This window comes from Prevotella aff. ruminicola Tc2-24 (genome assembly GCF_900110895.1).
Classification (GTDB): domain Bacteria; phylum Bacteroidota; class Bacteroidia; order Bacteroidales; family Bacteroidaceae; genus Prevotella.
The window spans coordinates 230,687-282,115 of record NZ_FOIQ01000006.1 but is presented as its reverse complement, the minus strand read 5'-3'; the positions used below and the strand labels follow the sequence as shown (position 1 = coordinate 282,115).

The following is a 51,429-nucleotide window of genomic DNA, read 5'->3' as shown; positions in this document are numbered from 1 at the left end:
AAGGTCGACTGGTCGAAACGCACAGCCGCTGAGTTCTTTGCGGAATATGTGAACGAGTGGAGGCCACAGGACGACCAGTCTACCACGATGAAGTATATCGCCAGCGACCTGATGATCGGCGACGGCTCGGTAATCGGTGATACCTTTACCTTCACACTCGGGCATACCATGGGACTGATCTTCATCTCTACGGCCGAGGAGATCAAGGGCACGGTCTATCTCTTTCCCAAACTGACGGAGGGCGACGCCATGGAGAACCTCAGCTCCGACAGTAAGATCTATTCCTTCGAACAGAAGGTGTATAAGCCCAGTCGCAAACAAGGCTACTACCGCTATCTGGTGAAGCCGGGACAAGCGAAGTTCATATCGGGCAAGAATCCTGACGGCCGTATATTCAGCTTCACATGTAATAATGTGAGCGCCGGGCGCTATAAGAAATATGTGGTGGACGGCGGATTCAATCCTGCCGACTCCGAGATAGAGGATTTTACTGTGGTACCTGGGGATATCGTTTTCAAGGATATGCACATTGCCCATGTTCCGGCAAGCGGCAATGTGACGGGATATAGTAATGCCATCGGTATCGTGATGTATCTGGCCAATCTCAATGATGAGTACACAGAAGGATACCCCCATGGACTGATAATAACAAAACAGAAGTATTCTGGTATCTGGCCAACCGAATACAGGAATATAGACACGCCAGCCCCCAATGTGGTGAACGTAGGACAGATGATGGCGGATAAATCAGGCCTTACCAATTCAAGGGCGATAGGCAATCTCTCAACATCATCATCATTCACTTTCACAATGGGACAGACAGCAGGCACCAAGGCATACGACCAGTGCTCGGAATGGTTTGTACCCAGCACGGGACAATGGATTAAGATGATCTGCTGCTTCGGAGCTACAGAGATGACGGCAAAGGCCTCGGCCACTCGCCCTACCTTCGCTCCTATCAGAACGACATACAAGACGGAGTTGGCTCGTGCGTTTGAAGCAACAGGAAACACTTTAAATTCTGGTGGTTTCATCACGAGTACTGACGGGTCTTCAGATGGGAGTACATGGTGGAGATGTTCCCTTTTCAGCTACTCGTTTGATACATATTATAGACCCAATAACTATAGCGGAGATAAGCTTTTTGCCTGCGCATTCTAAACAATTCATGGATATCAGCATATGACAAGAAAGACTCTGATCCTTATACTCGCCTCTCTGCTGTTACTGGCAGGCTGCTGCGACGATCATGCGCTGGAAGGCGACCGGCTGGATGCCATCGTGATTCCTGCCACGGTAATGGCCGACGGGCAGGGATACTCATGGACAGACGGCTGTTGGACGGTTAACGACCGCATAGCCCTGCAGATCGGCAATACGGTGAAGATGTATGAAGCCTCAACAGAGAACGGCGGCCAGCTGAGGGCCACCTCGGAAGAGGAGCCTTTCTACTGGACACGTGGAACAGGAGAGGAACAGACAGTCAAAGGCTGGTATCTGGGCAATGGCAAGACACAAAAGGTGTTACCGGAGACGTGGGCGGTAGTGAGCAACCAGAACGCAAACGGAGGCAGGGGTGTCGAGGAGAGTGATTTCCTCTATGCACCACCTACCGCCATCAGCAGAGTGGAGGGCGACCGCTTCAAGCGCAGCATCTGTTTCTATCACCAGACGGCCAAGGTCGTCGTCAGGATCAAGAACGCGGGAGTGCTGGCAGAGAATCCTTCCGTCTTCCAAGGCATCACGATAGGCTGTGAGTCATTTCCTATTGTAATGGAGGCCCGCTTCACAGAACCTGCGGAGGGAAACTATGGCAGTTGGACTCCCAACGGCTCGACGGGGTATATCACGCCTCATGAGATCGTCACCAATGATGCCCATATCTATCTGAAGTGTTACGAGGCCCTGGTTATTCCACAGAATCTGAGCGGCACGCCTATGCTGGTATTCACGATCAACAACACGGCATTCTATTATGAGCCGTCGGGCGGAGAGGCCGACCTGCTGGCTGGTCATCAGTTTTTCTATGACGTGGAGGTCACTCAAGGGAGCATCACTGTCACACCATCGTTTGAGGGTAATGAGAAGTGGACATGGAACGAGAGCCAGGAGGACGTGACATCTATATCGACTGACATACAGCCCTGGCTGACAGACTCACGATGGACGAAACAGGGCAGCGACATCCAGGTGAAAGCCGGTGAGATACCTATCCATTTCGCTAATGAGTGGTGGACGGCTGACGCTACCGAGCATATAGACAGCAATGTGGGCGACGGTGGTATCGACACCTCTGACACCCACTGGAACGGGGGTGACACCGACCAGGTCGACAGCAACGACAAAGACATAGAGCAAGACCCCAATGGCGGAAACTGGGAGCAGGGCGACGAGGAACCTGTGACCAGTCACCCCAAGAACTCATAATGAACAACTCTACAGTAAATCCTAAAAGCATACATACACAATGAAGACGAAAGCATTATTTTTGATGGCAATGGCCATTGCAGTCCTGACGCAGACCAGCTGCTCTGAGGAAGACACGACTCTCGGGAACAACACCCAAAAGGATGGCGGACTTCCCGTCAGCATACTGGTATCCGACAAGGGCTTTAACAACAGCAGCAATACCCGTGCCGCTGACTCCAATAACGAGATGACGGAGGATGGGAAGACTGTTATGTCGACTGAGTTTGTAGACGGCGACTCTATCGGTGTGTTTGCCATCACCAAACAGAACATCCCGTTGAACAACTCGTATGTCAACAGACTGCTGATCATGAAAAACGGCAAGTGGACAGCTGCCGATGGAAAGGAGTTCCTGTATTACAATGGTGTGGACTATTTTGCCTACTATCCCTACAAAATAGGCAAGAAAATCGCAGATGTCGATCCGACCAAACACACGGCTCCGGAGTTCTTCAGGAGCCATATAGACACCTTTGAACCCTACAAAAACCAAGAGACTGCATTCAACTATACCCATAGCGACCTGATGGTGGGTCAGGGTACGCTGGTGGGGACTACCTGCCAGTTCAAGATGCAGCACATGATGGGACTGATCGTTATTCAGGTGCCAACGATCACTCACCATTACAAACAGGCAAACGACCCAACCTGCGAATATGACGTCAAGGAACTCTATCTGATGGACAAGACAGAGAAGCGTGTGCGCCAACTCGTGGAAGGCGAACCGATCTACCGCTATATTGTAAGACCCAACGCCGTAGAGGCTCTCACTGGTAAGACTTATACCGATGTGGACGGCAATTATAATATCTTTGCTATCACACACAGTGGAGTGAATGGAGGCTTCTATAAGAAATATGTTGTGGACGGCGCCACCAATACCAGTGATGAGAGGACTTACAATCTCGGCGACTACTATTACGACGACGGTACCATCTCACCTCTGAAGATTACTCACAAGACCGTATTTGGTGTTATTGCCTACTGCGGAAAGACAGATGTGACGAAGGACGTGGACTATCTGGGTAACGTGAAGCAGTATCATACCCTGGTGATGAGTGCCAGCAACGGTGTTTACAATAATATAAACACATCAGTACCTGCCGACAAACTAGGTGGATACCCAAACGGACTTTGCTTTGGTGACCTGACAAAAGCGCCTGGCCATGAGACGAAAGATGATAAATACTACCAGCCTACCAATACCACATACATACAAGCGAGTGAGAATGCCATTGCAGATCTTGGCGGTATATGGAAAACAGAATTCTTATTTACACATAGAAAAGAAGGACGGTATGACAGTAGACTTACCGGTGCCTCAAGTTCTGGAATATGGAGTAATTGGGGAGCGTTCGGTATATTGACAACAGCCCGTGGAAAAAAACCGTCAAGTAACGTATGTACCACTTCGAATGTCTTCCAACCGACATTCGGTCAGGTGGTGGGTATCATGGGCTCGAAAGGTATCGGACAGGCCAACGACGAAGAACTGAAAAACAATATCCGTACTGCATGGACCAGTGGAAAGCCCGCAGCCACCTCCAACCGCTTCGTGGATGAGACATTGGTCATCAATATGAAGACTGCCATGGCAAAAGCAGGTTTTATTATAGTTTCTGCCGGAGTCGTGCTCAGTCAGTACGACAAAGACAATTATCTGACTCTCGGTTATAATACCACTGGGTCGTATATCCAGATCGGTGTCTACTATCAAAATACCAATAAGAATGTTGGTACGAGCACTAACATGTGGTACGGACTGGCGTTCTAAGGCATCAAAAGAATGATGCCGCCACTCTCACGAGTGGCGGCATCGAAAAAGCCTATGTTTAACTAAAAATCCTTTTCTCTAAAAAGAAATTTTCAGCCGCAAGGGCTAAAAATTTGAAAGTTTAAAAGGGAGCTTCGCAGCGACCTCCTGTTATCCTACAGTTGAAAACTTTCTTTTACCAATAACTAAAAACCTAAAACTATAAATATTACTACTAACCTAAAACAATCTATTAACCTTTTGACGATGCAAAGGTACGACGAATTTCCGTTACTTGCAAGATTTACGACAGAATAAGTGTAAGAAAGCCCATCATTCTTGACGTAAATCAACCGATTGTGTGCGATAACAACATATATTCACGCTTTTGGCTTTGTTTTTAACAAAAGTTGATATACCTTTTGTCTATCAGAACCTGAAAGTGCATGCTCTCTAAAAAAAGGAAGCAGAATCCTTGGTTCTGCACCCGACTTTTTGTACCTTTGTATCCGTATATTTAAGATGCCAGAAAAGGGGCATAACGACGGACTAAGAAGTGGAACGTGAAAGTACTAATTGTGAATACAAGTGAGCGGACGGGAGGGGCTGCTGTGGCGGCTAATCGTTTGATGAAGGCGCTGAACAATAACGGTGTGAAGGCGAAGATGCTCGTGCGCGACAAGGAGACCGATGCTCTGACGGTGGTGGGACTGCCATCGTCGCCTTGGTTGCGATGGGCTTTCCTCTGGGAACGACTGGTAATCTTTTGTCGGTTGCATTTCTCACGGAAGCATCTCTTTGAGATTGATATCGCTAATGCGGGGACGGACATTACCAGACTGCGTGAGTTTCACGAGGCTGATATCATCCATCTGCACTGGATTAATCAAGGGATGCTCTCATTGGGTAATATCCGAAAAATCCTGCGTAGCGGTAAGCCTGTGGTCTGGACGATGCATGACATATGGCCTGCTACGGCCATCTGTCATTTGACTCTTGAATGCAGGAATTTCACCACGCAATGCAATCATTGCCGATTGTTGCCTGGTGGTGGATCTGGTAAAGACTTATCGACGGCTGTATGGCATCGGAAAAGACGGATGGTGGCCGACGAGAATATCTATTATGTGGCTTGTAGCCATTGGTTGGAGTCAGAGGCAAAACGAAGTGCCCTGTTGAAAGGACAGAAGATTACGAGTATTCCAAACCCGATAGATACACATATATATAAGAAAGGTGATAAGGTGGAGGCTAGGAAACGGTTAGGTCTGCCACTGGATAGAAAATTGATCCTCTTTGCCTCACAGCGGGTTACCAATGAGAACAAGGGTATGAGCTATCTCATAGAGTCTTGTCTGCTATTGTCGACACAATACCCAGAGATGAAGGATCAGACGGGCATCGTAATCCTTGGCGGGCATGCAGAGGAACTGGTGGGACAATTGCCTTTCGAAACCTTCCCGTTAGGTTATGTGAACGACGAACAGCGCATCGTGGATGTGTATAATGCTGCCGATGTTTTCGTGCTACCGTCGCTCTCGGAGAATCTGCCAAACACCATTATGGAGGCGATGGCCTGCGGTGTGCCTTGTGTGGGCTTCAAGGTTGGTGGTATTTCTGAGGAGATCGATCATCTGCACAATGGTTATGTGGCAGCGTACCGGCAGGCTGGGGATCTTGCCAAGGGTATCCGGTGGGTACTCTCAGAGGCGGACTATGATGTGCTGAGCGATAGTGCTATCCATAAGGTGGCGCAGCACTACTCGCAGCAGAGTGTGGCGTTGCGATACCTCGATGTATATCAACAGGCGATGGCCTTCAAACACTACCGCCTATGATCAGAATAACATATGTGACAATCACCTATAATGCGGCTGCCGTGTTACAGCGCACTCTTGACAGTGTGCTGGAACAGGATTATCCAGAGATAGTTCATCTGATTGTTGACGGGGCATCGACTGACGCAACACTTGACTTGGTGAACGATTATATCACACGTTCGAACGGTGTCGATTGTTCCAACTCAGCAGGGGTGCTATCGGAAGGACATAAGAAAGGACATCGCATTCAGGTAATCTCGGAGCCTGATCACGGAATCTATGATGCGATGAACAAAGGCTTGCGCGGTCTTGATGGTGACTATGTGTGTTTCCTGAATGCCGGTGACTTTCTTCCGGCGCGAGATACCGTGAGCCGTATCGTAAAACAGATTGATACAGAGGGTGCTTTGCCTGCCGTGCTTTATGGTGATACGGACATCGTGGACGCAGAGGGCCGGTTCCTGCATCACCGCCGACTAGCTCCACCCGAGAACTTGTCATGGCGCTCGTTCCGGCAGGGTATGCTTGTCTGTCATCAGGCTTTTTATGCCCGAACTGACTTTGCCATCGCTACGCCCTATGACGAGCGATATCGTTATTCGGCCGATGTCGATTGGTGTATCCGTGTGATGAAGGCAGCAGACAAGGAGCATGTGCCACTGCACAACTTGCACATGGTGGTGGCTAATTATACCGAGGAGGGACAGACAACGCTACACCACCGGGAGTCACTCTGGGAACGTTATCGGGTGATGGAGAGTCATTTTGGACGTGTACAGACGTTCCTCCTACATTGCTGGTTCGTCATCCGAGCCGTGATAAATAAATAAGACGGACAGACTTCTACGTATGAAGCTGCCCGTCTTTCCAATGGCTAACTATTGTTATCTCAGTATGATTTTCTGATTATTGATGATGTAAATGCCTTTCGGTAACCCACGGGTTGCCTCATGTCTGTTGGACGCTTTGCGCAACAGCCGACCGTCAAGACTGTATACCTTAAACGATTTGTCGTCTTGTTCCGCTTTAATAGTGCGGATGCCAGTATAGACGGAGGTTACATCGTTTACCTTATATTTCTCACCCTCTTTCTCGGTGGATATCTCGAAGAACGTGTCGTTGGAGATGTTTGTTACGTCGATTGTTTGAGGACTGCCAGAACCTGTGCTGAACACAAAGTTCACAACATCATCGTCGCTGTTGATATTGAATTGCTTGGTATACCATGTCTTACCGCCGGTGGTCGTGGTGGTTGATATCTTATCGCCGGGCCAACTGCTGTTGGCAGGTGAATGGCTGCCGTCACCGCCCCATGTCCAGAAGTTCACGCTGGACCATCCCACGTTGTCGACGTTGACATAGATGGTGATCTGTCGCTTTTCGAAATGGTTGAACGAGTAGTTACGTGTAATGACGCTCTTGACGGTGTTACCGACAAGCAGACCTACTTTCAGAGTACAGTCGGCAGCGATGTCAATGCTTGTGCCATTGACAGCCTTCGTGCTGTTGGTTGTAGGCTCGCTACCGTCAAGGGTGTAGACGAGTTGGGCTCCCGCATCGGCAGAAACAGCAATCAACTTAACCTTGAAAGCCTCTTCATATTTTCCTGTGGCTTTGTCTGCGAAGACCGTCTCCATCGATTTCGGTAGAAAATACTTGTATTTATAGCCAGACAGTACTTCCTGCCAGTCGTTGGAAGGCTCGTAGCCGTCGGTATTATTACCAACAACCACTAACAGACGGTCCTTACCGTCGGTCTGGATGATATTGGCATAGTAGTTCTTGTTACTACCCACGTTGGCGTACTCACTCAAGTTGGTGATACCTGCCATCTTACGTACGTCAATCATCGATTTGATTTCCTGCTTGTAGGCTTTCCAGTGGGTGAGAAACACACAGGGAGTACCTGGCATGGCGAGCAGATAGGCATTGGCGGCGAGGGTGTCCTTCTTGATAGGATCCTGCGCGTCATTGGCGCGTTTTTCCGTGTCGTGGTTCTCCACAAAGGTAACAGCATACTGACGGTATTGGCCGCTTTCGTAGTTTTTGCTTACGAGTGGCCAGTTATTATCATTCTGTTTGCCAAGGTAGGTCCAATCACCTCTGTTGATGGCATTGCGTACGGTGTAACGGAACTGAAAGTCGAAGGCTGCGCTTGTCTTCTCTGCGGCATCGATCCAACGACGGATTGTATTTGTGCCGTCCCAACACTCACCAACGGAGAACTGAGGCTTCGAATCGTTGTTGTAGATGGCGGTATAGCTGCCGGAGTAGCCCTTTACCATATCGTAGCGGAAACCTGTATAGCCGAGGTCGTTGAGCAACATCTTCAAGTATGCTTTCACGATGGTCTGTACGTTCTCGCTCTTGTGATCGAGGTCGCGCATGCCACCCCAGCCCTCGCCCGTATCGTTGTTCGTGCTAAGGCTGTAGCCATTCTGTGCGGCCCATTTCTTGGTCTCGCCACCATCATCGTTGGCGCATATGTCTGTTGACATCATCTCGTAGGTCACACCGTTATAGGTTTCTTTGGGGAAGTCAACCCAACTGTTTAGGTTCTTGCGATGGTTGATGACTACATCGGCAATGGTGCCGATACCTTTCTCTTTAAAGGTCTTGATCATGGAACGAAGTTCAGTCTCGTTGCCAAACGAACTGTTGTAGTTGCTGAACCAATATAGGTCGTCGTAGCCCATTGACGTACCACCGCAGTTTCCACTTTGGGGAATCCATACCAGACTGAACCACGGAGCAAGGTCATCAGCCTGTTTTTCAAGGCGGGTCCATTGTGTGTCGTTGAATGAGTCCCAGAAGAATCCCTGAAGCATCACTCCATCGTAGTTGGCGGGCCATCCCTGTGCCATCGTGGCAAGGGTCATAACAAGAAATGTGAGTGTTGTGTAAAGTTTCCGCATATGCTTTTAGTTGTTGATTGACTGTCGTATTTGTAGCTTTGCATGCAAAGTTACAAAAAAAGCCGAACGGTTGTTTTCAAACGGCTATAAATCTGTGCGTTGTGACGTGCAAACGGTTGCACATTCTGCTTCTCTTCGAAGTTAGTTGCTGCCGTAAGTCTTGTATGGAAATAAAAAGGCGAGCCGTTCTTATGACGGCTCGCCTGATAGAAATATTGCCTCTTTCTTATTTCTTAGTGATCTTGCAATATGCTTTACTGTTACAGTAGGCGAAGAGTTGAACGAAGTAAGTACCTGCCTCGGAAATCTTCAGGTTGTCACCACCTTGAGTCAGATCCTCAGTCGTCTTGCCACCCCAGTTGATGCCCCAATCGTCGTTGGCACGGAACTTAAATTCATCGGCAGCCAATTCAACGGTAGCCTCCCAGGCACCGGTATCCTTGTTGTAGGTCATGTCGGTGTCGGATCCCCAACCACCAGCCTGTGCCGGACCAACGATTCCAATCGTTGTAATCGGTGTCAGGGCATAGGTTAATGCGCCCAAGTCTACCTCTACTTTGTAGTAGCCTGCTGCTGCGTTGAGGTTGCCAGCTTGCTCAGCCAGCGTACCATTACTACCGCCAGTACCCCAATCGGGAGCATCCCAGTTGTCCTCACCACTACGGAACTTAAACTCGCCGTCGAGGTACATGAAACCAGTATACTTGCCATCGCCAGCAGGGCCATAGAGCGGAGCAGCTGGACTACCCCAACCATTACCATTACCAGCCTGCCAAATGTACTCGGCAAAGTTCAGAGGAGTAATGGTGTAAGTCAGTGTGGCCATATTGATCTGAACCCGGATGAACTTAGCGCTACCATCAACCTTGAATGAGCCATCGTCAGTAAGTGCACTACGACGAGCCAACGAACCAGTAAGACCATTGTTACCGTTACCTGATGTCGTGCCATAGAGCTTAGACCAGTCATTATCGTTAGCGATAGCATCGCATGCTTCGTCATCACCAATAGCGAACCAGATGTCGCCACCTGTACCCTCGAGTACATAAGTGAATACCGGATCTTCTGCTACACTTGCGTTGCTGTGAGAGAACTTCTGCGACTTCGAAGCTGCAGAACCAGCCCAATCCTCAGGACCACCAACCAGATAGTAAGCATCGGCCACATTGATAGCCTGCACAGTGAAGGTGTAATCCATCATGTTAAGCGTAACCTTGATCTTCTTAGCAGTACCTGCAGCAACTTTGAATGAGTTGTCGGCACCCAGATTGTAGCGGAAGTCAAGACGACCGTCGGTAGCCTCATTATTGCCGCCTACGATACCCAGCAGCTTACTCCAATCGTTATTACCGATAGCCTCACAGGCCTCATCGTCACCGATAGCGAACCATGTGTCACCATCCTTGTTGGCATCAAACACAACGGTAAAGATCGGATCCTCGTAAACATCCTTGCTGCTATGCTCAAACTTAACCATCTTGTCTGTAGCTGACTTTGCCCAGTCATTTGGACCACCTACAAGATAGTAGTTCTGCGCAATAACAACCTTCTTCAGCGGAGTAAACTGTACAGTACGCTGTGCGAAGTAGTTCTCTCCGGGCTTGCCAACAATAGCCTCGGCTGTTCCATCTGTTACAGTGTGGAGAATAGTACGGATATAGAGAGGTGTTTCTGCAGGATTGCGAGTGATATTATTGAAATAGGCATTCTGCAGATCGCTTGCTTTTACGCTGATCTCACTCTCGCCATCAAGGCTGTTCGCATCAAGAGTAATGCTCTCGTTGAAATCCTCTGTCTTTGAGAACTCGACCATTGCCTTCAATACGGTATTTGCAGGCATAGCACCTTCCTTTACGCTGACAGTACCGATGGGAATGACCTCTTCGGTTCCTGCCTCTTCGTCGATAAAGTCGGTCAGTTTGATAGTGGTTGCCGAGTTGGCAGCAACAGTCACGTCGCTTATCTGAAGCAGGCTCTCAGGCAGATTTGCCTGTGGCACGAACTCGGTATCGAAGTCCTGGTTACAGGCAACGAGCCCCATGCTGAGAAGAGCCACTGTATATAAACCTAATTTTTTCATCTTCTTATTCATTTGATTAAACTATCTTTCTAATGCTGACGAACTACGGGAGGAGTTCGAACTTCACGGTATTCTTGTTCAAATCGACGGTGATGTCGAACTGTCCACCTGGGAAGTTTGCAAATGCCCAAGAACCCTTACCAGTCATACCTGAACCAGTGTATACGTTATTGGTCAACTCTACATCTGTTGCCTCGTCAGCAACCTGGAATCCGTAAGAGTCACCACCATCCCATCCGGTAAGTTTAGTATAGAAACGGAAGGTCAAGTCGCCCTCTGGCATCTCAACGACACCATGATAAATCTTACTACCGATCTCGGTCTCCATAATCTTCCAGTTCTCCAGGTCAGCGGCATTAGTCTTAGTAGGCTCCTTCCAGCCAGAGCAGTTACCAATCACATAGAGGCAGCCCTTACTTGGGATATTGCAGTAGGCGGCCATGTGCTTGAAACTAACTGTATTCGAAGAGATTTCCGTACCTTCAACATCAATGGAACTTGTTGTCACGATCTTGGCAACAACGCGCATGATAACCTCGCGGAAGCCCATATCAACATAGTCGTCCTCAGTAGCAAAGCCGTCGAGCTTACAGATAGCCTTGGCAATCTCCTCGCCACTGATGTTGGCATTACATGAAGTGAAACCTGTCTCCAGATAATCACCCCATTTCTCTGTTCCGTTCTCATTCAATCCTACCTGTACCTTATAGTGTACGACGGTATTAACACCGTAATTAGGCTGGGTCCAGGTGAGCTTTACAGTATTGTCCGGAGTTAACTGGATATACTGATCTGCTACAGCCGATGTGTTTACCACAAACTCTGAAGCGGTATGATTCGGGCCGAGTATTGGATTGTCATCGCGATCGGAATCACATGCCGTGAACAGCATGGCGATAGCTGCGAACAACACACTACTCTTAAAATATTTAGTTTTCATAATCACTTATCTTTATTTGATTGTCCGACAATAGAATTAATAGCCTGGGTTCTGTGTCAGGTTCAAGTTTGAGATGACATCACTTGAAGCCAGCGGGAATAGGTTGTATTTGCTATCTACAGCATGCGGTGTACCCACGTTACTGTTCATACCTTTATGAGCCCAGAGGTAATCGCCAGTGGTGAACAGATTGAAGCGAACCAGATCACTGCGGCGATGGCACTCCCATGCCAGCTCACGGGCACGCTCGTCAATGATATCCTGCTTGGTGGGATTGGCAATGGCTGCCACACCGGCACGGGTACGGATGTCGTTGAACTTCGCAATACCATCGCAATTGACGCCACCTACTACCTGACACTCAGCCAGCATCAGATAAACGTCACCTAGACGGAATACCGGGAAGTCGGTGTCGGGGAAAGAGTTCGCACCTACGATCATCGAACCGTCGGCCTTCAGGTTGGTGAACTTTGTAAAGGCATAGCCACTCTTAAAGTCACTGACGTCGATAATATCCTTCGTCTGTCCTTCTGTGAAGAACTTGGCACGCAGGTCAGCATCCTCGAACTTGTTGACGAACTGCGGTGTTACGCGGATACCGCCCCAGCCATCACCGCCGAGTCCATAGTCAGCCGGATTCATCTTTCCGCCCACTTGTGCGTTGATAATGTATGTGGTACCACCATAGGCCTGTGTGTTGATGTGATCCTGATATACGCTGAAGATAATCTCGTGACCAATGCCTAGCATCTGATCGTTATCAGCACAGAACATCTTGTAATAATCGTTCTTCGACTCGATCTTGTAGCCTAAGTCGATAATCTTCTGACAGTACTCAGCACACTTGGCATAGTTGGCTGTTCCAGTGTAAACCTGTGCGTTCAGATAAAGTTTAGCCAGAATCATATAAGCAAGGCCTTTACCTGCGCGATATTTCTCAGGATCAGCGGGCAGCAGTTCGGCTGTCTCTTCCATATCCTTCACCAGCCAGTTGAAGAGATTGGAACGACTGATCTGCTCGGGGTTGGCACCGCCCACCTCTGAGTTCTCATCGGTGAAAGGCACATTGCCGAAGAGGTCGATGGCATGCAGATAGCTCAGTCCACGGATGGCACGTGCCTCAGCACGATACTGCTGCATGGCTGCATCATTGGCATTGGAAGCCTTATCGATCCGGCGAATCACCTCATTGCAGATTGAGATCTGATACAAAACGCGGCTGTAGCAGGCGCCGACGAACACATCACTCGATGTCCACTGCAATCCGTGCAGATCCTTAAGCGTCTGGTCGTTCCATCCAATAACGACTTCGTCAGTCGTTATTTCCTGCATGTTGAACAGGGCACGCAGATACTGACCGAAACCACCGTCGATACCTTTGATATCAGGAGCACCGCTGTCGCCGTCGGGTGAACTTACTGACAGTGCAGAATAGCACTTGGCCAGCAACTGATTGTATGCCTCTGTACCTGTCAGTACATTTTCCGGAGTGTCCAGATTCGGATCGATAGGTGTAACGTCCAAATCGCCCACACATGCAGTCAACGACACGGCGGAAGCCAAAGCGAGGCTATATATTCCGTTTTTCTTTATATTGAATTTCATATGATGATCCTCCTATTAGTTAAAAGTTAAAGCTTGCTCCTACGATGAAGTTGCGTGAGCGCGGATACATATTCTTGTCAAGACCATCCTTAACCTCGGGGTCAACACCTTTGTAATTGGTGATGGTAAAGACATTCTGGGCTGTCAGGTGTACGCGGATCCAATCGCAGACGTTGTAAGCCAGTGTCATCTTGTCGAGTTTCAGGAAAGACGCATTCTGCACGTAGTAGTCGCTACGGTACTGTGCCTGTGAGAAGTCACTGTAAGGAGCGGTGGTCACACGGTTGCAGATGAAGTTATTCGTCCACATGTCAGCCTTCATCTCAGTGTTAGAGGCTACATTGTTGTACACGTAGTTGCCAAGGCTTGAGCGGAAAGCAGCGGAGAGAGTCCATTTCTTGTAACTTAGCTCGGTGTTCAGACCGATATTCACGTCGGCATCAGGCTTGTAGTATACATAACGGTCATTGTCTGTGATCTGCCCGTCATGGTTGCGATCCACATACACGCCCTCCAATGGCTTGCCAGCCTCATCGTATACCTGCTGGAATACATAGAATGAGTTGATGGGGTTACCCACCTGCTGGATCTGGATATGGTTACCAACACCACCATTGATGTCACCAACCTCTACACCCAGATAGCTGGGGTCGTCGCTGGCAGTCAGTCGGGTGATCTCGTTCTTGTTGTAGGCGAAGTTCACGCCAATCTCCCAACGCAAGTTCTTCTTCTCAATGGGAACGACATTCACGGCAACCTCAATACCCTTGTTCTCCATATCACCAACATTCTGCAACAGATAGTTGGTCAGGTTGGTACCGGCAGCAACGGGCACCTCGTTGAGCAGATCGTTGGTTTTACGCTTATAGACATCTACGCTACCGTTGATGCGGTTTTTCAGGAAACCGAAGTCAAGACCTACATTGTAGGTTGTTGTTTCCTCCCACTTAATCTGTGCAGCATATCCCTTCGGTGTGATAGGAACGATTGCGCTGTTGCCAAACCAATAGTAAGAACCTCCTTGGTTGGTGTGGTAGGTGGGAATAGAAGGATAGTCACCCTGATTGATGTTCTGCTGACCGGTGATACCGTATCCCAGACGGAGTTTCAGGTTCGACAGCCAGTCGACATCTTTCAGGAATGCTTCCTCATTGATGCGCCATGCCAGAGCTACAGAGGGGAACAGACCCCACTTGTTGTTCTGGAAGCGTGACGTACCGTCGTTACGCAAAGTAGCAGTGAGAAGATAGCGATCCATGAGCGTCCAGTTCAGTCGGCCATAGAATGATACCAGATAACTCTCGGTCATGAAGATCGGCTCCTTTACAGCATATTCCAGATTATTACCGTCGTTAGAAAGCTTACGCTCGGTCTTCTTATTGTAGAAGTGCTGCCAAGAGTAACCACCCAAGATGTCAAAGCGGCTGCGCAGTTCTTTCAGCTCACGGGCATAAGCCAGATAGAACTCCAATGTCTGGTCACGACGCATCTGAGTGTACTTCTTCCACTCACCAGTGCCGTTCTGTACTTTGTTATGATAAGAGATCTCACTCTTATAGTCAGTGATATCCCAGCCTGTTGTAGTCGAGTAGTCAAGACCAAGGTTCAGGTTGGCGCGTAGACCTGGCAAGAACTTGAACTTATAGTCGAACTGGGCGTTACCCACGAAACGACGAACATAACTGTCTTTGTTCTGCTGTTCCAACTGAGCTACAGGGTTCAAAGTTGCCATAGAGTTAGGCAGACCGCTGTTCATCCAGTAGTGATAATTGCCGTCCTCATTGTAGACGGGCTTCAGCGGGTTATACTGAATAGCGCTGCCGATAGCACCCTCGTCGGCAAAAGAATTATGGGTAAACACACCTTTACCATTCAGATTGATGGTCAGATGGTCGTCGAGCAGTGTCGGGGTCAGGTTCACTCCAAAAGTCCCACGATTCATGTTGGTGGTCTTCAGAATACCGTCGTTGTTCAGGAATCCGGCACTAACGCGATAAGGCATCTTGAAGTCACTGCCTTTGACATAGCCACCGGTAACGCTGGCATTGATCTCCTCTGTCCAGGCAGTACGGTAGATCTTGTCCTGCCAGTCTGTCTTGGCATTGCCCAGAGCAGCCATGGCGTCAGCATTCCCGCTGTAGTTGGCTACAAAGAAATCCTTAAAGGAGTCTGCGCCAAGCACATCCACCTTCTTGGCAATGGTCTTGAACGAGCCAGTCATGTCAATGTTCACATGAGGCTTGGCACCTGCCTTACCTTTCTTTGTGGTAATGATAATCACACCGTTTGAGGCGCGGCTACCATAGATGGCGGTGGCAGAAGCATCTTTCAGGATAGAGAAGCTCTCGATGTCGTTAGGGTTGATGGTGTTGAGCACATCACCACCAGAGATCTCGGTCGAGCTAATGGGCAGGCCATCGATAACGATCAGAGGGTCGTTTGAGGCGGAGAGTGACGAACCGCCACGGATGCGGATGGTTGAGCCGGCGCCAGGAGCACCGCTGTTGGTCATGATCTGTACACCAGGCGTCTTACCCTGCAACAGGTCAGCCGGTGAAGTTGCAAGACCCTTGTTCAACTGATCGGCCTCAACGGTCATAACAGAACCAGTGGCATCGCTCTTGCGAACGGTACCGTAACCGATAACCACAACATCCTGCAAAACAGTCTGGTCTTCTTTCAGTGTTATAACGAGATTTGGCGCAGCCTTCACCGTAGCGGTCACGAAACCGACATATGAAACGCTGATGTTTGCACCCTGATTAGCCGTCAGTGCGAAATTACCGTCAAAATCGGAAATGGTAGCGGTCTGTGTGCCGTCAACGCGTACCGTAGCGCCGATAATGGGTTCGCCTGTAGCATCTTTCACATGTCCTTTAACCTCGATCTGGGCAAAGGCACTTGCCGATAGGAACAAGCCCAACAAAAGGCTGAGCATCCTAAGCGGGATTTGAATGTTTACCTGCTTCATCATTACATTTAATTAGAGTTAATTGTTTGTATGTTATATTGTTTTAAGCTGTTAAGCTTAGGTCGCTTGATGGTGGTGAACGTTGGGTTCACGGTGCAAAGATAGTCTTCTTTTCAATACGTTATTCTTTTTTTTGTTTAAAAATGTTATTAGGAACGTGCAAACGTTTGCATGCGATGTGTAATAATAATAATAAGGAGTGTGAGAACAATATTAGGAATAATTTCCTATCTTTGCATCATCAACTATCAATAGTTAGAAACCTGATGAAGGATAATACCCCAATGACGATGAAGGATATAGCGCGGGAGTTTGGCATTTCCGTGGCTACCGTTTCGCGTGCACTAAAGGATTCACCTCGTATCAGTGAGGAACGACGGAAGGCCATCCAACAGTACGCTCGGGAACACAACTTCTATCCTAATGCCATAGGAGAGGCTTTGCGCCATAGTCGAATTATGGCGACGAAAATTATCGGGGTAATCGTGCCGGAGTTTACGCACTACTATTTCTCTTCAATCCTGACAGGTATTGAGGAGGCAGCCGCCGCCCGAGGCTATCATATTATGGTGTCGTTGAGTGGTGAGCAGTATGAGCGTGAGGCACGTATTTGTGAAAACTTTCATCGCTATAAGGTATGTGGTGTTATTGTTTCGCAAGCGAAAGATACGAAGAACTATGACCACTATCAGAAATTGCTGGATGCCGGAATCCCCATCGTGTTCTACGATAGAATATGTACGGGCGTGAATGCCAGTCGTGTGGTGGTTGATGACTATATGGGTGCATATAATGCCGTGACGCATCTGATTGAGACTGGCTGTCGGCGTATCGCTTTCTATGGTGGTCCGATGCAGTTGGAGATTTCTAAGAACCGCTATAATGGTTATGTAGATGCGCTGTTGAAGCACGGGTTGACAGTCGATGAAAAGATTATCCGCGTCTGTGATAATCGACCAGATGCTGAAGCACTGACGCCGGAGATTTTGTCGCTTGATAATCCGCCCGATGCTTTCTTTGCTGTCAACGACGATACGGCCATTGGTATACTCTATACTGTAAAACATGCAGGCATCCGTGTGCCAGAGGATATCTCTATATGTGGCTTCACTAACGGACAACGAGCAATCGCCTGTGATCCGATGTTGACAACGGTAGAACAGCGTGGACACCGTGTGGGCGAGGAAGCTGCAGAGATCCTGATGGATAAGGTGGAAGGCTTGATACCAATTGAGAAGGTAGAGAAACGTGTGGTTCGTACTCGCCTGGTTATTAGAGGTACAACGAGGTAATGGCCTTTGGCTAATGACTAAAAACAAAACAACGATATGAAACAAAAACCTGATCTTTCTTTTTGGAAACTGTGGAATCTGAGTTTTGGATTCTTTGGCGTGCAGATTGCCTATGCTCTGCAGAGTGCTAATATCTCACGAATCTTTGCTACGTTGGGTGCAGATCCCCATAACCTCAGCTATTTTTGGATTTTGCCTCCTTTGATGGGGATTCTTGTGCAACCGATTGTCGGAACACTGAGCGATAAGACCTGGACCCGTTACGGCCGACGTATCCCTTATTTATTTGTTGGAGCAGCCTTGGCAGTGCTTGTTATGTGCCTATTACCTAACTCTGGTTCTTTAGGACTTACCATCAGTGCCGCTATGATCTTCGGACTTATCGCCTTGATGTTTCTCGATACCAGCATCAATATGGCAATGCAACCGTTTAAGATGTTGGTTGGAGACATGGTCAATGAGAAGCAGAAAGCCAAAGCTTATTCTATACAATCATTCCTCTGCAATGCGGGTTCAGTAGTGGGATATGTCTTCCCGTTCGTATTTACGTTTATTGGTATCAGCAATGTTGCCGAGAGGGGTGTTGTGCCCGATTCGGTTATCTGGTCGTTCTATATTGGTGCCGCCATTCTGATTCTTTGTGTCATTTATACGACGTCAAAGGTGAAAGAATGGAATCCCAAGGAATATACAGAATATAACCCTGTCTCAGAAGAGAAAGAGGGTGGTGCCAATTGGATCATGCTATTGAGAAATGCTCCCTCTACCTTCTGGAAGGTTGGACTGGTGCAGTTCTTCTCTTGGGCCGCTATGCTTTATATGTGGAATTATACCACCGGTGCTATCGCTGAGGTGGTTTGGAATACAACTGATCCTGCCAGTGAGGCCTTCCAGGAGGCTGGTAACTGGGTGGGCATCCTCTTCGCTGTGCAGGCTGTGGGTTCTGTCATTTGGGCTGCCCTGCTCCCGCAGTTCAAAAATACGAAGTTTGCTTATTCCGTAAGTCTGATTATTGGAGCCATTGGCTTTATGATGGTACCATATATCCACAATCAGTATTTGCAGTTTATTCCCTTCCTAATGATTGGTTGCGCTTGGGCAGCCATGCTTGCTATGCCGTTTACCTTCGTGACGAATGCTCTTCAGGGATATGGACATATGGGAGCCTATTTGGGACTATTTAATGGCACTATCTGTATTCCGCAGATTGTTGCAGCCCTCTTAGGAGGCGTCATTCTGTCGTCAGTGGGTAGTCATCAGTCTACGATGATGATTGTGGCAGGCATCAGTTTCATCATTGGCTCTGCCTGTGTCACGATTATTAAGAGCGAGAGATAGTTTACAACAATAGCAGTCCGGCAAAGCCAGCATAGCAGATCATGCGGATGGGGTTGATCTTCATATAGCCAGTGCCGAAAGCGGTGGCGATGAAGAGGGCAATGCTGACAAAGAACTGCCATGGGTTTTCTGTTGGTGTAGAGAAGTTTTCCGCATTGCACAAAAGTAAGGTGGCTGCAGCCAGTAGTCCGACAACGGCAGGACGTAGACCTTTGAAAACCGATTGTACCACCGGGGTACTCATGTATCTCATGCACAATTTGCTGATAAGAATCATTAGAATCAGTGAGGGCAGCACAAGGGCGAAAGTGGCAGTGACAGAGCCGAGTATGGCTGTCATGTCGCCGTAGCCAGCATTGTGGATGGCGGTGTAGCCGCAATAAGTGGCTGAATTGATGCCGATGGGACCGGGTGTCATCTGCGAGATAGCAACGATATCGGTAAATTCTGCGGTGGAGAGCCAGTGATAATGTTCCACTGTCTCATGTTGGATTAGCGACAGCATCCCATATCCCCCTCCAAATCCGAAGAGCCCGATTTCGAAGAATGTGATAAATAAATATAGGAATATCATATTGTCTTATTTAGCTCATCACAGAGATACAGGGGTACAGAACTTTTATTTCTGTGTTTCTGTATCTTTGTGTGTAATTGTTCCATATATATATCCAACTATACCTGCAACGATGATAATATAGATAGGTGACACGCCGAGTGCCCAGATGGCGAGTGCACATACGATGGGAATCCAGATGGTGTACCTGTTGAGTTTTGCGCGCTGACCTAAACGGAATGTGGGGACTGCTATGAGGGCCACCACCGCAGGACGGATACCTCGAAAAATAGCAGCCACGACAGGATTGTCTTTAAACTGACTGAAAAACATGGCAATAGCAAGGATGATGAGAAACGAGGGTAGGGCTGTACCGATAGTGGTGGCGATGGCCCCTTTCGTTTTGCGCAGTTTATAGCCGATGAAGGTGGCGATGTTGATGGCGAAGACACCAGGACAACTCTGTGCGATAGCAATCAGGTCAAGCATCTCGTCGTGGGATACCCATTGCTTCTTGTTTACCACTTCTTCCTCAATCAAAGGAATCATGGCATATCCACCACCAAGGGTGAATATGCCAATCTTAAAGAAGGTTTTAAAGGAATCCCAATAGATATTCACTTACTTTTTATTTTTTACCTTTTCCTCGATCCACTTACGTGCATTGACGAAGGCCTCAATCCAAGGCGTTATTTCGTCATTCTTACGGTCAGCAGGGTACCAGGCGCACTGCCATGGGAAGATAGCACGCTCTGGGTGGGGCATCATGCAAAGATGACGACCATCAGCAGAGCAGATACCTGCTACGTTATAGTTTGAACCGTTGGGATTAGCGGGATAGCCTGCGTAGTTGTACTTGGCAATTACGTTATAGGCGCTCTCGGCTTCAGATAACGAGAACTTACCCTCACCGTGAGCTACCCAGAGTCCGAGTTTCGAACCGCTGAGTGAGCCGAACATGACACTGTTATTTTTAGGAATACTCAGGCTAATGAATTCGCTCTCGAACTTATGGGAATCGTTGTGAAGCATCTTTACGCCCTTGGCACCCGTAAGGCCGAGTTCAACCATCAACTGACAGCCGTTACAGATACCCAGAGAGAGTGTGTCCTCGCGGGCATAGAACTTGTCGAGTGCCTCTTTGGCCTTCGGATTGAAGAGAAAAGCACCAGCCCAACCCTTAGCCGAACCAAGCACATCGGAGTTGGAGAAACCACCGCAGAACACTATCATGTTGATATCTTCGAGTGTCTCGCGACCGCTAATCAGGTCGGTCATCATCACGTCCTTTACATCGAAGCCAGCAAGGTAGAGACTGTAGGCTGTCTCACGTTCACATTGGGTTCCCTTTTCACGGATAACTGCAGCCTTAATACCTGATGGCTTGCGACGATCTGCAGAGATGCCATACTGGGCAAGTTTACCAGTGAAGTCCTTGGTGAAGTTCATTTCCAATGGTTGCTTCTTGTAGTTCGCAAAGCGCTCTGCAGCCTTGCCATTAAAACTCTGCTTGCGATCGAGCAAATAAGAGGTCTTGTACCAGGTGTCGCGAAGGGTGTCAATATTGAATGTCTTCTCTTCGTCGCCAGCCTTTACCACGATGGTGCGAACCTCAGGCACGGGATAGCCGATCTTGGCAAAACCAACGCCCTGCTCCTCCATGAAATCCTTGAACTCCTGTTTGTGCTCGTCGCTCACCTCGATGACCACACCTGGGTTTTCTGCGAAGAGGGCCTTTACGATGTCGCCATCCTTGCAAATATCGTGAAGGTTGATGTGCATACCACCCTTGGTATTGGCGAAACACATTTCGAGGAGAGTCGTAATCAGACCACCTGCAGAGATGTCGTGACCTGCGAGAATCCAACCTTTTTCGACGATCTGCTGAATGGCCATGAAGGCGTCGGCAAAATACTCGGCATTTTTAACCGTTGGAACATCGCTACCCACCTTACCGAGACTTTGTGCAAAAGCAGAACCGCCGAGGTGTTGCTCGTCAAAGGAGAAGTCGATATGATAGAGCGATGCATTCTTATCGTTCACCAACACAGGTGAAACAACCTTCTTGATATCTGAGACCTCACCACCTGCGGATACAATCACTGTTCCAGGAGAGATGATCTTCTCACCATTGGGATACTGCTGACTCAGAGAAAGTGAGTCTTTACCTGTTGGAACATTGATGTGCAGGTCGCAGCAGAAATCCGAAAGAGCCTTAACACCAGCATACAGACGAGCGTCCTCACCCTCCTGAGAGCGACAAGGCCACATCCAGTTGGCAGAGAGTGAGATGGAATCCATTCCGTCGGTAAGTGGAGCCCATACGATATTCGTAAGAGCCTCAGCAACAGAGAGGACAGAGCCAGCAGCAGGATTGGCCAGACCAGCTTGTGGTGCATGTCCAATGGCAGTCGCAATACCTTTTTCGCCACGATAGTCAAGCGCCACAACACCACAGTCACTCAATGGCAACTGGATTTCGCCCTGACACTGCTGACGAGCAATCTTACCTGTCACAGAACGGTCAACTTTGTTGGTCAACCAGTCTTTGCAGGCCACAGCCTCCAACTGAAGAACACGGTCGAGATATTCGTCAATCTTATCTTGAGAGTAGGTAACGTCTGTATAATGACGTTCTACAGTGTTGTCTTTCATGATGGTCTTGGGCGAGTGTCCAAACATTTGAGCCACATCGAGGTCGAAGGGCTTCACACCATCACCCTGCTTAAACGAGAAGTGAGCATCGCCAGTGGTCTCACCGACAACATACAACGGAGCACGTTCGCGTTCTGCAATCTTACGGACATGCTCGATATGTTTTTCGTCGATAAGCAAGCCCATACGTTCCTGACTCTCGTTGGCGATGATTTCCTTGGAGCTCAGCGTCTTGTCGCCAATTGGCAACTTGGTCATGTCAACCTCACCACCACACTCTTCAACAAGCTCAGACAGACAGTTTAAGTGACCAGCTGATCCGTGGTCGTGGATGGAAACAACAGGATTCACGTCCTCCTCACAGAGAGCACGCACCAGATTGTAAGCTCGTTTTTGCATCTCGGGGTTAGCGCGCTGGATGGCATTCAACTCGATGCCATTGTTATAGCGACCTGTATCAACGGATGACACAGAACCACCACCCAGTCCGATGCGATAGTTGTCACCACCTACTACAACTATCTTGTTGCCCTTTTGAGGTTCCTTCTTCAGACAGTCGCGCTTGGTACCGTAACCTACGCCACCAGCCAGCATGATGACCTTGTCGTAAGCATACTTGGTGTCATTAGGCTCTCCCGAGTTTTGCTCGCCTATCTGTGGCCTTTCCTGATGCTCGAAAGTAAGTACAGAACCGCAGATTAACGGCTGACCGAACTTGTTTCCGAAATCAGAGGCACCATTAGAGGCCTTGATCAGGATCTGTTCTGGGGTTTGATACAACCACTGACGAACGGGGAGAATGTTTTCCCAATCGCGAGTCAACTTGTCGTCGTCAGTCAGTCGTGGATAAGCTGTCATATAAACAGCAGTACCTGCGATAGGCCACGAACCTACGCCACCACCCATTCGGTCACGGATTTCACCTCCTGTTCCAGTAGCTGCTCCGTTGAATGGTTCAACGGTAGTTGGGAAATTATGGGTTTCTGCTTTCAGAGAGATGACGCTTTCGATATCCTTCACGCGGAAATAATCACTAGTTGATTGGTCGGCAGGTGCAAACTGCTCAACCACTGGTCCTTGGGCGAAGGCTACATTGTCTTTATAGGCGGAGAGAATCTTGTTGGGATTCTCTTGCGTGGTCTTTTTAATCATGGCAAACAGACTCGACTCCTTCTCCTCACCATCAATGATAAAGATGCCACCGAAGATCTTATGACGGCAGTGCTCTGAGTTGATCTGTGCAAAACCGAAGATTTCCGAATCGGTCAGCGGACGTCCATTGGCCTTCTCAATCTTATGAAGATATTCAATCTCTTCGGGCGACAGGGCCAGTCCTTCCTGTTCGTTGTACTCTTCCAGATTTTCTACGTACTTGATGGGCTCAGGCATGATGCTAATGGTGAAGATGTCCTGATTAAGTCCTTTGTACATACGCTGTAGCATAGGGTCATGGTCTGCATTTTCGGTATCTACGGGGAAGTATTCCTCAATACGCAAAATGCCGCTGAGACCCATATTCTGTGTGATCTCAACGGCATTTGTCGACCAAGGAGTAACCATCTCGCGACGTGGACCCACATAATAGCCCGATAATGTTTCGTCGCTCAGCAACTCGGCATCGCCGTAGAGCCAGCACAGTTCTTTTACTTCATCTTGTTTGAGTTGATGATCCACCTGCGTGGCAATCACACTCTTCTGGGGAGTCTTAAAAAAGAGAATCATACCTTGCTTGATTGTATTTTTGAAATTTGGGCACAAAGGTACAAATAAGTGAGCAAAAAGCAAAAAGAAAAGGCTTTTTTCTTTTGATGGATGATACAAATAAGCACCCTTGACGAATGTCGAGGGTGCTCATATGGGGGCTGACCGTAAGACGGGTACTGCGTTATTACTTTCTTTTGGAGGTCGTGGTCTTTGCTTTAACCACCTTTGGATTGGGCTTCTCCACGTATGGCACTTGCTTCATCAGTGTCCAAGCCGCCTCCAATACCTTATTCTTTAAATTTTCTGGATAGTTGGGATTGCTTTGAAAGTAATTCTTGATGATCTGGCTTGTCTCTTTACTCTTGTGTCCTGCTAGCATGGCCTTAACCCAGTTGTCTGGGAAAAAGATGTCGCTAGTCTGTTGGATAAACTCCAGTGATTTTAGACTCGGCTCGATATAGATATTACTCTTCGGCTCGAAGACGTCGGAGTTCAGTAAGCGCAAGGCATGGATGGCCCATGGCTCCTGGACGCGGCCTTCCGGTTTCAGTAGCATGTTGAATAGCCTCGTTCGATCGGGTTCGCTAGGATTACATGCACGACTGACGTAATCGAATTCCTTCCGCTGATCGTCGGTCTTCAGAAAGGCACGTTCCGTCTGCAGGATACTTTCCCATTGTCCTGGTCGAGTGATGGCAAGGCGATAGGCCATCTCCATAAAGTCATGTTCGCTGAAAAGTGGATCGTCGTGATTCCTCCAGATATCCTCGATACGGTCTAGTACCTCGGGTGAGGTGGCGTTAGCTCCTAACTTTCGGATGATATATTGGCGGCATTCCTTGGATTTGTTCTCTCCTAGCAGATCCAGCATACAGAGCTCGAGAGTTTTCCGTTGCTCTGGTGTCATGTCAGAGGCGATTTTGAACATGTGGTCGACGGCGGTCGACATGATTAGCGGATCTTTCTCCTTCATCATCATACGGTAGATTTCTCCGAAGTAGGATGGTGTAATTTTCCCCATCAGATAGTTGTCGTGAATGACCTGCAGCAGACAATATCGGTTCAGGTTGTTACGGGTGGTGAGAAGACGTGTCGGAAGCAACTTGACATATTCGTCATCAAGAGTGAAACAGCCGTAGCCTCTGCCGTTGATATTCGGGAGTATGAAGTCGGGCTTTCCCTTGACATTGAAAGACATGGTAGGCTGTTGCATGTCAACAGACAGTGTACGACTCTCTCCTCGGTCATATATTAGCTTGATCTGGAATTTTTGTGGCCATACAATACCTCTTCCGTAAGGGTCTGTTTGTGAGATGACAATTTTTCCGTCGTGGTAACTCGTATGGATGAATGGCATGCCTTTTTGTTTCACCCAGACGTCACAGAACTGACGTACGCCGGCTTCGGGGGCTGTCTCGTCGAGAATATTGACCAGATCCTCCCATGAGGCGTTGCCGAAAGAGTTTTCCACAAGATACCGCTGCAGACCGTTCTGGAGCTTCGAAGACTCCATCATCAACTCCAACATACGCATCATCACTGGTGCTTTGTCATAGATGATATTATCATAGAGCAGACTGGCATGGTTCAGGTTCTTCAGCTTCTGGGCTATGGGATGGGTCCCTTCCGTGCGGTCTATGGCGATGGCGTTGGCATGATATGTTCTGAGGAAGTTCAGATCGTGATCAACTCTGGAGAAGGAGCGACGGGTAATCTTCGATGCCATGAAACTGGCGAGGACCTCTTTGGCCCATACGTCATCGAACCACTTCAAAGAAACGAGGGCGCCAAACCACAGATGGGCAGTCTCGTGAGCAATTAGTTCCAGTCGATTCAGTTCTTCCTCTAGTGTTGCATATTTTTCCAAGAAAATACGGCGGTCACTGAGTTGGATGGCACCAGGATGTTCCATACCACCGAACTGATAGTTAGGCAGGAGTGCCAGACCGTATTCCTTAAACGGACAGGCGATGCCGGTATAGCCTTCCATCCACTTCAGAGACTGAGCGGCCTCGTCAAAGACTTTGTCCAATTGGGCAACCTTCTCCGGATCCTTCTCACGGTAAAGGGCACGCATGACACGTCCGTCACGTGTGACTTTTTTCTCTTCAAACCTTCCTGCTACGAACGAATACAGATAAGTTGGTAGTTGACAACTGTTATCGCTGGTCATCGTCTTCCAACCTTCCGGCGTCTTCAACGTTGTGGCGAAGACGGCTCTTAGGTCAGGTTGGTCAAAGCATGGAAAGGCTGTGCGTGCCATGTCCGGCACGAAAAGCGTGTACATATAATCCTCGTTTCTGTTCAGGGCCTTATCAAGACAAGTGAAACTGAACTCCACTTTATTTGTTCCTGCCTTCATCTGCTTCATGGGTAGGATGATATGCTCATTCTGTTGAGTGACGGCTAGTACGCGTCGTTTCAGTTTGTTATAGACATAACTCTTCCCGTTGAGTTCCCCCTGAAAGTCTAGGATGACGTCCTCACTGTATCTCAAGTCAAAGGTGATAATGACTTTTCCTGTTACATCATCATGAGGACTGGCTGGGATATTGAATGTCAGATCATAAATGACGTTGCTGATGTTAGCTTTTCTGTGCTGGGCGAGTTCTTGGGAGACGCCTATGGCAAGCAACTGAGCATTGGAAGATAAGACAAGCATACTCAGTATTGCGAAGAGTAATACTTTTATATTTTTCATCGTTATTTTGGTTTTTGTCTGCAAATATAATTAAAATTATTCTAATAACCACGTTTTTTTATTGTTTTTATATGACATATTATTAAATTTGCAGACGTGAAAACTTTTAGAAAGGAACGATTATGAAAAAGAACGTGTTATTCATTGCTGTGGCCGCAGGTCTAATGTTGACCAGCTGTGCCAGTAAGAAAGATCTGGTTAATTGCCAGACAGAGAATAAGTCGTTGACGGAGAGTCTGCAGGCGACCAAGGAAGACTTGGCTGCTAAGAATGCTCGTGTTGCAAGTCTAGAGGAGCAATTGGCAGCCCAGAGACAAGCACTGGCCGAGCAGAAGAAGGCATATGCTGCGTTGCAGCAGTCTCTTGACAAGAGTCTGACAAATGCTAGTCAGAATAATATCTCTATTGAGAAGTTGGTCGATCAGATCAACGAGTCTAATCAGTATATTCGTCATTTGGTGGAGGTAAAGTCGAAGAGTGACTCGTTGAATATGGTCTTGACAAACAATTTGACCCGTTCGCTCTCGAAGGAGGAACTGAAGGAGGTTGATGTGCAGGTACTCAAAGGGGTGGTCTACATCTCTTTGGCGGACAATATGCTTTACAAGAGTGGCTCTTATGAAATCAATAGCCGTGCCTCACAGACCTTGTCGAAGATTGCTAAGATCATTAAGGATTATAAGGATTATGATGTGTTGATTGAGGGTAATACAGATAATGTACCCATCTCCAAGACGAATATCCGTAACAATTGGGATCTCAGCGCTCTTCGTGCTTCTAGTGTTGTCCAGGCTTTGCAGAACGATTATGGAGTGGATCCGAAACGTCTTACCGCCGGTGGCCGTGGCGAGTATAACCCCATCGCTACCAACGATACGGAAATTGGCAAACAACGTAACCGTCGTACTCAGATTATCATTACGCCGAAACTCGATGAGTTCATGGATCTGATAGGACAGGCGCCGGAAAACGAGAAATAATTTGATCCTGAATATACTGCGAGGAGACAGGCGTCTCCTAAGACTAATTATGATAATAGCAGCGATGGTTCCGGCTATCGCTGCTACTGCTATCTCTGAAGAGGATAGCACTGCTGTCCATCGGATTGAGGTGGAGATGGCACCGGGTATCATCCTTCATACCAATCGTTTCCTGCGCGGTAACAATTCGGAGAGTCGCACCATGAATCATTCGATGGTAGCCAAGGTGAAATATATCTTTGCACCATTCGAAGGTTCTGAGCAGGCAGCAGTTTATAAAGGTGTCTATCAAGGTGGTGGTTTGGCCTTCCACGACTTCAACCCCCAACTAGGTAGTCCTATTTCCGTCTATATCCTCCAAGGTGCTACCATCAAGTCGCTCTCAGATCGGCTGTCGCTGAACTATGAATGGGATTTCGGTCTGACCTGTGGTTGGAGACCTTACGATAAGGATAAAAATCCTGATAACCATGTCATCGGATCTAAGGTGACGGCTTATATGGATGCCGAGGTCTATATGCGGTGGATTATCTCACGTCACTGGGATCTAAGCGTCGGCGCGACCTTTACTCATTATAGCAATGGCAACACCTCCATTCCCAACGCGGGACTGAATGTGGCGGGTGCCAAAGCCTCTGTGGCGTATTACCTGAACAGACGGCCTGAACGTCCTTCGTATGCTGCCGTTCCTCCCTTTAAACGACATTGGGTGTGGGACCTGACCCTGTATGGTGCTTGGAAACGAAGGGGCTACGAATTGGGCGAAGAGTCCTATATTCTTCCAGGTACTTATGGCGTGGTAGGTTTCAATATGAATCCTCTCTATCGCCTGAGCCCAAGGTTCAATGTCGGTCCGTCGCTCGACGCTTACTATGACGGCAGTAGTAATCTTGAACTCGACGGCATCGTGCCGTTGGGGAGTGACATTTCTGACGACGACATGGTTACTAGGACAACAAGGACGCGCCAAATGGGGTTGGGACTCTCGGCCCGAGCCGAGTTCGTCATGCCTTATTTTACCATCAACTTTGGCATTGGACACAACCTTGTCAATCTTAATACAAGGGACATGGATGGCTTCTACGAGATTCTGGCGCTGAAAGTCGGACTGATGCGTAAAGCCTATCTCCACATCGGCTATAGCCTTTACGACTTCCGTCGCCCTAACAACCTCATGCTAGGTCTCGGTGTCCATCTGTAAACGTGTGTGGTTTTGTCAGTATGAAGGCTGCTTGCTCTTTAAGTAGTTGGCAAAGATACGGGCGGCACTTTCGACTTTCGCGACGCAAGGACGACTCTTGTAGTACTCTGCCGTACGTGCTGAGGCCACATAATTGCTATGTACCTTCTCGTAACCTTTAAGTCCCAGAATCTCAGCGCATATCAGACTACCGTTCTCTTCTTTTGATTTGGCCAGGAGTTCCTGTATAATCTTGTAACAGGCCGATTTTCCTTCGCGGTCACTGCCTTCCGTCTGACCACAGTCCAATCCCACTAACATGACAATGCCTGATACGGCTCCACACATCATCCGCATACGTCCGACTCCGCCCCCAAAACCGGCAGCGATTTTTTTTGCCAACGTGTCGTCGAGCCCATATAGGTCAGCAAATGCCGCTACAACACTCTGGCAGCAACCATAGCCTGCCATGAAGTTCTCCACGGCGCGCTCTACCCTCTTTTCCTGTTCCTGATCAGTCATATTTGTAATATCGAGTTGCAAAAATACAAAATCAACTCCAGAAAGGCCTCTGTTAGGGGCATTTTTGATGTTAATAATAATTAAATGCGTTAGTTCTTACTTGACAGACTCAAATAAATCAAGTAATTTTGTAGGCCACAAAGAGGACTTATTAAGTTGTTTAACATTTAAATGTTTTATTGTCAATGATTTATTCAAAAGAAGTGGAAAACATGTGTAGCGTTTGCAAAGGCGCTTACCATGGTCCTGCACCTATCCCCGAGGAGGGCAAGTGGGTTGCAGTGAAAGAAATCAAGGAAATTTCCGGTTACACCCACGGTATCGGTTGGTGCGCCCCTCAGCAGGGCGCTTGTAAGCTGAGTCTGAACGTGAAGGACGGTGTCATCCAGGAGGCTCTCGTGGAGACTATCGGTTGCACAGGTATGACTCACTCAGCTGCCATGGCCAGTGAGATCCTTCCTGGTAAGACTATCCTCGAGGCACTGAATACCGACCTCGTATGCGACGCTATCAACACCGCTATGCGCGAGCTCTTCCTGCAGATTGTTTACGGACGTACACAGAGCGCTTTCTCTGAGGGCGGTCTGCCTATTGGTGCTGGTCTTGAGGACCTTGGTAAGGGTCTTCGTTCTCAGACTGGTACGCTCTATGGTACTGTTGCCAAGGGTACTCGTTATCTCGAGCTCACCGAAGGCTATATCACCAAACAGTATCTCGACGCTAACAACGAGGTTTGCGGTTACGAGTATGTTCACCTCGGCAAGATGATGGAGGCTGTCAAGAACGGCATGGATGCTAATGAGGCTATGAAGAAGTTCACCGGCTCTTACGGTCGTACCACCGAGGAGCAGGGCGCAGTTAAGGCTATTGACCCACGTAAAGAATAAGGAGGATACGACAATGATTAGAAAAGTACAGTTTGAGAGTCAGGAGCGCCGTATCAACCAGGTTCTTGCTGCTCTGAAGGAGAATGGCATCAACTCTATCGAGGAGGCCAATGAGATTTGTGAAAAGGCAGGTGTAGATCCTTATCAGATGTGTGAGGAGACTCAGCTGATTTGCTTTGAGAACGCTAAGTGGGCATACGTTTGTGGTGCTGCTATCGCCATTAAGAAGGGCGTGAAGACTGCTGCTGAGGCTGCTGAGGCCATCGGTATCGGTCTGCAGAGCTTCTGTATCCCCGGATCAGTAGCTGACGATCGTAAGGTAGGTATTGGTCACGGAAACCTCGCCGCTCGTCTGCTCCGCGAGGAGACTGAGTGCTTCGCCTTCTTGGCTGGTCACGAGAGTTTCGCTGCTGCCGAGGGTGCTATCAAGATTGCCGAGATGGCTAATAAGGTGCGCCAGAAGCCCCTTCGTGTCATCCTGAACGGTCTTGGTAAGGACGCTGCCCAGATCATCAGCCGTATCAACGGTTTTACATACGTACAGACCAAGTTCGACTACTTCACAGGTGACCTGAATGTTGTCAAGGAGGTTCCTTATGGTAACAACCCCAGCCGTCTGAAGGTGAAGTGCTATGGTGCCGACGATGTTCGTGAGGGTGTGGCTATCCTGTGGAAGGAGAATGTAGATGTCTCCATCACTGGTAACTCTACCAACCCGACTCGTTTCCAGCACCCCGTAGCTGGTACTTATAAGAAGGAGCGCGTGCTCGCTGGCAAGCCTTACTTCTCTGTAGCTTCTGGTGGTGGTACTGGTCGTACTCTGCACCCCGATAACATGGCTGCTGGTCCTGCCTCTTACGGTATGACCGACACGCTGGGTCGTATGCACTCTGACGCTCAGTTCGCAGGTTCTTCTTCAGTGCCTGCTCACGTTGAGATGATGGGCTTCCTCGGTATGGGAAACAACCCGATGGTGGGTGCTACCGTATCTGTAGCTGTGGCCATCGACCTCGCTTTGAACAAGAAGTAATCGTATTATTTCTTAGAATATCAATGAGAACCTGCAATTAGCAGGTTCTCTTTTTTTTGTATTGAATATACAACTTTTTTAAGCAAATAGCTGTTAGATGGTGAGCGATTTCTCGTGAATTTGTCTTGGTATTCAGGAAAATAATGTATTTTTGCATCAAAAAGAAGAGAATACATGAGGATAGTAATACTTGATGGATTTACAGCCGATCCTGGTGACCTGTCATGGGAGGAACTGGAGACGTTGGGCGATGTTACAGTGTACGAGCGCACAACATCTGACAAGACAGTGCAGAGGGCCTCTGATGCAGAGATTGTACTAACCAATAAGGTCGTACTGGACAAGGATGTGATAGCACAGTTGCCTAAACTGAAATATATTGGAGTTCTGGCTACGGGTTATAATGTAGTGGATGTTGAGGCTGCTCACGAACACGGTATTATGGTTACCAACGTGCCGGCTTATAGCACGGAAAGTGTAGCGCAGATGGTGTTTGCGCATCTGCTGACGGTGACTAATCGGACGGAACACTATGCGATACAAAACAGAGCCGGCGTTTGGAACCGGAGTAAGGACTTTTGTTATTGGGATACCACTCTGACGGAACTGGCTGGCAAGACATTTGGCATCGTGGGACTTGGAAATATTGGTCAGCGTGTGGCTGAGATTGCATTGGCATTCGGCATGAAAGTAAAAGCCCTCAGCAGTAAGGATGTGCTGCCGAGGGGTATCGAAAAGGTTTCGCTGGAAGAGCTCTTGTCAACAGTCGATATCCTGTCACTGCACTGCCCGCTCACCGAGAGTACCCGTCATCTCATCAATCGAGAGTCACTGCAACTGATGAAACCAACAGCCATCCTTATCAATACAGGACGAGGACCATTGGTTGACGAACAGGCTGTGGCTGATGCTCTGGCAGAAGGGCGATTGGCTGCTTTTTGTGCAGACGTGCTCTCTATGGAACCGCCTGCTGCCGACAACCCTTTGTTACAGCAGCCTAATGCCTATATAACACCACACATCGCGTGGGCAACCACGGAAGCAAGAGTGCGTCTGATAAAGGTTGCTGTTGAAAATATTCGCTGCTTTCTGAGTGGTAACCCTCAGAATGTTGTTTAACTTAAATCTCGAAATCAAGACAACTGCGCTGGACGGTGTAGGGACGAACCTTACCGTTGGCTACAGCGACATGATCTGGATGCACGGCATAGCCTTTGAGTGCCTCGGGTGATTCAAGCGTGCTGTCGAGCATCACGTCAGCGTTCGATGAGGTCAGGCGACCGTCGATATGTACCTTCACATCAAGCAGTCCTGGAACCTTACCAACCAGTCCTTCTAGGCCGACCTTGATGTCTTTTTTCACGTTTTGTTTCTCTTCTTCAGAGAGTTCTGGATTCAGGGTCCAGAGAATAATGTGCTTAACCATAATTATAACTATTTATATATAAGGAATAATATGTTCAAATGGGTAGGGTAGTTCGAAATGCATACGTTTGTTCGTCGTCGGGTGAATGAAGGTGATGGCTTGTGCCTGAAGGTAGAGCCGGTCGGCCTGATTTCCGTCTGTGGCCTTTTTGCCATAGAGTTCATCGCCTAATATCGGACAACCGAGACCCTCTGGATGGGCGCAGTGCATACGTAACTGATGGGTGCGACCAGTATGCGGCCAGAGAGCCAAGAGGGTATACCTCTTTTGATTCTTTTTGGGATGGAAGGATGGGGGCAACACACGAAACTCGGTGATAGCCCGTTTGCCGTGCTCGTGATCCACCAACTGTCGTGGACGGTTCATGGGATCGCTTAGTAAGGGAAGGTCGATGATGCCGTGCTCCTCACGGGGGGAACCCTCGACGACAGCAAGGTACTTCTTCCTGATGGTATGGTTTGAGAACTGTTCTTGTAGATGGTGGTATGCCTCTTGAGTCTTTGCTACTAGGATAAGACCAGAGGTGCACATGTCTAGACGGTGTGCAACAACAGAGCCAGGCCAGTGCTGTTGGGCCCAGGAAGCAACGGAATAGTTTTCCGTGCGACCTGGCATACTCAGCATCCCCGATGGCTTGTTGAGTACGGCCAGGACCTCGTCCTCGTATACGATATCTACCTCTTGGTGTGGAGTTTTCATTTCCTCAGGGCTTGGATCAACGCTAAGTCCCTGCAGCATCCATGTTAGTACAGGTTTACACTTGCCACGGCAGGCAGGGTAGAACTGACCGTGATGACGGATGATACCCTGTGGTGACTCGCCCCACCAGAACTCTGCCATGCAGATAGGCTTCAGATGGTGCAGATAGGCATACTGCAATAGCTTCGGTGCGCAGCAGTCGCCGGTGCCTCCAGGAGGCAACGGGAATCGCTTCCTGATTCGTGGCGAACAGTGGTAATCCTGCCATACATCGATAAGGTCTCTTGTCTCACCTTTCGCATTCAGAAATCGATATTGATGAAAGAGCCATTGTTGTAATTCCTCTGACAACTGTCTCCGTTTTTCTTTTAGTTGACTCTGCTCGTTCTCTGCTGTCTCAATATCGCGGTTCACAGCAGAAATCTCCCGTTCCTTGGTTTTGAAATAACCGTCAGGTTGTTGAGCATCAAAGACCGGCGGCACGAAATATGACCAGTCGTTCCGACCTTCAAGTAATCCAGAGTAGGCGGCGAGGAATCCGAGTCCTTCGGCCGATTCTACGACCAACACTCCAAACATCTTCCCCTCGATGGGATTAATCCGCAGAATCTCTTGTCTGACCTCCTCGACAGCCAATAGGCATAGTGGATGAGGCTCGTAACAAAAGGGGTAAGTAAACCGTTCAGGTTTCTTAATGTCTGTATGTAAAGGGTGATACTTTGTCAACATCGGTTGCAAAGATACGAATATCTTCGCGATTTCAATCGCAAGGATTAGGAAAGTTTGCGATATGAGAGAAAATATACCATGAGACCACATAGGAAACTGCAGAAAATGTTGTATATTTGCACCCAGATTATTCGTTACAAAAAGACAAAGAAGATGAAAGCAAAAGCCCTCATGATGAGCGTGGCAGTGGCCTGCTGCGCAGTGATGATCGTCTCGTGTGCACGGCAGACAGAGACAGCCAAGTCGGAACTGACCACCGTTGGTAATCCCTTCCTTCCAATGTGGGAGCATATCCCCGACGGGGAACCATATGTGTTCGAGGATCCTGATCAACCGGGGAAACAGCGTGTGTATATCTATGGGTCGCATGACAATCTGAAGACCATGTATTGTGGTCGCGATCAGGTGGTCTGGTCGGCTTCGGTGGATAGCCTGAACAATTGGCGCTACGATGGCGTGATCCTGGTTGTTGACAAAAATGCGAAGGGGGAGCCGTTCGATTCTATAGGAACTGCCGATGTTCTCTACGCTCCAGATGTGACGTTGGTGACAGATGGCGATGGCAAAAAGACCTATTATCTCTTCCCTAATGATCAGACGGGGATGCGTAACGGATTAATTGCTAAAAGCGACAGACCCGACGGACCTTTTGAGGTGTGCAACTGGAGTGCCGATGATCCTAATCAGGTAGATGGGGTGCTGAGGTTCGACCCTGCTGTATTCGTCGATGATGATGGTCGTGTGTATGGTTATTGGGGCTTCGAACGCTCTTATGCTGCGGAGTTCGATCCTACTACGATGGCTACGGTAAAGCCAGGCACAGCTGTGGTCGAAGATATGGTTTCGGGCAGATACCAGTCTGGTGATTTCCGTTTCTTCGAGGCTTCGTCTATCCGTAAGATCAAGGATAAGTACGTGTTTATCTACAGTCGTTGGACAAAGGACGGTGAGTTCGGTCTGCCTGATACAAACTATACGCTGGCCTATGCTTATAGCGACAAACCGTTGGGACCTTGGACCTATGGCGGTACCATTATTGATGGTCGTGGTCGTGAGATTAATGAGCAGGGTGACACGATTGCCTCTGGTACTATCTCTGGTAATACTCACGGTAGTATCTGTGAGATTAACGGACAGTGGTATGTGTTCTATCACCGTCAGACTGGCACGAATGAGTATGCTCGTCAGGCCATGGTGGCTCCCATCGAAGTGAAGGTGGAAGAGGGTATCGGTGGTAAGGTAGAGATTTCCGAGGGTGAGTATAATTCCGAGGGTTTTGCCTTGGAGGGCCTTAATCCGCTGGAGCGTCATTCTGCCGGTATAGCTTGCTGGTACACGGGACCGAAGGTTGCGGAACACCAGTGGCCGGATAACGTCTTCTATGGCTCGTATGTGGAAGCTTCATACGGAACGGACACGAATTTCGATGCACCATATAATCTGAAGAATAACAGCAACAATGTCGTGAACAATACCGATGGTTCTATTGTCGGCTATAAGTACTTTAACTTTACTCATACACATGGGAAGAAGGATATTCAACTACTCCTTCAACTGATTCCTGAGGGCATCGACGGTTCCATTCAGGTGATGATTGACAGGCCATGGGAGTCGCAGGGTGGCTCTCTCTTGGGTACGATAGAACTGAAGACCGATATGCCTAAAGTGTCGACGGAACTGACGGCTGAGTTACCTGCTCTGACGGAGTTGACAGGTAAGCATGCGATCTATCTTAAATTCTCGTCGGCGACAAAGGAGAAGTCTCTCTGCACACTCGAGACACTTGTCTTTAAGTAAATAACATCATTTAACAGATTTCTGTGCAGTATTTTATGCTTTTCGTGGTTATATATGTAGAGAGATGTTGACGACTGCCAACGAAATCTTTGCATTCAATCATGATAAATCGAAAGCCGGAACACTTCTTGATAAGGTGTCCCGGCTTTTCGTGTCTATAGTAAATCAAGGCATTTCTCAATGGGAATGCCTTTGTTCCTGTCTTGAGTATTACGATAGCGGTCAATCATACGGAAGACAGTATCCATCGCCGTACGCGTGGAAGTCTTCAAAGTCTCCCCATTCAACAGATGACCGATGAGCACAGCTGAGAAGATGTCGCCTGTACCATGGAAGAGACCGGGAATCTCGTGGTATTCCAGGTGGAAGTAGGTATCGTCGAAATGGTTATAGCCAGCTACGGCGTTCTGGCCATCAATCTTACAACTGGTAATCAGGGCTGATTTACAGCCGATACTTCTCAGCTTGTCGAGCAGAACCTTTGCCTCTTCCCAGGAGATTCCTTCCATGACAATCGGCGTGTCCGTCAGATAACAAGCCTCGGTATAGTTGGGAAAGGTGAGATGTGCAACAGAGACCATCTCACGCATCAACTCCACCTGTTTCTGTGTCACACCGTTATAAAGTCGGCCACCGTCGCCGAGGATAGGATCCACGAAGACGGTCGTACCCTGTGCTCCCTGTTCCTTGCAGTAGCCCGCCACAAGTTTGGCCTGCTCGTCGCTGAACATCAGTCCTGTGCAGATGGCATCAAATCCGAAACCAAGCTCTTTCCATACAGGCAGCGTTCCACGTATATACTCTGTCGTGTCTTGGATATTGAACTTCCCGTAGTCGAGGGTGTTCGACACAAGGGCTGTCGGCAGACTGTATGTCGGAATGCCAAGATAAGAAAGGATAGGTAGCATCGCGCCCATGCCTACCTTTCCGTAGCCCACAACGTCGTTAATCAGAAGTATTTGTTTCATTTCGGCTGCAAAGTTACATCTTTTTTTAAACACGGAGATATGGAGGTGCGATGTTTTTTATAAAAAAGTGAAAAACTCAGGATGTAGGCATGACTGTGTTTTATTTTTTGTATACCTTTGCAGTATAGTTATGGGAGATATCATTTCACCGATTATGGCACTTCAGCAACAACGTCTGCTACTCCAATTGGAGTATCAGACGGAGAAAGATGCTTTTCGTAAGCAGACCGAGGAGATGGGACTGCAACGGAAGGTGATGCGTGGTGATGCCTGGTATCCTTTGAGGATTGGGAGGAGCTATTACAACTCTCTGAACCAACTGGCTGTGGAGGTGTACCGTCAGGGCGACAAAGAGAAAGCACAGGATGGCGATGTGGCATCGGGTATGATAGAACATAACTTCGAGTTTGGTAGGCCGGTGGCTTTCTTTCGGGTGAAAAACGATAATGCGAAGAAGTCCAGTATCCATTATTTTCCTTTTTCCGGTACTGTCAGCTATGTCGATGGCGACCGTATGGTGGTGACTGTCCCCGACACAGCTCCTCTGATTGACGTACAGAGCGCGGAGAATGTGGGCATTCAGTTGTTTTTCGATGAGACGTCTTATCGGACGATGTTCGAAGCACTCGACCGAGCTATCAAGGGGAAGGGACGTCTGGGTTATCTCCGGGATCTGTTCTATTCCAGACAGAAGGCTGAGACCTATAGTTTTGCGTCGCTCCATTTCCCTTATTTGAATGCGACACAGGAAGAGGCTGTAAACAAGGTGCTTCGTGCCAAGGATGTAGCGGTAGTGCATGGTCCTCCAGGCACCGGCAAGACCACGACACTTGTTGAGGCTATCTATGAGACGCTCCGACGGGAGAATCAGGTGCTGGTATGTGCGCAGAGTAATATGGCGGTAGACTGGATTTCTGAAAAGCTCGTAGATCGTGGTATCAATGTCTTACGGATCGGTAATCCGACGCGTGTTAACGATAAGATGCTGTCGTTTACCTATGAACGGCGTTTCGAGGCACATCCCGATTATGAACTGTTGTGGGCTATCCGTAAGGCTATCCGAGAGCTCCGTACCCATCGCAAGCGAAGCGACGAACGGTATCATCAGAAATTGGAACGACTGAAGAGTCGTGCCACCGAGTTGGAGGTGCGCATCAATGCCGACCTCTTCGGTGAGGCTCGTGTCATCGCCTCTACGCTTGTCGGCTCTGCCAACCGCCTGCTTGACGGACAGAAGTTTGGTACAGTCTTTATTGACGAGGCTGCACAGGCTCTTGAGGCTGCCTGTTGGATACCTATCCGACGTGTCTCCCGTGTGATTCTGGCGGGCGATCATTGTCAGTTACCACCAACAGTAAAGAGTATCGCAGCCCTGAAAGGCGGTCTTGGAAAGACCTTGATGGAGCGTATCGTGGAGAATAAGCCTGAGGTTGTCACCTTGTTACGCATGCAGTACCGCATGAACGAGGAGATTATGCGCTTCTCCAGCGACTGGTTTTATGGCAATCAGGTGGAGAGTGCACCCGATGTGAAGTACCGCAGTATCTTGGATCTTGATGTACCGATGACATGGATGGATACCTCTCCCGACCTCGTTGGTGAGGAGAATCCGGAAAATAAACAAAGCGAACTCTTCCGTGAGGAGTTCGTTGGTGAGTCGTTTGGTCGTATCAATAGGGCTGAGGCAGAACTTACGCTGATGGCGTTAGAGAGTTATTTCAGGAAGATTGGCAAGGAACGAATTCTTGATGAGCGTATCGATGTGGGTATCATCTCTCCTTACCGTGCTCAGGTGCAGTACCTTCGTCGTCAACTGAAAAAGAAGGAGTTCTTCAAACCTTATCGTCAGTTAATCAGTGTCAATACTGTCGATGGCTTCCAGGGACAGGAGCGCGACATCATCCTCATATCCTTGGTCCGTGCCAACGACGAAGGACAGATTGGATTTCTGCGCGACCTCCGTCGAATGAACGTGGCCATCACTCGTGCCCGTATGAAACTCATTATCCTCGGCGATGCCTCTACCATGACGCGTCATCCATTCTATAAGAAACTGTATGAATACATCGAAGCTCTTTAAAAATACGTTAAATTCAAAGCAAACTAATTAATTTAGTTTAATAACTATTCGAATTAGTTGGATGCAACTATCTTTTTTAGTTACTTTGCGCTTAGGTATTACGAATGACGCGTATTTTGATGATGACATCCGGCCTATGGTCGCTTGTCTTGTAAGATCTAAAGCAAGAAATAATTATGAAGAAGTTGACAAATAAAGAAAAGGAAATCATGGACCTGTATTGGGAGCATGGACCGATGTTCGTTAAGGAGTTGTTAGACTATTACGACGAGCCGAAGCCGCATTTCAATACGCTTTCCACGATGGTCCGTATTCTGGAGAAGGAAGGATTCCTTGATCACAGACAATTTGGGAACACCTACCAATACTTCCCACTCATCTCAGAGACGGAGTATGGACGGAGGTCGATGGCCGGTGTCATCCAGAACTATTTCAACAACTCCTACCTCAGCGTTGTTTCCTCGTTCGTCAAGGAAGAGAAAATATCCGTTGAGGAATTAAAAGAACTCATCAATCATATAGAAAACAGTAAATGACAGACTTCCTGATATACGACGTAAAGGTGGCCGTACTCATCGCGGTGTTCTATATGTTCTACCGTGTACTATTGGCCAAGGAGACTTTTCATAGGGTGAACCGCGTGGTGTTGCTGGCAACGGCTATCGCCTCATTTGTCATGCCGTTCTGTGTGATAACCCTCCATGAGACTGTCATGATGCCGATGCCACAGGTAGATGTGGAAGTGGGAGCAGCCGTCGCTGAGGCTGTTGCTCCTCAGACACCTTGGTGGCAGATTGTACTACCCGTACTCTTCTTTGTGGGAGTGGCAGTGGTACTGGGGCATACCCTTCTGTCGATAATCAGGCTTGTGCTGTTGATTAAAAGAAGCGAGCAGCATCCCTTGCAGGATGGTATCATCGTCTGTGTGACCGGTAACACGGCGATGTCGCCTTTCAGCTGGATGCATTATATAGTCATGAATCGTAGTGACTACGAGGAAAGTGATGCCTCTGTTCTCGCTCATGAACGAGGACATATTCGTCTCAGACATTCCTGGGATGTGCTTCTCGTTGATACGCTTACCGCTCTGCAGTGGTTTAACCCGGCGATGTGGATGCTCCGCAGTGATCTGCGAGCCATCCATGAGTACGAGGCCGATGCGGCGGTACTCTCTCAAGGCATCAATGCGCGTCAATACCAATACCTGTTAATCTCAAAAGCCGCTGGCATCGGCGGGTACTACCTTGCCAACGGAATCTCTCACAGTATCCTTAAAAACCGAATCAATATGATGTTACATACTAAATCCAATCGTAGCCGTCTTCTGAAAGTACTGGCTTTTCTGCCTATCATCGCCGTTGCCCTCGCCGTTAATGCCGAGAAGGTCACAGAGGTGAAGTACATCAACACGTCTTCCGCAGAGGAGACAGTCGTTGAGAGTGTTCCCGTAGAGACCGTTCAGCTCGAGACAACTAAGACTCCCGAGACTGCTTTGGTAACTGATATGGTGGTCACTGACACAGTGAAGACTAATACAAACTCGGTGTCTGCTCCTATATTCGATGTCGTGGATGAGATGCCTCAGTTCCCTGGTGGTCATAATGCATTACTTGAATTCCTGACAAAGAACATCAAGTATCCTAAGAGTGCAGAAAAAGAAGGTATCCAAGGTCGTGTCATCGTGACATTTGTTGTTGATAAAGACGGAACCATTAATAATCAGAAGGTGGTCAAGTCGGTTCATCCTGCTCTTGATGCTGAGGCCCTCCGAATAGTAGGCTCCATGCCGAAGTGGGTTCCCGGTAAGCAGAATGGTCAGCCCGTTGCTGTGAAGTACACCGTACCTCTTACCTTCCGTCTTCAAGGTGGAGACTTGGAGGTTGCCAAATATGAGGGGACAATCAAGTATGATCCAGAATCGAAGAGTCAGTTAAATGAACTCGTTATCGTGGGTTATGATCAAAAACCTGCTTCTCATGTTTCAATAGCTTATGATACAAAGAATACAGACAAGCATCCCCTGGTTATTGTTGATGGCCAGACCATTGAGCCTGAGAAGATAAAAGACATTGATCCTAAAACTATCGACCACATAGATATCTTGAAGGATAAATCTGCTATCGAGAAGTATGGCGAGAAGGCCAAGAACGGTGTGGTTGTTGTTACCTTGAAGAAAAAGAAATAGAATCTCTCTCATGAATAGAATCGTTATGATGTTTTCCCTCGCCCTGCTGACGGTTTCCCCCGTCAGCGGCGAGGATCTTGACTCCTTGCAGGTCTGTGTGCAGGCAGGCGACAGTTGTATGAAACAGTATGACACCTACGAGGCGTTAAAGTACTATCAACGGGCTTGCGAAATAGCGAAGGCCGAAGCCGTCGAGAAGGCTGTTGCCAATGTACAACTCCCGGAAGAACAATTGTCCATGCTTTCACGAAAGCAAGCAGATGTGGTTCTTCAGAACTTACGTCATGATGCTGCAGTTAGTGCTGTGGCTCCGTGTTCAATCCGAATGAAACTTGCCGACTGTCACTATAAGCGTGCCAACTATCGTGAGGTCTGTGAGATCCTGAAGAACGTGCCCGAGGATAGTCTCTCGCATGATGCCTTCCGACAGTTAGTCAATAGCTATCAGAAACTGGGCGATAACGATTCGTATGTTTATTGGACGGGGTGTTTGGTCAATCGATATCCCATGGATGGCGAGATGGTCGCAGGACTGTCACTGGGTTATACTCGTAATCAGCAACCACAGAACGGTATCGCTTGTGCCTTGCGATACTTCCAGAGAGACTCAACGAATATCCTGGTAAACCGTGCACTGGCCGATGCGTACTTCATGGATCGTCAGTTCGACAAGGCGGAGGCTGTGTATGAACGTTTGCTTCAACAGGGCGATTCTACCTTTAACACACTCTACTCTGCTGCCATGAGTGAGACTCGGATAGACAGTCTGGAGTTGGCTTATAAGCATCTGATTCCTGCCTTCCTGATCAGTGGTATGCAGCATTCCGGTTGTGCCTACCGTCTTGGTGTGGTCTGTGTCGACACGAAACGCTATGAGGAAGGACTTCGATACCTGAGTCTTGCCCGTGAGCTGATGCATCCTGACACCACCGTGATGCGCGCCATCACCCTCTCGCAAGGCGAGGGCTATTATCTGACACAACAGTACCCGCAGGCCATCGAGGCGTGGAAGGAGCACCTGACCTATAACCCTGGTTCTATTGCCACCTATTATAATATCGGCCAGACCTATGGCCTTCTCTTGGAAGACTATGCGCAGCAGGCTATCTATTATCAGAAGTTCCTTGAACTGGCCGAGAAGGAACCGCCCAGTGAGAAACTGTCGGAGATGATACGGAAGGCACGGGCTACCGTTCAGATCCGTAAGATGGATGATTAGGTTGGCTTCATCAACCCCTGGCCCTTCTTCATAAGAAGGGGCTTTTGCAGGGTTCCACCCTTTCTTCATTTTCTTTCTGTCACCAGAAAGAAAACCGGAGCAAAAAGAAAGAGTGCGAAAACGTCCTGTCTCGGAGGCCGGTTGTCCGATTTTAGTAGCCACTCAATGCGCTCGAGCTCTGCTCGCTTGGCTTGTCCAAGAACTCGCTCCGCTCAGACAGCATTTCGTATTTCGTTCCTTGGCTCGCTTCCCGAGCCAAGACTCAATATGGCTCCGAAAATAGGACACCCTCTAAAGACCTCCTCGTGCGGAGTGTTTTCGAGTCTTGCTGCGCGGTCCCAGAGCCCTTCTGCGGTCTTGAGCAGTTTCCCCCTCTGCGGTCCCTGAGCCTGTCGAAGGGAATACCGCAGAGTATTCTCGAAGAAGCTGTGCGCAGCCGATAAAAAACCACGCCAGACCTTTGATGGTCTGAGCGTACCTTAATGTAAGAGCGACAGGAGGAGCGGTTAAGTCTTCCCATATAGGGGGAACTGATGGAACAGCGAGAGGAGAGGCAAGTTTTACTTGAACTCTCCCGAGTCGTGACAGAAGTCGACCGAAGGTCAAGTTTGGTTAGGGTGGATGCTTCTTTTGGTTCTTTTCATCGCGCCGAAGAAAAAGAACAAACAAGCAGGGTGGAACCCTGCATTATAGCCGCCCCTTAGCAAGGGGACTCTAAAGTTTCATTTCTCTCTCGTGCGAGAGAGAAATGAAAAACAACCCTATGGAAAAGGAAATTGAAAAGAAAGACACGTTTTCCTTTTACATCTCACTCGTTTTTAATATCTTTGCCATCGCAGATAGCGAAATTACTTTGTCTCGGCAAAAAAAAGAAACGAGTTTCTTTGTTTTGCGCTTGACTTTTCGTAAATTTGCACTCAACATAGGAAACCAAAAGTGGGACTATGAGTTTTATTAGTAGTTGTTCCTAGGCTAATGATTGAGATCCGTGAAGTAAAGACCCGACAGGAACTGAGACAGTTTGTCCAGTTCTATTATGATTTGTATCGTGGTAACAAGTATGCGGTGCCCTATCTCTTCTCAGAGGAGATGTCGGCACTTCAACAGGATAAGAATCCCTCGTTTGAGTGCTGTGAAGCAGCCTATTTTCTGGCTTATAAGGATGGACGGATTGTAGGCCGTGTGGCGGCGATCATCAATCATCGTGCCAACGAGCGATGGAATACCCATCAGGTGCGATTCGGCTGGTTCGATTTCATCGACGATGAGGCGGTGTCGACAGCTTTGCTGCAGGCCGTAGAGGACTGGGGTAGGCAGCGTGGCATGCAAGAGATCGCCGGTCCACTGGGCTTTATTGATACCGACCGTGAGGGAATGCTTGTCGACGGTTTCGATCAGCTCTCTACGATGTACATCAACTATAACTACCCTTATTATCCACAACATATGGAGCATATGGGTGGCTTCACGAAGGATAATGACTATGTGGAGTGTAAGATAAAGATACCAGAGGTGGTTCCGGCGAAGTTCGCGAAGGTCACAGAGATGGTGAGCAACCGCTATCACCTCCGGGTGCATAAGTTCACACGACGGGAACTGGTCGACGAGGGCTATGGGCGCCAGGTATTCGAGCTGCTCAATGCTACTTATAAGGACCTTTACGGGTTCAGTCAGCTCTCAGACGCCCAGATCGACAAACTTGTCAACGACTATATCAAGATCGCAGACCTTAATCTGGTGACGGCAGTCATGGACGGCGACAGGATGGTGGGCTTCGGTGTCACCTTCCCTTCGTTCTCCCGTGCCTTACAGAAGACACGCGACGGCCGCTTCCTTCCCTTTGGCTGGTGGCAGCTACTGAAGATCCTGAAATGGCATAAGACAAACGTCGTCGACCTGCTGCTCATCGGAGTTCTGCCAGAATACCGCTCGAAGGGTGCTAATGCGCTGATCTTCGACGACCTGATCCGACAGTTCCGTCGTTATGGGTTTGAGTGGGCGGAGACAGGACCGCAGATGGAGACCAACGAGGGTGTTCTCTCTCAGTGGCAGTATCTGGAGAGTACACAGCACCGTCGGCATCGTTGTTATAGGAAGCGTCTCTAGCCTTGGGCGAACTCGCCCGGCTTGATGCCAAACTGCTTATGGAAGCATTTCGAGAAATAAGAGGGGTTTGAGAAGCCTACCATATAGGCGACCTCTCCTACCTGATACCTGCCGTCCTTCAACAGTTGGGCGGCTTTTTTCAGTCTTACGATCTGTATCATCTCGTTGGGTGTCACGTCGGCAAGCGTCTTAATCTTTGCGAACAGACCGCTTCGACTGATATTCAGTTGTTCTGCGAGGAAGTTCACGTTGAGTTCTGAGTTAGAGAAGTTCTCCTCTATCAGCTGGTTCATCCTTGTCAGGAAGGCGTTGTCCGTCGGGGTGATGGCGATCTCCGTCACTGGCTCCAGCGGTTGACTGGAGAACCGCTCCCTGAGGCGGTGCCGCATCTCCAGCATATTCCGGATGCAGGCATCCAGATATTGCGGCGAGAAGGGCTTTTCTATATACGTGTCGGCGCCTACGTCCATACCCTCGATCTTCGAGTCGTCGTCGGTCTTGGCGGTGAGCATGACAAACGGGATATGACTGGTCTGCGGGTCAAGGCGCACGCGGCGACAGAACTCAGCCCCGTCCATCCTCGGCATCATCCAGTCGCTGATGATGATGTCCACTTCATGCTTGGAGAGCCGTTCCAGGGCCTCGATGCCGTCGCCGGCCGTGATGACCTCGTATTTATAGCGGAAGTTATTGCTGAGGAAGGTGACCATATCTTCCGAGTCGTCGACGATGAGCATGGTCTGCCGTTGGTCAGAAGACATGTAGACCGTCTGTCTGCTGTTGACAGATGATCTGCTGACAAGCCCGTCAGACACCTCAGAGTCTTCATCCGCAAACTGCTGCCTGTCATCCGCGGCTTGTCCCACTGGCAGGATGACGGTGAAGGTGCTGCCCTTGCCCACCTCGGAGGTGACGCCGATGGAGCCATGATGCTGGTCCACGATGTTCTTCACGATGTTCAGTCCGATGCCTGTGCCGGGCTTGTTGTCCTGCGCCTGGAAGAACGGATCGAAGATCCGCTGGCGGTCTTCCTCGCGAATCCCTACGCCGTTATCGGTCACCTCGATGCGGAAGTGCGATCCGTCGGGCTCCACCTCGCAGGTCAGTCGCACATCGTCCTTGGTGTATTTGTTCGCATTCGTCAACAGGTTGCTGATGACCTTCGTCACCGCCTCCCTGTCGATGATGGCCGTGAAGTGCTCGTCGGGATAGGTTACCGTAAACCGTTTGCCGCCTTGTTCGAAGGTGGGGGCGAAGCGCTCGCTGACCGACTGCACCAGGTGGTGGATATTCTGTGGGGCGAAATGCATGGCCAGACTCTGCTGTTCCACCTTACGGAAGTCGAGTAGCTGGTTCACCAGTTCCAGCAGACGGTGGGCGTTGCGGTCGATGATGTCCAGTCCCTCGACCTTAGAGTCCTTCAGCTTCTCCAGAGGACCGATGATCAGCGATACCGGGGTGCGTATCTCGTGAGCAATCATCGTGAAGAAGTTCAGACGAGCCTCGCGCACCTCCTTCTCTTTTTCCTCGCTCAGCCGCTGTAGCTCGCGCTGATGCTGGCGCTCGGCCCTACGGAGACGGGTGTGCATGTAGTACCAGATGATGGCGCCTGCCAGCAGGAGATAGATGACCTTGGCATACCAGCTCCACCAGAATGGCGGGTGTACCACGATGCGGAGCGTCGCCTCGTTCGACGACCATATGCCGTCGTTGTTCGTTGCCTTCACGTGGAAGATATAGGTGCCGGCAGGCAGGTTCGTGTAGGTGGCCTGGTTCTGGTTGCCCACGTAGTTCCAGTCGTTGTCGAACCCTTCCATCATATAGGCATACTGGTTTTTCCCCGGTGAGCAGTAGCTCAGTGAGGCAAACGAGAGGGTGAGCATCTGTGCGTCGTTATAGCCGAGTACCAGCTCCTTGGTCTGCGAGAGGTCCAGAGGCAGTCCGTCGTAGGTATGCTCCTCACGGTTCATGATCTGGAGCGAGGTGATATAGACGGGCGGCATCATGCTGTTGGTCTTGATCTGGTAAGGCAGGAAGGTGTTGAAGCCGCTGGTGGTGCCGAAGTAGATACGGCCGTCGCTGGCCTTGATGCCCGAGTTCGGCTGGAACTGCTCGCTCACCAGTCCGTCGTGGAGGGTGAACCGCTGCACGTCACCGTTGGGCACGTATTTGATGATGCCCCGTTCTGTCGAGAGCCACAAGGCACCCTGCTCTTCGATGATGCCCATGACGTTGTGGTTGGGCACGTCGAGGCTGGCGCTGATAAAGCGGTCTTTGCCCTCGTCGTAGCGGCAGAGTCCGCCCAGTGTGCCGATCCATAGCCGACCGCTCTCGTCGACATATGTGCAGTTCACCTGGTTGTCGGCCAGGGAGTGAGGGTCGTTATCGTCGTGCAGGTATTGTCTGAACGTCTTGTGCCTGGTGTCGTATTTCCACAGTCCGCTGCCCTGTGTCGACAGCCACAGGTTGCCGTAGCGGTCCTCGTCGATGTCGATGGTCAGTGAGCTCACCTTTCCGATACGCTCAAACCAGTTGTCCGTGCGGTCGTAACGGTTCAGTCCTTCCATCGTTGCCACCCAGATCTGTCCCTGCGTGTCGTTGTAGATAGCGTAGCTGCTGGAGTTGTCGAGCGAGTGGGGGTCGGTGGTCTGCATATACTGTCTCAGGGCACCGGTCTCCGTGTTGAGTACCAGTACACCGCTGGTATAGGTGCCTATCCACAGCTCACTGCCCCAGAAGCACAGGGCATGTGTGTTCTGGCGCGACAGGATATCGCGGTGCGGATAGTCGACGAAGCGCTGCTCTCGTGGCGAGTAGCACATCAGTCCACCGTCATCGCTGGCAATCCATACATGGCCCTGCCTGTCCTCACAGAAACGTGAGATCACATTTCCTGCCAGTCCCGACTCCATGGAGAACGCCTCGAAGCGCTTGCCTACAGGCGAGATGTAGTTCACGCCACCGTAATAGGTGCCAATCCAGGTGCCGTTCTCCGTGTCGTTCATGAGGGCATAGACGAAGCGGTCGGTCAGCCGCTGACCGTCTATCAGTCGCCACCACTCTCTGGTCTTCGGGTTGAAGCATATCACACCGTCGTCGCAGCCGATGCAGATATAGTCGTCTGCCCGCCCCTCTGAGGTGCCGTCACCAGCGTGTGTCCTCTCAAGCAGTGTGTGGATATGCGAGCCAACCTTGGTCGCGACGGGGTTGAGCACCTGCTCCAGTCGTCCGTCGCTGTGCATCAGCAGCAGTCCCTGCTCCCACGTGCCTATCCAGATCCGTCCGTCACGGGTCTGTAGCATCCGCAACGCGTTATAGTTCCCGTTATAGGATAGGTCGACGGCCTCGAATCTGTCGTGCAGACGGTTCAGCTTCTGGACGGTCGGAGCCCCCCAGTTGGTGATGGTCCACACCTGGTTGCCGTGGTCGACGAGTACCTGAGCCACGGCACTGCCGATGGTCTTGAAGTCATAGTGCCTCGTCTGTCCTGTCTTCAGGTCGTAGCGCCACACACCGTTCGCCATCGTTGATATCCAGAGTCCCTCTCCTTTGTCTGTCGCCAGCGAGGTCACTGCCGAATGGATATCCATTGGCAGTCGCTCGAACATCTGTCGCTCGAAGGGCAGGCGGAACACGCCTTTCTCCGTACCGATGTAGATGCCGTCGTCGCCGGCCAGCAGGGCCGACACATATTGGTTGATGCCGAGCGCGGCGATGCGTAGCGGCAGCACCTTTGTACCGTCGTAGCGACAGAGCCCGTTGTCCGTCCCGAACCAGATGAAGCCATACTTGTCTTGCACGATGTTACGGACGGCATTTGAGGTCAATCCGTCGTTCATCGTGATGTTCCGATAGCGGTAGTCTCCCATTGCCATCACAGGCAAGAGGAACAGCAGAGTGATGGGCAGTAGTAACAGTCGTCTCATCATTGTGCAAAAATATAGAAAATATCCGAGAAAACCAAGTGTTTCGCTCGTTTTTTCGACGTACAACAATAACTCGATGCACCTCCGTTTGTCCTAAAAAACTGCCCCTAAGAGCGTTCGTAGAACGGCCTGTCGAAGTCTCCCCCAGCGGTCCTTGATCCTGTGGTTGCCCTGCGGTCCCTGAGCTTGTCGAAGGGAGAACCGCTCCAGCGATCCCTGATCCTGCGGTTGCCCTGCGGTCCCTGAGCTTGTCGAAGGGAGAACCGCTCGCTTGACTTATCCAAGAAGGGATCCCCACAAATTACCTCACAGATTTGGTGGTCTCAGACAAATTACCTATATTTGCCGCTGATATCAACCATAAATCGCATGGGATTGCAGATGAATGTCACCTACAATAAGGAGTTCGACGGCACGCTTGGCCTGAACACCTACGACCACGGCGCCCGCCATCACGATTTGAATAGATTAAAAACCTAGACGAAGATGAAGAAAACATTAGTCATATTATTGATAAGTTCTTTTATGGGTTGTACGATTTCTTCAACCGGTACATCTTCACGTGCGGCAGATAGTGTGGATGCAACCCTTGTTGATGAAGACTCGACATCTATTTTATGGACGGCCATTGTGGATTCCATGAAAGAGGTGGGACTGAAAAATGTTATTGATAATATGGTGCCTCATGACTTGGCGCATGTGATAGAAAAGGGCCGTATTCTGAATGGGGAAAAGAAAATAAGAGATTTATATCCTCATTATCAAGTAGGTGACACGCTTTTTTTTATTCAGCATATAGAATGTAGTCGTTATATAACTCATTTCACTTTTTGGAAGAAGGGAGATAAGGGGTATAATTATAGATATAGGCCACAGCCCAATAATATGCCAGATACAGTTTTTATACGTCAATTTGATGAGCGAGAGTTGCAATATCGAGAATTCTTTAAGGCGTGTGAGGATTGGAATGTTGATTATCTCTCTAATTCAGAAGAATACCATAAGCATAAGTCACAAAGATTCATATTTCGTGTAATCATTAAGGAAAAGGGGGAATTCCAGATGGACTATGTATCGCGTGTATTTCAAGAACGAAGGGATTTGTTCTTATAATGTAAATAGTATACTGCATTAATATGATAAATTGATGAAGAGAAGACTGTTGTTGTCAGTATTATGCGACCTTCTTGTCATGGTCAACCGGGGCGTCGATCCTTTTGTTCATGGGAGAGCGACATTAATGAGTAAAAGACTTAATCATGTTTACTAGGATTATTGTTTATTTTGTATTCACATTTTGTTTTTGTATTCCTTCTTTTTCACAAGAAAGAGTTGCAAGGGATGCAGATGGCAATATATGGCTCATGACAGATACGATAAGAAATGTTATGCATTATATTGATAACGACGGCCATTCTATAGAGGTTACAACGAGAAAAGATCTCATGTGTGAAAAGGAGGAACTAGATTCTCTTATTATGCGTAATCAATATGACTTATGGTCTAACTGGGACGGATGTAAAGAGTCTGAACCTTATGCTTCTGTCGTTTATTCTATTTTGTTCTCAAATAAGATGAGAATAGTAGAAGTTCGATTATTAAGGAGAGAAGCATATGAAAAGAATCCGGTTATAGACAATGTCATTATACAGTCGATAAAAAAGACAAAAAACATATGGAAAAAATGTAAGCATATAAAGAAGAATACCGTCTATGTGTCAAGGACAAGAGTGGTAATTCCTTTACACTAATGGAGAGAAGAATTATACACGACGAGGTCAGTCATCAAGGTTATGGCTATCATGAGATAGGGGATTTGATACATTCACTTTTTGGAAAATAACATGGAAAGAATTATTGCAGGTTTGCGAGCACTTATTGGTAATTATGTGGTGAGTAGTAATACTGGCGGTGGGGCAAGTAGTATCCTTTTACTAAAATTCGATAATGATTCTGCAATATGGGCATGGAGGTATTGGGAAATTAGTTGTGGTGAAGAACTAATCGCATGTTCTGAGGATGACGATACTCCTATGATTGGGAAGATGGCAGTAGTGGCAAATATGCTGAAAGGTAAAAGGGTACTTGATGTGAAATTGGTCGAAGAGAATCTGAATCTAGGAATTCTCTTTGATGGCAATTACGAATTATGGCTATATACAGAAAAAGAGAATCGTAAAGAGTTCCTTTCTGTCAATAATTGGGAATATGAGATGCCCTCATTGAACTTGTGTTATACTGTAACGTCTCAAGTCAGAATTGAGACGTCAGTGTATAATGGCAAGGAATAAGAAAAAGAGCGTAATTAATGATGCTGACCCTGAAGTGCCCTGGTTGTAAGCATTCGGGGTTGCCTGGTTTCTGTCACTTTGCCGACATGAAACTCCCAGTTTGTTCCGACCTTTTTTCCTTTGTCCCTTCGACAGGCTCAGGGACCGCATTGGTTTGTCCTAAAAAAGTGCCAAAAAAAGTGCTTGTCTGAAGTTGTGAACTAGAAAAACCAAGGGGGACTTTTAGTTCCTTTTTCCCCTGTTCGGCGTAGAGATGGGGGCTCCTTTGGGTAGGGGTGGCTTCTAACAGTCAAGGAGATTATCTCCACGATGGTAAGGAATGGCACTTACGAGTGAAGGAGATCATCTCCATACCCTATAAGGGATTATCTCTTTCACTCGTAAACCCTATCTCCACGACTCACAGGGCCTATCTCTTTGAAGGAAAGATCCCACCTCGTTCTTGTGTAGTTGTAATCGTCTTATTATCAGTTAATTATAAAGGCGGCCCAAAACTCGCGCCTACACCTCTCATTCCATCGTTTCTGATCTCCATGCGAGTTATGAGGGGGCGTTTGTCAAGATATATCGTGTTTGTCCCTTCGAATATCTCGTCTAATTGTATATGA

34 protein-coding genes and 1 pseudogene are annotated in these 51,429 nt (G+C 48.7%); 21 read left to right on the top strand and 14 right to left on the bottom strand.

The window, feature by feature from the left end; translation table 11 throughout:
* The 5 genes and pseudogenes from BMY63_RS12385 to BMY63_RS11675 form a co-directional block, all read left to right on the top strand.
* Positions 1-1,161, top strand: a pseudogene (locus BMY63_RS12385) (hypothetical protein); the annotation flags it as partial.
* A gap of 21 nt (positions 1,162-1,182) precedes the next feature.
* The gene (locus BMY63_RS11690) at positions 1,183-2,427 is read left to right on the top strand and encodes a fimbrillin family protein (protein ID WP_091916974.1); all 1,245 of its coding nucleotides are present in this window, start codon (positions 1,183-1,185) and stop codon (positions 2,425-2,427) included.
* 40 nt (positions 2,428-2,467) lie between these two features.
* Positions 2,468-4,243, top strand: a complete 1,776-nt coding sequence (locus BMY63_RS11685; RefSeq protein WP_143065790.1) for a fimbrillin family protein — start codon at positions 2,468-2,470, stop codon at positions 4,241-4,243.
* A 542-nt stretch (positions 4,244-4,785) separates the two neighbouring features.
* On the top strand, positions 4,786-6,060 hold the full coding sequence (locus BMY63_RS11680; RefSeq protein ID WP_091916972.1) for a glycosyltransferase family 4 protein: 1,275 nt from the start codon (positions 4,786-4,788) through the stop codon (positions 6,058-6,060).
* A complete protein-coding gene (locus tag BMY63_RS11675) occupies positions 6,057-6,872 on the top strand; it encodes a glycosyltransferase family 2 protein (RefSeq protein ID WP_091916970.1) in 816 nt (271 codons plus the stop codon). The genes BMY63_RS11680 and BMY63_RS11675 overlap by 4 nt, the downstream gene beginning before the upstream one ends.
* 54 nt (positions 6,873-6,926) lie before the next feature.
* On the opposite strand, the gene BMY63_RS11670 is transcribed toward BMY63_RS11675, so the two are convergent.
* The 5 genes from BMY63_RS11670 to BMY63_RS11650 all read right to left on the bottom strand — a co-directional run bounded on the left by BMY63_RS11670 (position 6,927) and on the right by BMY63_RS11650 (position 16,553).
* A complete protein-coding gene (locus tag BMY63_RS11670) occupies positions 6,927-8,957 on the bottom strand; it encodes an alpha-amylase family glycosyl hydrolase (RefSeq protein WP_091916968.1) in 2,031 nt (676 codons plus the stop codon).
* Positions 8,958-9,183: 226 nt separating this feature from the next.
* Positions 9,184-11,037: a cadherin repeat domain-containing protein gene (locus tag BMY63_RS11665; protein ID WP_176771050.1), complete on the bottom strand. Its 1,854-nt coding sequence runs from the start codon at positions 11,035-11,037 to the stop codon at positions 9,184-9,186.
* Between the two features lie 43 nt (positions 11,038-11,080).
* The gene (locus BMY63_RS11660) at positions 11,081-11,977 is read right to left on the bottom strand and encodes a SusE domain-containing protein (protein WP_091900118.1); all 897 of its coding nucleotides are present in this window, start codon (positions 11,975-11,977) and stop codon (positions 11,081-11,083) included.
* Between the two features lie 36 nt (positions 11,978-12,013).
* Positions 12,014-13,582, bottom strand: a complete 1,569-nt coding sequence (locus BMY63_RS11655; RefSeq protein ID WP_091900117.1) for a RagB/SusD family nutrient uptake outer membrane protein — start codon at positions 13,580-13,582, stop codon at positions 12,014-12,016.
* Between the two features lie 19 nt (positions 13,583-13,601).
* Entirely contained in the window at positions 13,602-16,553 is a 2,952-nt protein-coding gene (locus BMY63_RS11650; protein WP_091917000.1) for a SusC/RagA family TonB-linked outer membrane protein, read from the bottom strand.
* Positions 16,554-16,819: 266 nt separating this feature from the next.
* Between BMY63_RS11650 and BMY63_RS11645 the strand changes: the two genes are divergently transcribed.
* Together BMY63_RS11645 and BMY63_RS11640 are read left to right on the top strand one after the other, a co-directional pair.
* Positions 16,820-17,845 (top strand): LacI family DNA-binding transcriptional regulator, encoded by a 1,026-nt coding sequence (locus BMY63_RS11645; RefSeq protein WP_091900115.1) that lies wholly within the window; start codon positions 16,820-16,822, stop codon positions 17,843-17,845.
* A gap of 36 nt (positions 17,846-17,881) precedes the next feature.
* The gene (locus BMY63_RS11640) at positions 17,882-19,183 is read left to right on the top strand and encodes an SLC45 family MFS transporter (RefSeq protein ID WP_091916966.1); all 1,302 of its coding nucleotides are present in this window, start codon (positions 17,882-17,884) and stop codon (positions 19,181-19,183) included.
* A gap of 1 nt (position 19,184) precedes the next feature.
* Here BMY63_RS11640 and BMY63_RS11635 read toward each other — a convergent pair whose 3' ends face one another.
* From BMY63_RS11635 to BMY63_RS11620, 4 genes are all read right to left on the bottom strand, one after another.
* Positions 19,185-19,757, bottom strand: coding sequence for a chromate transporter (locus tag BMY63_RS11635; protein ID WP_091916964.1), 573 nt, complete (start codon positions 19,755-19,757; stop codon positions 19,185-19,187).
* Between the two features lie 45 nt (positions 19,758-19,802).
* Positions 19,803-20,357, bottom strand: coding sequence for a chromate transporter (locus tag BMY63_RS11630; RefSeq protein ID WP_091916962.1), 555 nt, complete (start codon positions 20,355-20,357; stop codon positions 19,803-19,805).
* The gene (gene purL, locus BMY63_RS11625) at positions 20,358-24,113 is read right to left on the bottom strand and encodes a phosphoribosylformylglycinamidine synthase (RefSeq protein WP_091916959.1); all 3,756 of its coding nucleotides are present in this window, start codon (positions 24,111-24,113) and stop codon (positions 20,358-20,360) included.
* Between the two features lie 166 nt (positions 24,114-24,279).
* Positions 24,280-26,796: a M1 family aminopeptidase gene (locus BMY63_RS11620; RefSeq protein WP_091916957.1), complete on the bottom strand. Its 2,517-nt coding sequence runs from the start codon at positions 26,794-26,796 to the stop codon at positions 24,280-24,282.
* A 122-nt stretch (positions 26,797-26,918) separates the two neighbouring features.
* On the opposite strand from BMY63_RS11620, the gene BMY63_RS11615 reads away from it, so the two are divergent.
* Complete coding sequence (locus BMY63_RS11615; protein WP_091900109.1) at positions 26,919-27,776, top strand: OmpA family protein; 858 nt, start codon at positions 26,919-26,921, stop codon at positions 27,774-27,776.
* Between the two features lie 49 nt (positions 27,777-27,825).
* On the top strand, positions 27,826-28,977 hold the full coding sequence (locus BMY63_RS11610; RefSeq protein WP_091916955.1) for an acyloxyacyl hydrolase: 1,152 nt from the start codon (positions 27,826-27,828) through the stop codon (positions 28,975-28,977).
* Positions 28,978-28,992: 15 nt separating this feature from the next.
* Here BMY63_RS11610 and BMY63_RS11605 read toward each other — a convergent pair whose 3' ends face one another.
* Positions 28,993-29,478: a C-GCAxxG-C-C family protein gene (locus BMY63_RS11605; RefSeq protein ID WP_091900107.1), complete on the bottom strand. Its 486-nt coding sequence runs from the start codon at positions 29,476-29,478 to the stop codon at positions 28,993-28,995.
* A 185-nt stretch (positions 29,479-29,663) separates the two neighbouring features.
* Between BMY63_RS11605 and BMY63_RS11600 the strand changes: the two genes are divergently transcribed.
* The 3 genes from BMY63_RS11600 (at position 29,664) to BMY63_RS11590 (ending at position 32,514) form a co-directional block, all read left to right on the top strand.
* Positions 29,664-30,365: an iron-sulfur cluster assembly scaffold protein gene (locus BMY63_RS11600; RefSeq protein ID WP_091900106.1), complete on the top strand. Its 702-nt coding sequence runs from the start codon at positions 29,664-29,666 to the stop codon at positions 30,363-30,365.
* 13 nt (positions 30,366-30,378) lie between these two features.
* Positions 30,379-31,395, top strand: coding sequence for a GGGtGRT protein (locus tag BMY63_RS11595; protein ID WP_091900105.1), 1,017 nt, complete (start codon positions 30,379-30,381; stop codon positions 31,393-31,395).
* A 174-nt stretch (positions 31,396-31,569) separates the two neighbouring features.
* Positions 31,570-32,514: a D-2-hydroxyacid dehydrogenase gene (locus BMY63_RS11590; RefSeq protein ID WP_091916953.1), complete on the top strand. Its 945-nt coding sequence runs from the start codon at positions 31,570-31,572 to the stop codon at positions 32,512-32,514.
* Position 32,515: 1 nt separating this feature from the next.
* On the opposite strand, the gene BMY63_RS11585 is transcribed toward BMY63_RS11590, so the two are convergent.
* Both BMY63_RS11585 and BMY63_RS11580 read right to left on the bottom strand, forming a co-directional pair.
* Complete coding sequence (locus tag BMY63_RS11585; RefSeq protein WP_091900103.1) at positions 32,516-32,821, bottom strand: Dabb family protein; 306 nt, start codon at positions 32,819-32,821, stop codon at positions 32,516-32,518.
* 12 nt (positions 32,822-32,833) lie between these two features.
* A complete protein-coding gene (locus BMY63_RS11580; RefSeq protein ID WP_091900102.1) occupies positions 32,834-34,249 on the bottom strand; it encodes an RluA family pseudouridine synthase in 1,416 nt (471 codons plus the stop codon).
* A 153-nt stretch (positions 34,250-34,402) separates the two neighbouring features.
* Between BMY63_RS11580 and BMY63_RS11575 the strand changes: the two genes are divergently transcribed.
* Positions 34,403-36,046 carry a family 43 glycosylhydrolase gene (locus BMY63_RS11575; RefSeq protein ID WP_255397453.1) on the top strand — a complete coding sequence of 548 codons (1,644 nt, stop codon included), beginning with the start codon at positions 34,403-34,405 and terminating at the stop codon, positions 36,044-36,046.
* Positions 36,047-36,201: 155 nt separating this feature from the next.
* Here BMY63_RS11575 and BMY63_RS11570 read toward each other — a convergent pair whose 3' ends face one another.
* On the bottom strand, positions 36,202-37,014 hold the full coding sequence (locus BMY63_RS11570; protein WP_091916951.1) for a bifunctional hydroxymethylpyrimidine kinase/phosphomethylpyrimidine kinase: 813 nt from the start codon (positions 37,012-37,014) through the stop codon (positions 36,202-36,204).
* Positions 37,015-37,144: 130 nt separating this feature from the next.
* Between BMY63_RS11570 and BMY63_RS11565 the strand changes: the two genes are divergently transcribed.
* From BMY63_RS11565 to BMY63_RS11540, 6 genes are all read left to right on the top strand, one after another.
* Positions 37,145-39,094, top strand: a complete 1,950-nt coding sequence (locus BMY63_RS11565; protein ID WP_091916949.1) for an AAA domain-containing protein — start codon at positions 37,145-37,147, stop codon at positions 39,092-39,094.
* A gap of 176 nt (positions 39,095-39,270) precedes the next feature.
* Entirely contained in the window at positions 39,271-39,630 is a 360-nt protein-coding gene (locus tag BMY63_RS11560) for a BlaI/MecI/CopY family transcriptional regulator (protein WP_091900099.1), read from the top strand.
* Positions 39,627-41,279: a M56 family metallopeptidase gene (locus BMY63_RS11555; protein ID WP_091916947.1), complete on the top strand. Its 1,653-nt coding sequence runs from the start codon at positions 39,627-39,629 to the stop codon at positions 41,277-41,279. Before BMY63_RS11560 ends, BMY63_RS11555 begins: the two co-directional genes overlap by 4 nt.
* A 10-nt stretch (positions 41,280-41,289) precedes the next feature.
* Positions 41,290-42,498 carry a tetratricopeptide repeat protein gene (locus BMY63_RS11550; RefSeq protein ID WP_091916945.1) on the top strand — a complete coding sequence of 403 codons (1,209 nt, stop codon included), beginning with the start codon at positions 41,290-41,292 and terminating at the stop codon, positions 42,496-42,498.
* Positions 42,499-43,261: 763 nt separating this feature from the next.
* Complete coding sequence (locus tag BMY63_RS11545; RefSeq protein WP_143065788.1) at positions 43,262-43,456, top strand: hypothetical protein; 195 nt, start codon at positions 43,262-43,264, stop codon at positions 43,454-43,456.
* 17 nt (positions 43,457-43,473) lie between these two features.
* Positions 43,474-44,604 carry a GNAT family N-acetyltransferase gene (locus BMY63_RS11540; RefSeq protein ID WP_091916941.1) on the top strand — a complete coding sequence of 377 codons (1,131 nt, stop codon included), beginning with the start codon at positions 43,474-43,476 and terminating at the stop codon, positions 44,602-44,604.
* Here the strand turns inward: BMY63_RS11540 and BMY63_RS11535 are convergent.
* The gene (locus BMY63_RS11535; RefSeq protein WP_091916998.1) at positions 44,601-48,530 is read right to left on the bottom strand and encodes a two-component regulator propeller domain-containing protein; all 3,930 of its coding nucleotides are present in this window, start codon (positions 48,528-48,530) and stop codon (positions 44,601-44,603) included. The genes BMY63_RS11540 and BMY63_RS11535 overlap by 4 nt on opposite strands.
* A gap of 486 nt (positions 48,531-49,016) precedes the next feature.
* On the opposite strand from BMY63_RS11535, the gene BMY63_RS11530 reads away from it, so the two are divergent.
* Both BMY63_RS11530 and BMY63_RS11520 read left to right on the top strand, forming a co-directional pair.
* The gene (locus tag BMY63_RS11530) at positions 49,017-49,643 is read left to right on the top strand and encodes a hypothetical protein (protein ID WP_143065787.1); all 627 of its coding nucleotides are present in this window, start codon (positions 49,017-49,019) and stop codon (positions 49,641-49,643) included.
* A 731-nt stretch (positions 49,644-50,374) separates the two neighbouring features.
* Positions 50,375-50,821 (top strand): hypothetical protein, encoded by a 447-nt coding sequence (locus BMY63_RS11520; RefSeq protein ID WP_091916935.1) that lies wholly within the window; start codon positions 50,375-50,377, stop codon positions 50,819-50,821.
* The last annotated feature ends 608 nt before the right edge of the window (positions 50,822-51,429 follow it).

Coding starts and splice junctions, on each gene's coding strand:
- BMY63_RS11620 (WP_091916957.1), bottom strand. CDS start 26,796: ATGAAAAATATAAAAGTATTACTCTTCGCAATACTGAGTATGCTTGTC.
- BMY63_RS11535 (WP_091916998.1), bottom strand. CDS start 48,530: ATGAGACGACTGTTACTACTGCCCATCACTCTGCTGTTCCTCTTGCCT.
- BMY63_RS11675 (WP_091916970.1), top strand. CDS start 6,057: ATGATCAGAATAACATATGTGACAATCACCTATAATGCGGCTGCCGTG.
- BMY63_RS11550 (WP_091916945.1), top strand. CDS start 41,290: ATGAATAGAATCGTTATGATGTTTTCCCTCGCCCTGCTGACGGTTTCC.
- BMY63_RS11585 (WP_091900103.1), bottom strand. CDS start 32,821: ATGGTTAAGCACATTATTCTCTGGACCCTGAATCCAGAACTCTCTGAA.
- BMY63_RS11610 (WP_091916955.1), top strand. CDS start 27,826: ATGATAATAGCAGCGATGGTTCCGGCTATCGCTGCTACTGCTATCTCT.
- BMY63_RS11520 (WP_091916935.1), top strand. CDS start 50,375: ATGGAAAGAATTATTGCAGGTTTGCGAGCACTTATTGGTAATTATGTG.
- BMY63_RS11530 (WP_143065787.1), top strand. CDS start 49,017: ATGAAGAAAACATTAGTCATATTATTGATAAGTTCTTTTATGGGTTGT.
- BMY63_RS11640 (WP_091916966.1), top strand. CDS start 17,882: ATGAAACAAAAACCTGATCTTTCTTTTTGGAAACTGTGGAATCTGAGT.
- BMY63_RS11645 (WP_091900115.1), top strand. CDS start 16,820: ATGAAGGATAATACCCCAATGACGATGAAGGATATAGCGCGGGAGTTT.
- BMY63_RS11595 (WP_091900105.1), top strand. CDS start 30,379: ATGATTAGAAAAGTACAGTTTGAGAGTCAGGAGCGCCGTATCAACCAG.
- BMY63_RS11670 (WP_091916968.1), bottom strand. CDS start 8,957: ATGCGGAAACTTTACACAACACTCACATTTCTTGTTATGACCCTTGCC.
- BMY63_RS11650 (WP_091917000.1), bottom strand. CDS start 16,553: ATGAAGCAGGTAAACATTCAAATCCCGCTTAGGATGCTCAGCCTTTTG.
- BMY63_RS11600 (WP_091900106.1), top strand. CDS start 29,664: ATGATTTATTCAAAAGAAGTGGAAAACATGTGTAGCGTTTGCAAAGGC.
- BMY63_RS11580 (WP_091900102.1), bottom strand. CDS start 34,249: ATGTTGACAAAGTATCACCCTTTACATACAGACATTAAGAAACCTGAA.
- BMY63_RS11615 (WP_091900109.1), top strand. CDS start 26,919: ATGAAAAAGAACGTGTTATTCATTGCTGTGGCCGCAGGTCTAATGTTG.
- BMY63_RS11605 (WP_091900107.1), bottom strand. CDS start 29,478: ATGACTGATCAGGAACAGGAAAAGAGGGTAGAGCGCGCCGTGGAGAAC.
- BMY63_RS11560 (WP_091900099.1), top strand. CDS start 39,271: ATGAAGAAGTTGACAAATAAAGAAAAGGAAATCATGGACCTGTATTGG.
- BMY63_RS11540 (WP_091916941.1), top strand. CDS start 43,474: ATGATTGAGATCCGTGAAGTAAAGACCCGACAGGAACTGAGACAGTTT.
- BMY63_RS11635 (WP_091916964.1), bottom strand. CDS start 19,757: ATGATATTCCTATATTTATTTATCACATTCTTCGAAATCGGGCTCTTC.
- purL (WP_091916959.1), bottom strand. CDS start 24,113: ATGATTCTCTTTTTTAAGACTCCCCAGAAGAGTGTGATTGCCACGCAG.
- BMY63_RS11545 (WP_143065788.1), top strand. CDS start 43,262: ATGGAAAAGGAAATTGAAAAGAAAGACACGTTTTCCTTTTACATCTCA.
- BMY63_RS11690 (WP_091916974.1), top strand. CDS start 1,183: ATGACAAGAAAGACTCTGATCCTTATACTCGCCTCTCTGCTGTTACTG.
- BMY63_RS11665 (WP_176771050.1), bottom strand. CDS start 11,037: ATGAAAAAATTAGGTTTATATACAGTGGCTCTTCTCAGCATGGGGCTC.
- BMY63_RS11555 (WP_091916947.1), top strand. CDS start 39,627: ATGACAGACTTCCTGATATACGACGTAAAGGTGGCCGTACTCATCGCG.
- BMY63_RS11565 (WP_091916949.1), top strand. CDS start 37,145: ATGGGAGATATCATTTCACCGATTATGGCACTTCAGCAACAACGTCTG.
- BMY63_RS11685 (WP_143065790.1), top strand. CDS start 2,468: ATGAAGACGAAAGCATTATTTTTGATGGCAATGGCCATTGCAGTCCTG.
- BMY63_RS11575 (WP_255397453.1), top strand. CDS start 34,403: ATGAAAGCAAAAGCCCTCATGATGAGCGTGGCAGTGGCCTGCTGCGCA.
- BMY63_RS11590 (WP_091916953.1), top strand. CDS start 31,570: ATGAGGATAGTAATACTTGATGGATTTACAGCCGATCCTGGTGACCTG.
- BMY63_RS11655 (WP_091900117.1), bottom strand. CDS start 13,582: ATGAAATTCAATATAAAGAAAAACGGAATATATAGCCTCGCTTTGGCT.
- BMY63_RS11570 (WP_091916951.1), bottom strand. CDS start 37,014: ATGAAACAAATACTTCTGATTAACGACGTTGTGGGCTACGGAAAGGTA.
- BMY63_RS11660 (WP_091900118.1), bottom strand. CDS start 11,977: ATGAAAACTAAATATTTTAAGAGTAGTGTGTTGTTCGCAGCTATCGCC.